The sequence below is a fragment of the Cyclobacterium xiamenense genome, from assembly GCF_009467825.1.
Lineage (GTDB): Bacteria > Bacteroidota > Bacteroidia > Cytophagales > Cyclobacteriaceae > Cyclobacterium > Cyclobacterium xiamenense.
Window position 1 is genome coordinate 57,672 of sequence record NZ_WIOK01000005.1, and the last position, 57,671, is coordinate 115,342.

At 48.5% G+C, this 57,671-nt stretch carries 52 protein-coding genes (1 of these 52 only partly in view); 42 read left to right on the top strand and 10 right to left on the bottom strand.

What is annotated here, in order from left to right; all coding sequences use genetic code 11:
• On the bottom strand, nucleotides 1–591 hold the start of the coding sequence (locus GCU44_RS05105; RefSeq protein WP_154854689.1) for a DUF5723 family protein. The gene continues 750 nt to the left of window position 1, outside the view; 591 of the gene's 1,341 nt are visible here — the first part of the coding sequence; it begins with the start codon at nucleotides 589–591; its stop codon lies beyond the left edge, outside the window.
• Between the two features lie 139 nt (nucleotides 592–730).
• Here GCU44_RS05105 and GCU44_RS05110 point away from each other — a divergent pair, with 139 nt between their 5' ends.
• Nucleotides 731–1,519, top strand: coding sequence for a hypothetical protein (locus tag GCU44_RS05110; protein ID WP_154854691.1), 789 nt, complete (start codon nucleotides 731–733; stop codon nucleotides 1,517–1,519).
• Entirely contained in the window at nucleotides 1,513–2,517 is a 1,005-nt protein-coding gene (locus tag GCU44_RS05115) for a S41 family peptidase (protein ID WP_154854693.1), read from the top strand. Before GCU44_RS05110 ends, GCU44_RS05115 begins: the two co-directional genes overlap by 7 nt.
• A gap of 16 nt (nucleotides 2,518–2,533) precedes the next feature.
• Here the strand turns inward: GCU44_RS05115 and GCU44_RS05120 are convergent, their stop codons facing one another.
• Together GCU44_RS05120 and GCU44_RS05125 are read right to left on the bottom strand one after the other, a co-directional pair.
• On the bottom strand, nucleotides 2,534–5,545 hold the full coding sequence (locus GCU44_RS05120; protein ID WP_154854696.1) for a PVC-type heme-binding CxxCH protein: 3,012 nt from the start codon (nucleotides 5,543–5,545) through the stop codon (nucleotides 2,534–2,536).
• Between the two features lie 29 nt (nucleotides 5,546–5,574).
• Nucleotides 5,575–7,176, bottom strand: coding sequence for a hypothetical protein (locus GCU44_RS05125; protein ID WP_154854699.1), 1,602 nt, complete (start codon nucleotides 7,174–7,176; stop codon nucleotides 5,575–5,577).
• Nucleotides 7,177–7,411: 235 nt separating this feature from the next.
• On the opposite strand from GCU44_RS05125, the gene GCU44_RS05130 reads away from it, so the two are divergent.
• A complete protein-coding gene (locus GCU44_RS05130) occupies nucleotides 7,412–8,272 on the top strand; it encodes an arylamine N-acetyltransferase family protein (RefSeq protein WP_154854702.1) in 861 nt (286 codons plus the stop codon).
• A gap of 53 nt (nucleotides 8,273–8,325) precedes the next feature.
• Nucleotides 8,326–9,465: a BamA/TamA family outer membrane protein gene (locus GCU44_RS05135; RefSeq protein ID WP_154854706.1), complete on the top strand. Its 1,140-nt coding sequence runs from the start codon at nucleotides 8,326–8,328 to the stop codon at nucleotides 9,463–9,465.
• 37 nt (nucleotides 9,466–9,502) lie between these two features.
• On the opposite strand, the gene GCU44_RS05140 is transcribed toward GCU44_RS05135, so the two are convergent.
• Nucleotides 9,503–9,748, bottom strand: a complete 246-nt coding sequence (locus GCU44_RS05140; protein ID WP_154854709.1) for a hypothetical protein — start codon at nucleotides 9,746–9,748, stop codon at nucleotides 9,503–9,505.
• Between the two features lie 1,323 nt (nucleotides 9,749–11,071).
• Between GCU44_RS05140 and GCU44_RS05145 the strand changes: the two genes are divergently transcribed.
• Nucleotides 11,072–12,430 carry a Gfo/Idh/MocA family protein gene (locus GCU44_RS05145; RefSeq protein ID WP_154854711.1) on the top strand — a complete coding sequence of 453 codons (1,359 nt, stop codon included), beginning with the start codon at nucleotides 11,072–11,074 and terminating at the stop codon, nucleotides 12,428–12,430.
• A 161-nt stretch (nucleotides 12,431–12,591) separates the two neighbouring features.
• Here the strand turns inward: GCU44_RS05145 and hrpB are convergent, their stop codons facing one another.
• The 3 genes from hrpB to GCU44_RS05160 all read right to left on the bottom strand — a co-directional run bounded on the left by hrpB (nucleotide 12,592) and on the right by GCU44_RS05160 (nucleotide 16,874).
• Nucleotides 12,592–15,066, bottom strand: a complete 2,475-nt coding sequence (hrpB, locus tag GCU44_RS05150) for an ATP-dependent helicase HrpB (RefSeq protein WP_154854714.1) — start codon at nucleotides 15,064–15,066, stop codon at nucleotides 12,592–12,594.
• Between the two features lie 78 nt (nucleotides 15,067–15,144).
• Nucleotides 15,145–15,654 (bottom strand): DUF2911 domain-containing protein, encoded by a 510-nt coding sequence (locus tag GCU44_RS05155; protein WP_154854717.1) that lies wholly within the window; start codon nucleotides 15,652–15,654, stop codon nucleotides 15,145–15,147.
• A 74-nt stretch (nucleotides 15,655–15,728) separates the two neighbouring features.
• The gene (locus GCU44_RS05160; RefSeq protein WP_092177199.1) at nucleotides 15,729–16,874 is read right to left on the bottom strand and encodes a Gfo/Idh/MocA family protein; all 1,146 of its coding nucleotides are present in this window, start codon (nucleotides 16,872–16,874) and stop codon (nucleotides 15,729–15,731) included.
• A 168-nt stretch (nucleotides 16,875–17,042) separates the two neighbouring features.
• Between GCU44_RS05160 and GCU44_RS05165 the strand changes: the two genes are divergently transcribed.
• Nucleotides 17,043–17,816 (top strand): 3-ketoacyl-ACP reductase, encoded by a 774-nt coding sequence (locus tag GCU44_RS05165; protein ID WP_092177196.1) that lies wholly within the window; start codon nucleotides 17,043–17,045, stop codon nucleotides 17,814–17,816.
• Nucleotides 17,817–17,923: 107 nt separating this feature from the next.
• Here GCU44_RS05165 and GCU44_RS05170 read toward each other — a convergent pair whose 3' ends face one another.
• Nucleotides 17,924–18,163 (bottom strand): hypothetical protein, encoded by a 240-nt coding sequence (locus GCU44_RS05170; RefSeq protein WP_154854720.1) that lies wholly within the window; start codon nucleotides 18,161–18,163, stop codon nucleotides 17,924–17,926.
• Nucleotides 18,164–18,318: 155 nt separating this feature from the next.
• Here GCU44_RS05170 and GCU44_RS05175 point away from each other — a divergent pair, with 155 nt between their 5' ends.
• The 29 genes from GCU44_RS05175 (at nucleotide 18,319) to GCU44_RS05315 (ending at nucleotide 48,052) form a co-directional block, all read left to right on the top strand.
• Entirely contained in the window at nucleotides 18,319–18,840 is a 522-nt protein-coding gene (locus GCU44_RS05175) for a PaaX family transcriptional regulator (protein WP_092177190.1), read from the top strand.
• Nucleotides 18,837–19,769, top strand: coding sequence for a glycosyltransferase family 2 protein (locus GCU44_RS05180; protein WP_154854723.1), 933 nt, complete (start codon nucleotides 18,837–18,839; stop codon nucleotides 19,767–19,769). The genes GCU44_RS05175 and GCU44_RS05180 overlap by 4 nt, the downstream gene beginning before the upstream one ends.
• A 1-nt stretch (nucleotide 19,770) precedes the next feature.
• Nucleotides 19,771–20,490 carry a GNAT family N-acetyltransferase gene (locus GCU44_RS05185; protein WP_154854726.1) on the top strand — a complete coding sequence of 240 codons (720 nt, stop codon included), beginning with the start codon at nucleotides 19,771–19,773 and terminating at the stop codon, nucleotides 20,488–20,490.
• 13 nt (nucleotides 20,491–20,503) lie between these two features.
• A complete protein-coding gene (locus tag GCU44_RS05190; RefSeq protein WP_154854729.1) occupies nucleotides 20,504–21,502 on the top strand; it encodes a hypothetical protein in 999 nt (332 codons plus the stop codon).
• Nucleotides 21,503–22,420 carry an O-fucosyltransferase family protein gene (locus GCU44_RS05195; protein ID WP_154854731.1) on the top strand — a complete coding sequence of 306 codons (918 nt, stop codon included), beginning with the start codon at nucleotides 21,503–21,505 and terminating at the stop codon, nucleotides 22,418–22,420.
• Nucleotides 22,421–22,423: 3 nt separating this feature from the next.
• Nucleotides 22,424–23,671 carry a hypothetical protein gene (locus GCU44_RS05200; RefSeq protein WP_154854734.1) on the top strand — a complete coding sequence of 416 codons (1,248 nt, stop codon included), beginning with the start codon at nucleotides 22,424–22,426 and terminating at the stop codon, nucleotides 23,669–23,671.
• A gap of 303 nt (nucleotides 23,672–23,974) precedes the next feature.
• Entirely contained in the window at nucleotides 23,975–25,054 is a 1,080-nt protein-coding gene (locus tag GCU44_RS05205; protein ID WP_154854737.1) for a DegT/DnrJ/EryC1/StrS family aminotransferase, read from the top strand.
• A gap of 186 nt (nucleotides 25,055–25,240) precedes the next feature.
• Nucleotides 25,241–26,980, top strand: coding sequence for an ABC transporter ATP-binding protein (locus GCU44_RS05210; RefSeq protein WP_154854740.1), 1,740 nt, complete (start codon nucleotides 25,241–25,243; stop codon nucleotides 26,978–26,980).
• A gap of 266 nt (nucleotides 26,981–27,246) precedes the next feature.
• The gene (locus GCU44_RS05215; RefSeq protein WP_154854743.1) at nucleotides 27,247–28,065 is read left to right on the top strand and encodes an FkbM family methyltransferase; all 819 of its coding nucleotides are present in this window, start codon (nucleotides 27,247–27,249) and stop codon (nucleotides 28,063–28,065) included.
• Nucleotides 28,066–28,184: 119 nt separating this feature from the next.
• Entirely contained in the window at nucleotides 28,185–29,387 is a 1,203-nt protein-coding gene (locus GCU44_RS05220) for a glycosyltransferase family protein (RefSeq protein ID WP_154854746.1), read from the top strand.
• A complete protein-coding gene (locus GCU44_RS05225; RefSeq protein ID WP_154854749.1) occupies nucleotides 29,387–30,070 on the top strand; it encodes an FkbM family methyltransferase in 684 nt (227 codons plus the stop codon). The genes GCU44_RS05220 and GCU44_RS05225 overlap by 1 nt, the downstream gene beginning before the upstream one ends.
• A gap of 50 nt (nucleotides 30,071–30,120) precedes the next feature.
• Nucleotides 30,121–30,933, top strand: a complete 813-nt coding sequence (locus GCU44_RS05230) for an alpha-1,2-fucosyltransferase (protein WP_241684853.1) — start codon at nucleotides 30,121–30,123, stop codon at nucleotides 30,931–30,933.
• Nucleotides 30,934–30,945: 12 nt separating this feature from the next.
• The gene (locus tag GCU44_RS05235) at nucleotides 30,946–31,587 is read left to right on the top strand and encodes an acetyltransferase (protein WP_161993894.1); all 642 of its coding nucleotides are present in this window, start codon (nucleotides 30,946–30,948) and stop codon (nucleotides 31,585–31,587) included.
• Nucleotides 31,574–32,479, top strand: coding sequence for a glycosyltransferase (locus tag GCU44_RS05240; RefSeq protein ID WP_154854758.1), 906 nt, complete (start codon nucleotides 31,574–31,576; stop codon nucleotides 32,477–32,479). The genes GCU44_RS05235 and GCU44_RS05240 overlap by 14 nt, the downstream gene beginning before the upstream one ends.
• Nucleotides 32,476–33,366 (top strand): glycosyltransferase family 2 protein, encoded by an 891-nt coding sequence (locus GCU44_RS05245; RefSeq protein ID WP_154854761.1) that lies wholly within the window; start codon nucleotides 32,476–32,478, stop codon nucleotides 33,364–33,366. The genes GCU44_RS05240 and GCU44_RS05245 overlap by 4 nt, the downstream gene beginning before the upstream one ends.
• On the top strand, nucleotides 33,363–34,190 hold the full coding sequence (locus tag GCU44_RS23455; RefSeq protein ID WP_161993895.1) for a glycosyltransferase family 2 protein: 828 nt from the start codon (nucleotides 33,363–33,365) through the stop codon (nucleotides 34,188–34,190). Before GCU44_RS05245 ends, GCU44_RS23455 begins: the two co-directional genes overlap by 4 nt.
• Complete coding sequence (locus GCU44_RS05255) at nucleotides 34,187–35,296, top strand: TDP-N-acetylfucosamine:lipid II N-acetylfucosaminyltransferase (RefSeq protein WP_154854767.1); 1,110 nt, start codon at nucleotides 34,187–34,189, stop codon at nucleotides 35,294–35,296. The genes GCU44_RS23455 and GCU44_RS05255 overlap by 4 nt, the downstream gene beginning before the upstream one ends.
• Nucleotides 35,293–36,465: a glycosyltransferase gene (locus GCU44_RS05260; protein ID WP_154854770.1), complete on the top strand. Its 1,173-nt coding sequence runs from the start codon at nucleotides 35,293–35,295 to the stop codon at nucleotides 36,463–36,465. The genes GCU44_RS05255 and GCU44_RS05260 overlap by 4 nt, the downstream gene beginning before the upstream one ends.
• A gap of 138 nt (nucleotides 36,466–36,603) precedes the next feature.
• Entirely contained in the window at nucleotides 36,604–37,728 is a 1,125-nt protein-coding gene (locus tag GCU44_RS05265) for a glycosyltransferase family 4 protein (RefSeq protein ID WP_154854773.1), read from the top strand.
• Nucleotides 37,729–37,739: 11 nt separating this feature from the next.
• Nucleotides 37,740–38,978: a hypothetical protein gene (locus tag GCU44_RS05270; protein WP_241684844.1), complete on the top strand. Its 1,239-nt coding sequence runs from the start codon at nucleotides 37,740–37,742 to the stop codon at nucleotides 38,976–38,978.
• Nucleotides 38,971–40,065, top strand: a complete 1,095-nt coding sequence (locus tag GCU44_RS05275) for a glycosyltransferase family 4 protein (RefSeq protein WP_154854776.1) — start codon at nucleotides 38,971–38,973, stop codon at nucleotides 40,063–40,065. Before GCU44_RS05270 ends, GCU44_RS05275 begins: the two co-directional genes overlap by 8 nt.
• Nucleotides 40,066–40,119: 54 nt before the next feature.
• Nucleotides 40,120–41,304, top strand: coding sequence for a glycosyltransferase family protein (locus GCU44_RS05280; RefSeq protein ID WP_154854779.1), 1,185 nt, complete (start codon nucleotides 40,120–40,122; stop codon nucleotides 41,302–41,304).
• Nucleotides 41,305–41,309: 5 nt separating this feature from the next.
• Nucleotides 41,310–42,485 (top strand): hypothetical protein, encoded by a 1,176-nt coding sequence (locus GCU44_RS05285; RefSeq protein ID WP_154854782.1) that lies wholly within the window; start codon nucleotides 41,310–41,312, stop codon nucleotides 42,483–42,485.
• A complete protein-coding gene (locus GCU44_RS05290; RefSeq protein WP_154854785.1) occupies nucleotides 42,482–43,450 on the top strand; it encodes a polysaccharide deacetylase family protein in 969 nt (322 codons plus the stop codon). Before GCU44_RS05285 ends, GCU44_RS05290 begins: the two co-directional genes overlap by 4 nt.
• Nucleotides 43,451–43,824: 374 nt before the next feature.
• Nucleotides 43,825–44,115: a hypothetical protein gene (locus tag GCU44_RS05295; RefSeq protein ID WP_092177123.1), complete on the top strand. Its 291-nt coding sequence runs from the start codon at nucleotides 43,825–43,827 to the stop codon at nucleotides 44,113–44,115.
• A 100-nt stretch (nucleotides 44,116–44,215) separates the two neighbouring features.
• Nucleotides 44,216–44,575, top strand: coding sequence for a methylglyoxal synthase (locus GCU44_RS05300; RefSeq protein WP_154854788.1), 360 nt, complete (start codon nucleotides 44,216–44,218; stop codon nucleotides 44,573–44,575).
• A gap of 23 nt (nucleotides 44,576–44,598) precedes the next feature.
• On the top strand, nucleotides 44,599–45,591 hold the full coding sequence (gene pfkA / locus GCU44_RS05305; protein ID WP_154854791.1) for a 6-phosphofructokinase: 993 nt from the start codon (nucleotides 44,599–44,601) through the stop codon (nucleotides 45,589–45,591).
• 532 nt (nucleotides 45,592–46,123) lie between these two features.
• Nucleotides 46,124–47,590, top strand: coding sequence for a mandelate racemase/muconate lactonizing enzyme family protein (locus GCU44_RS05310; protein ID WP_154854793.1), 1,467 nt, complete (start codon nucleotides 46,124–46,126; stop codon nucleotides 47,588–47,590).
• Nucleotides 47,591–47,680: 90 nt separating this feature from the next.
• Complete coding sequence (locus GCU44_RS05315) at nucleotides 47,681–48,052, top strand: phage holin family protein (protein WP_154854796.1); 372 nt, start codon at nucleotides 47,681–47,683, stop codon at nucleotides 48,050–48,052.
• Between the two features lie 31 nt (nucleotides 48,053–48,083).
• On the opposite strand, the gene GCU44_RS05320 is transcribed toward GCU44_RS05315, so the two are convergent.
• On the bottom strand, nucleotides 48,084–48,527 hold the full coding sequence (locus tag GCU44_RS05320) for an AlbA family DNA-binding domain-containing protein (protein WP_154854799.1): 444 nt from the start codon (nucleotides 48,525–48,527) through the stop codon (nucleotides 48,084–48,086).
• A gap of 118 nt (nucleotides 48,528–48,645) precedes the next feature.
• Here GCU44_RS05320 and GCU44_RS05325 point away from each other — a divergent pair, with 118 nt between their 5' ends.
• The 7 genes from GCU44_RS05325 to GCU44_RS05355 all read left to right on the top strand — a co-directional run bounded on the left by GCU44_RS05325 (nucleotide 48,646) and on the right by GCU44_RS05355 (nucleotide 54,834).
• Nucleotides 48,646–49,203: a hypothetical protein gene (locus GCU44_RS05325; protein WP_092177108.1), complete on the top strand. Its 558-nt coding sequence runs from the start codon at nucleotides 48,646–48,648 to the stop codon at nucleotides 49,201–49,203.
• 57 nt (nucleotides 49,204–49,260) lie between these two features.
• A complete protein-coding gene (locus GCU44_RS05330; RefSeq protein ID WP_154854800.1) occupies nucleotides 49,261–50,163 on the top strand; it encodes a histone deacetylase family protein in 903 nt (300 codons plus the stop codon).
• Between the two features lie 19 nt (nucleotides 50,164–50,182).
• Nucleotides 50,183–50,419 (top strand): hypothetical protein, encoded by a 237-nt coding sequence (locus GCU44_RS05335; RefSeq protein WP_154854803.1) that lies wholly within the window; start codon nucleotides 50,183–50,185, stop codon nucleotides 50,417–50,419.
• A gap of 104 nt (nucleotides 50,420–50,523) precedes the next feature.
• Nucleotides 50,524–51,159 (top strand): OmpH family outer membrane protein, encoded by a 636-nt coding sequence (locus GCU44_RS05340; protein WP_154854806.1) that lies wholly within the window; start codon nucleotides 50,524–50,526, stop codon nucleotides 51,157–51,159.
• 160 nt (nucleotides 51,160–51,319) lie between these two features.
• Nucleotides 51,320–52,291 carry a deoxyhypusine synthase family protein gene (locus GCU44_RS05345; protein WP_092177096.1) on the top strand — a complete coding sequence of 324 codons (972 nt, stop codon included), beginning with the start codon at nucleotides 51,320–51,322 and terminating at the stop codon, nucleotides 52,289–52,291.
• Nucleotides 52,292–52,374: 83 nt separating this feature from the next.
• Nucleotides 52,375–53,679, top strand: coding sequence for an OmpA family protein (locus GCU44_RS05350; protein WP_154854809.1), 1,305 nt, complete (start codon nucleotides 52,375–52,377; stop codon nucleotides 53,677–53,679).
• Nucleotides 53,680–53,697: 18 nt separating this feature from the next.
• A complete protein-coding gene (locus GCU44_RS05355; RefSeq protein WP_154854812.1) occupies nucleotides 53,698–54,834 on the top strand; it encodes a glycoside hydrolase family 130 protein in 1,137 nt (378 codons plus the stop codon).
• A gap of 118 nt (nucleotides 54,835–54,952) precedes the next feature.
• On the opposite strand, the gene GCU44_RS05360 is transcribed toward GCU44_RS05355, so the two are convergent.
• The gene (locus tag GCU44_RS05360) at nucleotides 54,953–57,475 is read right to left on the bottom strand and encodes a TonB-dependent receptor domain-containing protein (RefSeq protein ID WP_154854815.1); all 2,523 of its coding nucleotides are present in this window, start codon (nucleotides 57,473–57,475) and stop codon (nucleotides 54,953–54,955) included.
• Nucleotides 57,476–57,671 lie beyond the last annotated feature (196 nt).

A 57,671-nucleotide genomic window follows, 5' to 3' on the forward strand; every position in this document is an offset into this window, starting at 1 on the left:
GGCATAGGTGCCGGGAAAGAGCACTTTGAAATGCCCACCCAGCGATAGGGACTGGGTTTCGGTTTCCCAGATACTGGTGCCCGCCATTAGCCCAAGTTCCAGCCAGCCGACGGCATTGATACGCTGATTGTAGGGTAGGTCCAATTGCGTTTGGTTGGTTCCGCTTGCCGTCGTTTCGTTGACGATGGCGTCGCCCAGCTTGGGGTTAAAATCGATGACATCCACCTTTGCCCGGGCCTGGGAGGTAAATCCCAGGGACCACTTTTTTAACCGAATGCCTACGGATGGACCCATTACCGTAAAGTCTGTTCGCACGTTGACGGGCTCCGATATGCGCGCAAAGATGCTTTCGAATTGGTTAAAGTCGGAGAGCATGTCTTGAAAAGACAAGACATTGTTATCCAGGGTTTCGCCCACTGCAAAAAACGATACTTCCACTTTTTTGTGCAGGTGGTTCAGTTCGGCTGGGTTCATCATGGCATTGATCATGCCTTTGCGTTGGCTGTTTTGGATGCCTAAAAAGCTTTCCTGACCCTGGCAAATTCCTCCCAAGCCAAAAAAGAGAAGGAAAAGGTACAAACCCTGTTTCATCAATCTTCGTAATAAAAGTTAACCGCAATTGCTCAATAAATTAACACAAAAATACCTGGAATATGAATCGGAAGGTTAGATTTTTTTCAGATTTTAGTACTTTGGCGGACCAATACTATTTTACCAGAGACGAAACCTGATGCGGAGTACCTGTAACCATTTTTTATTTCTTTTCCTGTTGACCTGCATGGTCCACCTGAACGCCTTTTCGCAGTCGTCAGGGAATCTATGGTTGTCCACCGGCTTTCAGGCATTCACCAGTCGTGACGCCGGGTTTTCTTCCATGAAGTACAGCGGGCCCCGCAGTTTCAGTACGGGCGCGTTCGCGCTTCAACGCCCCCATAAGACAGAGACCTTCCAAGTTGAATTTGGCATTGGCCCGCTAAGCAACCAAATCGGCAACTCCCTAAACGCTTTGTCTGCGGGCTTTTGGAACAGTACCTTTTATCACCGGGAAAAAGACGCCGACCGGGGCCTGCATTGGGGCTGGTCCAATCAGAATTTGTTGAATCTCCGTCGGCACAATGGATTTACCAATTACAGTCTCCGGTACGATTATTTCACCTCCATTGGACCGGCGCTTCGGTACCGGTACCCCTTTCAATGGAAAGGGCAGCAGTTTTCCTGGCAAACCCTGGCCCATTGGCAGGTAGTGGGCTTTCAGATTAAGTCCGGCTTTATCGGAGCCGACCCGGCAGGAGTCACCGAGGATGGGGAACCGTTGGATAATTTTCTCCGGGCGGTGGACCCTTTTTACGTAGGAAGGGATTGGCACCTTGGACTGGAATCCACGCTGGTTTGGACATTGCCTGCCGGTAATGACCTGGCACTGCGTTACCGACCAGAGTTCGCTTTCTTAAAGGGAGGCCAACCGATTCATCGTGTTGGACATGCAGTCAGTCTATTAATAAATTTTCGCATATGGTAAGACCTGCATCGTATAGTTGGATCCTTGTGGTTTTTTTGTTTTCCTGCGACCAATGGCTGCTGCCACCCGACCCCGCGTCGGACCCAACGGCTGTATTCGATACCTTATGGGAAGACGTAAACCATAGGTATTCGTTTTTTACCCACAAAGACATTGACTGGAAACAGGTACGCGCGGATTACCGGCCCAGGGTAAACGATCAGATGGGCCAACTGGAGCTGTATGACCTGTTGGCCGAAATGCTTTTTGAACTGCGGGACGGGCACGTAAATCTAAGTACGGGATTTAACCGCAGCCGAAACTGGGATTGGTATCGGGATTTCCCCGTTAATTACGACGAAAACCTGATCGAGCAGGAATACCTGGGAGGAGATTATTGGATCAGCGGGCCATTGCAGCATCAGGTGGTGGACGAGGTGTTGTATGTCAATTACCGATCCTTCGGGCAACGGATTTCCGAAGCCAATCTGCAGGTGGTCGTCGAGCGGGCAAAACGAAGCAGGGGGGTAATCATCGATGTGCGGAATAACGGCGGGGGCAATCTGAGCAATGCGGAGTTACTGGCTTCTGCCTTCGCGGCAGAAGAGATTGAGTATGCAAAGCAACGGATCAAATCGGGCCCGGGGCCGGATGAATTTGGCCCTTGGGAACCGATGACAATTCGTCCCTGGGAGGAAGGAACGTATACCGGCCGCGTGATCGTCCTTACCAATCGCCGGTCCTACAGCGCGACCACTTTTTTTGCCCAGATGATGAAGGCCCTCCCCAACGTGTCCCTCGTAGGAGACCAAACGGGTGGAGGCGGAGGGACCCCGGTATTTGGTGAGTTACCCAACGGGTGGACCTACCGCTTTTCGGCAACGCAGACCATCGACCCGGACGAACGGCAATTGGAAGATGGTGTGGTGCCTGACCTACGGTTGGACCTGAACCCGGCAGCGGTAGGCAGGGGAGAAGACAACCTGATCGAAACAGCCATTTTTCTGCTGCGTAGGTAAACGTGCGTTTGCCTTTTTAAGGGTACGAGGATCCTTTAAGAAAGGACAGCAGGTTAGCAAGGTCTTGCCGAGTCATGGTTTGTTCCAGTCCGTCGGGCATCAGGGAAGTGCCCGGGTTTTCCATGCGTTCAATTCGGGAACGGAGCAGGGTTTCTTCGGTTCCGAAAGAAGTTTTTAACCGGATGGAATGGGCCGACTCGGAGAGAATGCGGCCGCTTAGCTGCCGCCCATCGGTGGTCTGCACGGTGGTGGTCTGGTATTCCGGCAAAATTTCGTAATTCGGTACCAGTGTATGCAACAGAATGGCCGAAGCCGGTTGATTGCCAATACCGGTCAAATCGGGTCCGACTTCGGCTCCCTCCCCCGAATGCCTGTGACAGACGGCGCATTGCTTGCGAAAAACGGCTTTGCCCGCAGCGAAATCGCCTTCCAGGGTCAACACTTCTTTGTATCGGTTGAATACCTCCATTCTGCCGCCTTCCTCCAGGAAATCAAAAAGGGAATCGGCAGCCGATTGTACCCGCGGGTTAGCCGATTTCATGAGCGCCTGCCGGGTGGTTGACGGAATGTCGGCGGCTGGAATGGCGCCCGTTTTCAGCGCGTGTATCAATTCCTCCAGGAGTACCGGCTGGGATAGGAGGCGATTGATCACGGCGGCCTTTATCTGGGGGGTAAACGTTTTCCATTGCTGGGCCTCGGTGAGCAATTTGCCGGCCCTGGAATGATTTTGGCGGGCCAGCGCAGTCACAGCTTCCAGCTGAACGGCATTGGATTGATCGGGAGTCAGCAAACTACCCAGCAGGTTCTCGGTCTGACCGGGAGGAAAATACCCCAGCGTGCGTACGGCCCGAATGCGGTCGTCTTCCGCAGTGGAGGCTGCGTTTAGAAGCGTTGTCAATTCGGCTCTCCATGCTTTTAGCTGATTTTCGGTAAGCCCCAATTGATCCAGATGGAGGAATTGCCCGTCTTTTTCTGCCAGGCCCTGGCAAAGACCGGCAAGTAGGGCGGCTTCCGCGAGAGTGGTCTCTTCTGCCCGTATCGAAAGAATCAGGTTTTTGGACGTTTCAAAGGAATGGCTTGCCGCCAGAAGTTTCCCCAAATCGGAAAAAAGCTCCCGCATCCCGGCCGAAGCGGGTTCATTACTCCTTTCCCTCAGCAATTGCAGAAATCCCAGGGTTTGGTTGTTTAGACCAGCCAGAACGGCCGTTCGCAGCCAGGAATCAGCGGCATCCTGATAGGCAATGTGTGCCAGAGGAGCTACTTTACCCTCCCCGGACTGCTCCCCCAGAACCAAGGCCGCCGCAAACCGGACTCGGGGCTCGGGATCTTCGGATCGCTCAAAAATTTGGGCTTCCACCTGTGGTATCAGGTTTTTGGAGCGGGCTGCCAGCCATAGGCCCTGTTCCCGTACACCCGGATGGGGATCCTGCAGGGCGGCGCGGAGAAGCTCCGGGCTCATGCCGGCTGTATGGTGAACCAGCCAAAGTGCCCGCACCCGGGTTTCCGGTAGCGTCGCCTCCCTCACCAGGGAGCGGAGTGCGGCCAGGCTTTCGGCTGGTTTGGCTTCCAGCAATAAGCGAAAGGCGGTTTCTCTGGACCAGGCATCCCCGTCGGATAGGGCCTTCAGGGTTTCCGAGAGGCTGACCGGATCTTTTTTTGGAAAGACGAAGGAGTTCACCGGCATTTCGGGTCCTTTGGCGCGTATGCGGTAAATTCTCCCCTGATTTTTACCGCTGCTAAAGTCCAATGCCGGGCGGGTTTCTTCGGGTACGTAGGCGGGGTGATCGATGGTTTTTCGGTACATGTCTGCCAGGTATAGGGCGCCGTTTGGCCCGTGGCCCAGAAATACCGGATTAAACCAGGTGTCGGATGAGGCTAAAAACTCCCATCCTTCGTGTACCCGTTGCGATACAAACGTGGCACCTTTTTTTTCCAAGCGTTGCCGCTGTACCAGGTTTTGCGCCGGCTCGCATATAAAGGCATTTCCCACATGAGCTTCGGATAATCCTGGGCCCTGAAAAATTAAGGTACCACAGGCCGAGGTAAAGGTGCCCTGGTGGGAGCGGCCCATCAGCCGGGGGATGTAGTCCGCCGTGGTTACGGATTTGCTGATCGGAAAAACGAGCGCTTCTGATTCGACCGGCGAAACATTTTGAACGGTGTTGGAAAATGGGAGATGAGGATTTCGTTCCAGGTGCCGGGGTTCCAGTACCAGGTGCTGCAGGGGGTGCCGGTTGCTGCTGCCGAACCTTCGACCGAAGGCATCAAAGGCCAAACCAAACTGACTGCGGCCCGCGGTACGCTCAAATTCCAAGGTTTCCGGGTGAAAGCGGCTATCGGAGGCGGTGAATTCCACAGGTTCTTTGTCTGGACGGGAAGGCGCGTGCACCTTTCCACCGGTCAGCCCGGAGGTAAGGTAGACCCATCCATCCAGACCCAGTACGGGATGGCTGACCCGTATCTGGGCGGTTTTGCTGTCGTCAAATCCCGTAAGGACGATTTCCCGGATATCGGCCTTGCCGTTTCCACTGGTATCTTTGAAATAATACAGGTGTGGTGCACAGGTAACAAATACCCCGCCTTTCCAGGGCAAAATGCCGTTGGGATAGCTAAGGCCCGTTACGAAATCGGTTCGGTAATCAAATTTTCCATCCCCATCCCGGTCTTCCAGCCGCGCTATTGTCCCCTCCATTTCGCGGGCAGTCCCGTCAACCGGATCGGGATAGCCGGTATTTTCAGCGACATACAACACCCCGGTTTCATCAAAAGCAAAGGCTGCCGGGTCCGCCACGAGCGGCTCCGCTGCCAGTAATTCAATTTGCAATCCGGGCTCCAGCTGGAAGGCTGCCAAGGCCGCTTTTAGCGGAAGCGAGTCCTGGTAGCTATAGAGGTAGGAATTGACCGGGCTTTCTTGCCGTTCAAACAAGGGGCCGATGTCTGCGGTATCGGTTTTTTCGCTACAGGCAGTAGAAAGCAACAGCAGGAAAACAAGGAAATAGGCGTAAGGCATACGGAAACGAAAGCTCATGGCATAGACGGAAATGGTGCAGAAATGGATCACAGTTCCCGGCCTCGTTCTGGGGGCACATTCCCGTAGTCCCAGGGTCGCCCCTGAAAAGGCGGAGCCTTCGGCGCTTCCGGAATGGGCCCCGGTTCGAGTTGCCGGATCAACGTCAGACTGGCCGCGACAATCTTGGGACCGGCATCTATTTCCAGGTTGCTGTAGGAGGTAAGGCGGGTTTCGTATCCGCCGCCCTGGGGACCGAAGGCCTCCCGGCTGGGTACGTAGCCCACGCAGTCGTTGGCCATGGTCACGGGAAAGGTACTCGGGAAGGGACTTTCTGCTTTGATCTGTAAGCCAAGGTCGCAGAAAAATTCAGCAGGATTCGCAGTCAATACTGCGGGACCGAGCTGGATTACCTGCAGCGGAACATCATGTATGGGGTTTTGCTTGCCCCAGCTGTCGAGCAACAGGGTTTCTTTGGCGAATATCCAATTCGTTTTGCCTACCTGCTCCGGTGCCTGTTTTGCCAGTTGCAAGGATTCCCGTACCCTGGCTTCGGTAGGCATCCTTCGCTTCAGGGGCAACAGAAGCTGCTTGCTGTCCACCCTCATCCGGTTGGACCGGGGCAGGTGGAGCATGGTTTTGACCACCTCCGCACCCACGCTGGCGCCCACCAATCGGGCCCAATCCTCTCCGGAGGGGTTCGGGCTTGGGTTGCGGTTGTTTACCTGAGTTATGTCGCCGCTAGCGCCTTGCAAAAACACTACCACGCAATCCGGGCCGAATGCTCCCCGAATGGTTTGTTCCATGTAATACACCCAATTTGCGGAAATACCTCCAGGGTTGGTGGTGGTATGGCAGGCGTAGTTGACCAGGCAGCCCATGCATTTACCGTCGGCATCCCAGCTGCCAATGACGCCAACTTCCGGATCAATTGGTCCGGCAACCTGCAAAATATCCGGATTCAACTGCCCCGGATGGGTATAGGTCCTTCCGTTTTTCATGAGAAAGCGCCTATTGAAGGCCACCTTCTCCTCCTTGCCGCTACCGATCCCAATACGCGCTTCCTGTAGGTTTTCCAGGGCCCGCAGTGCTGTAGCCAGGGTTGTTTCCTTTACCTGATCCAGGTAGGCCGGGTCTGCGCAAGAAGAATGGGTGTAAGCAAGCTCCTGAATGAAGGCATCGGATTGATCGTATTGCCCCGGTTGCACCATGGCTGTTGGGCCAGAGGAATGGGAGTGTGAAGCTGTCATCAGTATTTTTTCTACAGCGATGCCGCCCTTTTCCTGAATGGTCCGTTTGACCTCATCTACCCAGGGTCGGTATACTGCCAGTGCATCCAGCGAAACGATCAGCACCTGTTCCGTCCCCGACTGAAAGGCAGCGATGCGTACCTTGCAGGGGTCATGAAAAGATCGGTGGTACTGTTTGCCGTAATTTCCCGGCTGTTCCATGCCCAGTGTAGGAGAAATGTCTCCCTCTGCAAAAGCCGCTTTTACGGGGTCGGCAGTTTTGCTCGGGAGAACCGCTTTTGATCCCGTAAAGTCGTTCGCCAGGTTTTGCCCGATCAGTGGAGGCGCCAGACTCAGGTATCCGGCAGCCAGGCTGGAATTTCGCAAAAATTTTCTTCGGGAGGAGCTCGGCTTCTTTTTCATGTGCAATCAGGAGTCAGGTGGAAGGTTACCAGGTGGTTTTCATTGGATTTTATTTCCGTTCTACCGGAAAAACCTGTTTTTAAGATACAGTAAATCATCGGTATTCCCAGTTAATCCTTGTTTTTTTTGCACATTGTTCGCTTCGGAAATGGGATGGGCAGGTAATTTTCTTTTGTGAAATTATTTCTATTGGTTTGGAAAGAGTAAATTTAATTCAACGAAAAATCTACAACGAATGTCAGATGCAATAAAAAGCCTGGAACTTTTCGAGGGAGGGCTGGAAGAAAAATCCCTGCAAGCTTATTTTAACCGAGTTGGGTATGGAGGGGAACGGGAACCTACTCTGGAGGTGCTCCAGCAACTGCATTACCTGCATCCGCAGGCCATTCCCTTTGAAAACATCCATTCCTTTTTGGGAATCCCGGTTGCCTTAGGCCTCCCGGAATTGGTGCAAAAGTTGGTGTTGGAAGGTAGGGGAGGATACTGTTTCGAGCAAAACCTACTCTTTGGGCAGGTATTGAGGACCATGGGATTCCTGGTAAAGGGATTGTCCGCCCGGGTTTTTTGGGAGGTACCGGAGGGGGAGATCAAACCCAGAGACCACATGTTGCTTTTGGTTCAGGTAGGCGGAAGGAAATACATCGCAGACGTGGGTTTTGGAGGAGCATCGTTCACGGCACCTCTTTCTCTGGACGATCCCGATCCGCAGGAGACACCCATCGAACAGTACCGGATTTCCAAAGAGGCGGACTTTTATTACGTGGAAATTTGGGTAAAAGAGGAGTGGAGGCTTATGTACCGGTTTGGATTGGAACCGCAGTTATTGCCGGATTACGAGGTCGTCAGCTGGTACCTGTGTACCCATCCTTCCTCACTGTTTGTGAAAGATTTGATGGTTGCCCGGTGCATGCCCTGGGGAAGGTATGCGCTTTATAACGACCGCTTTACCATTCACCGAAAGAATGAGGCAAGCCAAAAGCGAACCATAACGAACTATCAGGAGTTAAAGGAACTATTGGAAGAGATTTTTTTGATACAGCTACCCCAACACGAGAAGTTGCCGGAACGGTTGAAGAAATTGATTTCCGAAGAATAAGCGAATAAGGGAAGCGCAGGCTTTCTGTCTTTTTTTAAGAAATGGCTACTACAATGATGAAGAAGTGTTGGATGATCGTTTTCCTGATGGGAAGCCTCGCTAGTGGGAACCCGGCAGGCGCGCAGGGATTTATTAAACGGTATATCCATTCCTTTTTGAACGACACCAGCGATATTTCCAAACCGCAGTTTCTTCTGTACCCCACGCTGGCTTATGCGCCAGAGACCAGTTGGGAAATCGGATTCAGTGCCCTGTATGTGTACTACGCAAACCGTGACACCACCCATCGACTGAGTGAGATCAATGCATTTACGTTCTTTACCCTGGAAAATCAATACGGATTATGGATGGACCACGCCAACTATGGGCCGGGAGATCGCTGGTTTTTTCTGGGTAGAATACGCTTGCAGAGTTTTCCACTGCTGTATTACGGCATCGGTAACGACAGTCCGCCAGATTTTTTGGCCAGAGTAGATGCCAATCAGGTATGGGTGAAAGAACGCGTACTCCGTAAGGTACGGGATAATCTGTTTTTTGGGCTTGAATTCGATTGGCAACGATTGCAGCAGGTTCGATTTGTCCCTTCGGAGCCAGGGGCGACACTGGAGCTCCCCGCTGGATACCAGGGCAGTTCGAACCTGGGCCTGGGTCTGGGCCTGGTTTACGATGACCGGCACAACGTGCTGAACGTACGGGATGGCCACTTCTCCGAATTGGCCGTTATGCGGTACAACCCATTTTGGAAAAGCGAATTTAATTTTACCACGGTTTTGTCAGATAACCGGATCTACCGGCCCGTTGGAAAAAACAACGTGCTTGCCGCACAGCTATTTGGCCAGTTTCAATCCGGGATCGTTCCCTTTAACCAACTATCGCTGATGGGTGGGGAAAGCCTGATGCGAGGCTACTATACCGGGAGGTACCGGGACCGCAATCAGGTGGCAGCTCAGGTAGAAATGCGGTTTTTACCTTTTCCGTTGGGATTTACCGATCGAATCGGCGGAGCGGTGTTTGCCGGAACAGGCCAGGTTTTTCCGGAAATCAGGGCTTTTGATTGGAATAGAATGGTTTGGTCCGCTGGCGGGGGACTGCGGTTTTTGCTATTTCCGAAAAAAGATATTTATACCCGATTGGATCTGGCGTTTACAAGCGAAGGATCCGGGGTCTATTTTTTTATCGGAGAAGCATTTTAAGAAAAGCTACCGTTGTACGCCTGAACAGCCCTTCCGGTTAGTTTTGGCTCAATTGCCGGTAGTCAAGCTTGAAGTCGATCCGAAGAATTTCCCGGACGTTTTTTTTTTCGATAGCCTCGGGCATTTTTCCAACCTTCCAGTTGGCCGGCTTCCGGAATTTCTCTCCTTGCTGGAAATGGTCAAACGTCTCCGGATCATCGGCCGCAGATCGAACTGCCTTGACTATATACAAGAGGCTCAAACTAATTGCAAGTATTACCGACACTACGATGTACGTTTCCATAATTTCCGATCAGTTAAAAATCAGGCCTATTTTTTTGGCTTCCGAACCGCTCTCGGTACCCATTTGGTTTTAGAGTTCCGAATGATTGATTAACATTTCAAAATTAGTAAAATTTAATTACAAAAATTAATAAAAATAGGTTGTTTTTATGAGTATTTTTTTGTAAATATAAAATAGTATTTTGTTGTATTATTTTTGTATTTCATGCGCGGTAGGTAGGTTTTTCTGGGAAAAACGTCAAAATGCTTACCGGAAGGCCAGGCCTGCCGCACTATTCCTGCTTGAAAAACAGGTAGAGAAGTTTGGGCTTTCCCGCTTTCCAACTTGTTTCTAAACCGAATTTTCTCACGGTTATAGGTACTGATATCAGCTTTATGTTTGGTTGGAAGTGGTTCGTAAGCAATGCGGAAGCTTTGCTATGGATATTCTCATCGGTTTGTTGGGCACTGTCTCTTGGCCTCGTACCATTTGACACATCCCCGAAAGGAGTTTACGAAAGTAAGCAGGGGAAACAACTGCCAACATGCAATGCGGTTCTGGAACGAAAATTCGATGAGCAGGTAAAAGACTTTCGAAAACCGAGTAAGTGGAGTGATTTTGTTTGGTGCGAAGGCTGCTGGTTTCATATTTTTTTTGTTATTTGTACCTGCTTCACGGACACCTGAATACGGATGCTTGCTTTGAATACCTCGAACCTATCGAACACAAACGGCCTTTTTTCCTCGTGGAAAAATACAAGCGAACCGTTTGGGTTCCCGAATCTTAGACCGAAGGATTGCTTTCAAACCCGTGCATCAAGTTTTTCAGCGGGAGCAGTGGAGCGACGTTTTTCGGCTGCATCCCCTAAACTAGCGAGGTCTGAACGAAGCCAGAAAGGTCGTTTACCAGCAAAATCTGAAGTCCAGACCGGTTGTGGCCGGTGCGGAAAATTTCGAAAAGATTCGGTTCGGGAGAAAGCGTTGGGACCAACCTTAGTTTTTATTCGTGAGGATCGTGAAACCAATACTTCCTTTTGTAGTTCTTTCCTTAGCCGGAATTTCCCGGGACAGGATGCCGGGTTTCTGTCGGCTAGTCAACCTGTTTGGATCCGTTTTCAGGTACCTTTTGTGGGAAGGGTTGCGGTTCGTAGGACAACGACTGGGGGTTTCGGCGTACCGGTATCTGAGAGAGCGTCCGTGTATCGCCCCGGCTTTCTCGAGAAAATGGGAATAGGAGACGGGATTCCGTACTACAGCCCCGAAAAATCGAAGAAGCGGCCACCGTTGCTCGCCCTCCATCGGTACGTTTCAGTTAATAGAAAAGTCAAGCAATAAATCGAGTATCATGAACAAGAAAAAAAAGAACCTACTTTCCCGAAGAAAATTTATGGGAACGGGCCTGTTGGGAGCAGCAGGCATGGGAATGTTGAACCAGGCCAGTTACGCCAGAGGTCCATTGGTGGAGGGAGCCATGGATCAGCCAATGCAGCCAGGAAAAACAGGGGTAGAAACGCTTCGGTTGGGTTTTATCGGGCTAGGGCGGCAAGCCAACGGGTTGTTGAGCAACTTTATTGCCCTCCCAGACATTGAAGTTATCGCCGGATGCGACGTGTACGGGGCAAAACGACAACGTTTTTTAAACCGGACAACTGCCTATTACCAGGAGCATAACCGGGACGTGGAGGTGGCCGTTTACGAAAATTACCACGACCTCTTGGCCAGAAAAGATGTGGACGCGGTGGTTATTGCCACGCCGGATCATTGGCATGCGCTGATTTCCATTGATGCTTGCAGGGCGGGAAAGGACATTTATCTGGAGAAACCGCTTACCTATACCATTCGGGAGGGACAGGAATTGATCAAAGCGGTCCGTTCCAATAATATAGTACTGGCGACCGGCTGCATGCAGCGCTCGTTTGCCAATTTTCAGCATGCGGTTAAAATGGTGCACAAAGGGAGAATTGGCCCGGTTAGCAAGGTCTATGCCTGCGTGGGTGGTCCTCCGAAACCATTTGACCTGCCCAAAGAAGAGGTGCCGGCTGATCTAAACTGGGACCTTTGGCTCGGTCCGCTGAATGCCCCCATTCATTATAACCACGAGTTGAATCCGCCCATTTCTCTGGATCCACCGGAAAACGAGAAAATGTGGGGCGGATGGCGCTGGTACAAAGAAACCGGAGGTGGATTGACCACGGACTGGGGTGCGCATATGTTTGATATTGCCCAATGGGCCATTGGAATGGACCGTAAAGGACCGGTTTCCATTATCCCGGCAGGGTATCAGGATACCGAATACCTCACGTTTACCTACTCAAATGGTGTAACAATAACCGAGCAGCCCTTTGACAAAAAAGAAACCAGGGGATGCAAGTTTTTTGGCAAAGATGGCTGGATCGAAGTATCCCGCTCGCATTACGAGGCATCGGACCCTTCCCTGTATCCGTCACTTGCGGAAGGAGAAAGCCTGCAGGGAGGTGGATCAAAGGATCATTACATCGACTTTATCGAATCGGTGAGGCGAAGAAAAGATCCCATTGCTTCGGTAGAGATCGGCCACAGCACCTGTGTCACCTGTACGCTGGGTAATATCGCATACGACCTGGGCAGGCCTTTGAATTGGGATCCGGATACCGAGCAGTTTGTCAACGATCCGGAGGCAGAAAAACACCTGCATCGGGCATATAGACCGGGATACCGATTGTAAAAAACTCAAAAGGAGGCACCTCTATGGTGCCTTTTTTATTCCCACGTGCTTCGTAGGTTAGGGGTAGGCCGCAGGTAAGTACGCCGGTGGTAGCAAGCGTACGTCCTAAAGGAGATCGGTATTTTCAAGAAGACCCGGATCCGGTCCACAAGCGGGTGGTCTTATTTTCTCCGGGGGACCCCCGTAATGGCTTGCGCTTCCCAGGGGTTTTCGGGCCACAGGTGTTTGGGATACCTGCGTTTCAGTTCTTTTTTAACTTCGTGGTAGGTTTGGTTCCAGAAATTTTCCAGGTCCTGAGTCACCTGAACCGGTTTGTATCCCGGAGACAGTACGTGCAGCAGTAACGGCACGCGATTCGCATTAATTCGTGGGGTCTGTCTCCACCCAAATAGTTCCTGCAAGCGGGCCGCCAGTACCGGGGGTTCTCCCGAAGAAAAGTACCGAATAGCACCCCAGGACCCGCTCGGCAATTGGATGCGTTCGGGTGCGAGCTTGTCTGCTTCGGCTTGTTGCGAAAAGCTGAGGCTATGCTGGAGGATTTCACGTAGGGGTAATTTTTTCAGGTCGCTTGCGGTGCGTGCCCCCTTCAGGTAAGGGGCCAGCCAGGTTTCCGCCCGGGCTAGGAGTTGACCGGTGCGCACGTCCGGCCAATCGGCATCGGGATTCCAGGTTTTAAGGCTGAGAATTCGGTTTTGCCATTGGACGACCGCCTCGTCAAACGGCAGCCATTTTTCTCCTGAATTAGCGAGAGTTTCCAGGAGCACTTGTTGAATTGCCTCGGGGTCGGGGGACTGGATGGTCTTTTTTTGCAGCAGAATTTGTCCGATTTTCCATTCTTCTACTGCCTGCGCTGCCTCTTCCTGGGCATCCCAGTAGATTCTGGGCCGTATTTTGACCATGGGTCTCAGGTCACTTGGGGAAAGGGGAGATGCCAAAAAGATTTTCCCCGTTCGATCGCGTTCGTTTACCTGGGCGATGGCGAGCCAGGTTTCCCTGGCGAGGTCGTCTCTTCGTTCCATGCTGGCCATTCTCCCGTTGGCCAGTTGGAATAGGCCCTGATTTCCCGGTCGTGCGGATGCAATTCTCTCCGGAAAAGCCTGCGCCAGTAGCAACCCCGTTTGGTGGGGGTCTACCGCTCCGTTTGCGGCCTGTATACCGATCAATTGCCGGAAAGATTGGGCTGCTTTTTCAATTTTCCGGAACTCCTGCTGACCCCGGCTGCTTTGCCGAAAGCGGCGCAAGCCCTCTATTCGCAGGTTGATGTCCAGGCCTGCTCCTGCGGGCAGGGGATCTTTTTCCTCCAACACCGCAGCCAGATCGGTTGCCAGCGCCTGTAGGTCGAGTTCCTGACTAACCACCAGCAAGTGGGCAATTCTGGGATGGCTGGGAAATGCGTGGAGGGCTTTTCCATGAGGCGTGATTTTTCCGGATTCGAGGGCGCCCAGGTGCTCCAGGGTCGTTACGGCTTCCTCCCAATGTCCCTGTGGAGGAGGGGTAATCCAGTCCAATTCCCTGAAGTCCGAAATGCCCCATTTGTACAGCTCCAAGACCAGTGAGGCGAGGTCGGTTTGCTGTATTTCCGGTTCCCGGAACGGAAGTAATTTGTCCTGGGTGGCCCGGCTCCACAGACGGTAGCAGGTTCCCGGCCCCAGGCGTCCGGCTCTACCGGCTCGTTGGGTGGCGGTATCCTGGGTGACGGGGAGGGTTTCCAGCCGGTTGAGTCCGGAATTGGGATTGTACCGGGAGCTTCGCATGAATCCCCCGTCCACCACGATCCGTATGCCTTCGATGGTGAGGCTGGTCTCGGCAATGGCGGTGGCCAGAACAATTTTACGCTTTCCTTCCGGGTGCGGCAGCAGGACTGCCTGTTGTCGACCAAACGGCAGCTGTCCATATAGGGGAAGAATTGCCAGTTCCGGGTAGCGTGTTTGGAGTATTTTTGCGGTTTTCTTTATTTCCCCCTGTCCCGGAAGAAAGGCCAGGATGTCCCCTTCTCCACTGGCAACGGCATCGCCAATCACCGAGCTTATGGTGGAGGGGAGTGCGTAGAGGTCGGTGCCTTCGCAGTAGCGCAGGTCGACGGGATACTGCCTTCCCAGGCTTTCCAGTAAGGGAATTTGCAGCTTTTCGGCCAGCAAGCGGCTATCCAGGGTAGCCGACATGACGAGCAATCTCAGGTCCGGTCGGAGTACCTGGCGTACCTCGCGGCAAAGCGCCAGGCCCAGGTCTGCATGGATGCTGCGTTCGTGAAACTCGTCGAAAATCACCAGCCCGGTATCGGACAGCGAATTATCTGCTTGCATCATGCGGGTAAGAATTCCTTCCGTGATGACTTCGATGCGGGTGTTTTTTCCCACGCAGGTATCAAAACGTACCCGGTATCCCACCCGTTCGCCTGGGGATTCCCCCAGCAGCTGTGCCATGCGCTGGGCCACCGTTTTTGCAGCCAATTTGCGTGGTTCCAGTAACAAGATTTTTTTACCTGCCAGCCAGTTTTCTTCCAGCAAGGTGAGTGGCAAGAGGGTGCTTTTTCCGGCACCGGGTGGTGCGTGTAGCAACAGGGAAGGCTGATCTTGCAACAAAGCCTTCAGCCGGGGAAGGACTTCCAGTATGGGTAGGGAAGGGAATGACTTCAAGACAGGTGGGGAAGGAAAATTCTGGCTAAAAAAGTAACCTACGGCCGAAAATAGATTTCCGGCCGTAGGCAAGGAAATTTACTTGATGGTTGCTTTGGCACGTCCGTATTCCCATTTCACCTCCATGCCGTCCGCGACGATGTCGTAGACCAGATTTTCGGTGAGGGTTTGGGTTTGGCCGGAGGGTACCTGTACCCGAAGGGCGTCCTGACTTTCGTCGTATTGGGTGCCCCATTGCCCGGTTTGTTTGTTAAAGATAAAGGTACTGTTGTACTCATCCGGGATGATAAAGAAACTGTATTTGCCAGCAGGCAATGTTTTCCCCTGGATTTGGATGTCTTTGCTGGTTTCGAAAATGGTTGCTTCGTTTGCCCCTGCTCGCCAGACTTTGCCAAGCGGCACGAGCTCGCCGAAAATCGTGCGGCCCTTTACGGCGGGGCTGCTGTAATTTACCGTGATTTTCGCTCCATTAACGGTGCCTTCCGCAGTTTTTGGGGGACTAGCTCTTTCCTGAGCCTGGGAGAAAAAGACAACAGCTAGCAAAAGTACTCCGGAGAGACCAAGCATTTTTAAGGTTGATGTTTTCATGTTGGTATTGATTTTTTGGTTTGAAGTTGAAATACGTAACGGTATAAGGTATGGGATGGTTAGTCTTTCCAACCTTAAATTTTAACCCAGGCCTGTTTTTTATGACTTTCGATGATGCGTTCGCAAATCAGCAACTCCCGGTATCCGTCCTCAAACGTAGGGAAGCTGGGTTTTTCGGGTTGCTTGCCTTCAGCGATCGCGGCGTAGACCTCTTTAAACATTTGCTTGGAGGTATCCGGAAATCCTTCGTTGTGGCCTCCCGGGAAACCAATCAATTTGGCGGCCTCGGGGCTAAAAAGGGAGGGGTCTTTCATCAGGTGCTGGTTGGCTGTTTCTCGTTTTCCAATCCAGAGTTCGTTGGGCTTCTCGCTGCACCATTCGAAATTGGCCTTTGAACCTGCGATTTCGATGTTGAGACGGTTTTTTCGACCGGCATTTACCTGACTGACGGTGACCGATCCTTTGTTGCCGTTATCAAACCGCAACATCACGGTGGCATGGTCTTCGGTGTTGATGGGCACCTCTTCGTAATCCGATTCCTGAAGCATTTTTCCGCTGTAGGTTTCGATGGCCTTAAGGGGCTTCAGGCGGGTCTTGTGCACGGTAGAAAAGTCGGCCATGACCTCCGTTACTTTCAACCCGGTGACGTATTCGGTGAGATCGAGCAAATGAGAACCGATATCCGCGATGGCCCGGGAGTCTCCCGACTTGTCCGGTTCCAGTCGCCAGTTGTAGTCTGTTTGCAGAAAAAGCCAGTCCTGCAGGTAGGAACCCATGATGGAGTAAATGTCTCCAAGTTCCCCGCTTTCTCGCATGGTTTTCATTTGCCGCACCATGGGGTAATAGCGCAGGTTAAAATGAACGGCATTGACCAGGCCTGTTTTTTTGGCCAGGGCTACCAATTCTTCCGCTTCTTCTATTTTGGTAGCCAGGGGCTTTTCACAAATCACGTGTTTTCCTGCCTCCAAAACGGCCTTGGATTGGGCGTAGTGTAGAAAGTTTGGGGTGCAGATATGCACGGCGGTAATGGATTCATCCCGAAGCATGTCTTCAAATACCATGGCTTTTGCTATGCCCAGTTGCGCGGCTTTGGCCCGGGCCAATTCCTCGTTTACCTCACAGAGCGCCGCCACTTCGATATTGGGATTTCTTCTCAGCGCTTCGATATGGGCAGGGCCAATGAATCCTGTGCCAACTACCGCTACATGTACTTTTTCCATAATGATTGGTTTATTGTAAAAGATAGCCTTAAAGATAGAAGGTACTTTTGTATTTTTCAATGCTCTCTCACTTTTCCCGGTGCAGGACCGGCAGCAAAGCGTTCCCGGCGACGGCTATTTTTCCAATTTTCTACCAAAAGGCTGGTAGGGAATGCCTATTTTTAGCGCATGAACACGGATCGAAAAACAGCCCTGGTTACCGGTGCCGCCCGGGGCATTGGTCAGGAAATCGCCCGGATATTGGCAAGGGAGGGGTATTCGCTTTTTCTTGCCGACAAGCTGCCGGAAGCAAACGAAACGGTACAGGCCTGCAGGGCGCTGGGAGCTACGGCTGCTTTTGTCCCTTGTGATATCACCGATGCCCAACAGCGGGAGAACCTGATTCAGACCGTTTCCGCCGGTACCGGCCGACTGGATATCTTGGTTAACAATGCGGGGATCAACGTGCGGGAACGACGAGACCTGTTGGAAGTGGAGGAAGGCGACTACGACCGGGTGTTGGATACGAATTTACGGTCTCCGTTTTTTCTTACCCAAAAAATTGCTAGTTGGATGATTCAGCAAAAGGAAGCGTTCCCGGAGCGAAACCCATGCATCATCAATATTGCGTCGCTGACATCCTATGCGGCTTCGATTCACATGGCTCCTTATTGTTTGTCAAAGACCGGGGTGAGCATGATGACCCAGCTTTTTGCGCAGCGACTGGCGCCGCATGGGATTGCGGTCTACGAGATCCGTCCAGGTATCATCCAAACCGACATGACCACGGCGGCCAGGGAAAAATACGATCGGTTTATTGCGGAAGGAGGACTGCCAATTCCCAGATGGGGTACACCTGCCGACGTGGCCCAGGCGGTATTGGGCCTGGTTCGGGGGTTTTTGCCCTATTCTACCGGTGAAGTGATCAACGTAGATGGAGGCTTTCACATGCGCAAACTTTGATAGCGGCTCAGTCTCCGGGTAGGGGCTGGCTGCTTGGGAAATAGTCCGGAATTTTGGTAGAATTTTTCGGTCTCCCTCCAGAAGCAGCAGCGGCGAGTTCTGCTAAACTAAAATAGAGTGAGTGGGTACTGCGCTGGCAGGCCCGCTTCCTTAGGCTGAGAGTTGGACCCGTTGATATCCAGCATCGTCGCAGTTTGCGAAGGAGCACGGTAGTGGGTCCTTGTTTTTGTGGCTTCTTTGGCCGGAACGGGAAGCGGGAATCCCAGACCGTTTGCCAGAACTGCCGCCACAACGAATACCCGTGCTTTAAATAAAAAGAAGAAGAAAAGTTGCTTTTTTCGGTTCATCGAGTAATTTTGTTACTCTTAGCCTGTGCCTCACGTGGCGAAGCTGTATACGGTTTTCCGCACCCAATCAACCAATCGCTACTTTAATGAATTTCATGGCTATTTTATCGTTTTTCGTATCGTTTTAACGCTTTTTTAAGCGGCACATCCTTCCCTTGCTGGATTCCCTGATCACCTCCAAAACGAGGATTAAATTACTGGTTAAGTTCTTTTCCAATGCCGGAAACCGCGGATACTTGCGGGGCCTTGCGGATGAGTTTAACGAATCTACGAATTCGGTTCGGGTCGAGTTAAACCGGCTGTCTGAAGCGGGCCTGCTGCACTGGCAAAACCACGGAAAGACGAAGCGTTATCAGGCGAATGAATCCCATCCCTTGTACCAGGAAATCCGAAGCATCGTCAGCAAGTACCTGGGCTTTGATCACTTGATTGAGCAGGTGGTACACAACCTGGGCAATGTCAAAAAAGCCATCATTCTGGGCGACTATGCCAGGGGCAAGGATTCCGGGACAATTGAGTTGTTGTTGGTAGGGGAGGAGATTAATTCCGACTACCTGGACTTTTTAATCAAAAAAACCGAAGAAAAGATACAGCGAAAATTACGGGTAGAGGTAAAAGACTTCGTGCCGCAGGAAGCATTGTCTGGATTAGTGGTATTTGAAAAAGAAGAGGCATGAACGAAAAATCGGGTATTTTTCTATCGGTAGTCATCCCGGTATACCAATCGGCCTCCAGCCTGGAAGCGTTGATTCGGCGCCTGGGTTCCGTACTTCAGGGGATAAGTTCGCAGGTGGAGCTGATTCTGGTAGACGACGGTAGTTCGGATGGCAGTTGGGATTTGATCCAAAAAGCCGCGGATACCGATGCCCGTATACGGGGATTGCGGTTGAGCCGAAATTTTGGACAACATCATGCCATCGCGGCTGGATTGGATGCGTCGGTTGGAGAATGGACCGTGGTGATGGATGCCGATTTACAGGATCTACCAGAGGAGATTCCCCACCTGTTGAGCAAGGCCCAGCACGGGTACGAGGTGGTGTTGGGCAGGCGGATGCATCGGAAAGATGTCTGGCATAAAACGTTGCTTTCAACCCTATTTTATCGGATTTTTCGGTATTTGAGCGGTTTTTCCCAAGATCCGGCGGTTGGTAATTTTGGTATTTACCACAGAAAAGTGATCGGGGAACTGGTGCAAATGCGGGAATCGATCCGCTATTTTCCTGCCCTGGTCCATTGGCTGGGTTTTCGTCAGGGCACCTTCGATGTGCAACACGGGCACTCGGTCACTGGAAAGTCGAATTATAGCGTTCGCTCCAGAGTTCATTTGGGGGTAAACGCTGTGCTGTCCTTTTCGGATAAGCCCCTGCGCTTAACGGTAAAATTGGGTTTTGTTATTGCCTTAATGGGGTTTATATTTGCATTGATCACCCTATTTCGGTATTTCTCGGGAAGCATTGCGATACAGGGATATGCAAGCCTGATCGTTTCTATCTGGATGTTGTCGGGCCTTATCCTGATGACGCTGGGAGTCGTGGGTTTGTATGTAGGAAGAATATTCGAAGGGGTCAAAAATCGTCCGCTATACGTAGTGGCCCAACGAACCTGATATGATACAGTTTTTACCCTTTGATTCGTCCTTGTTTGGTTACCGGGTTGGTAAGTTGCTCCTTGAAAAATCGCTTCCCGATATGGATCGCATCCAATCAGCCGCACACGGTTACCAGCTAATTTACGTAATGGGAAAGCCCGGCCTGGTAAAGCTGGGCGGCTGGCCGCCCATCAGTACCCGGGTGGAACTGGTGAAAGCGATTTTGAAATCGGACCTGGAAGCCGATTCCGAGGATCTGGACGAGGTGGAGATAGGTGAGCAGGATCTCTCCGGCTCGCTCTCCGATACCGATCAGCAGCAACTGCGGGAATTGGTCTTTACCAGCGGCCAATGTTCCCGATTCCGGCAGGATCCCTTGCTTGCCAATAAGGAATACGAAAAACTCTATAGTACCTGGTGGGAAACCATCACCAGCCAAAACCACCGGGTGATGGTGGCCCGAAACGGTGACCGCCTCCTCGGTTTTATCACCTTTCGCCTGCTGCGGGGGCGTGCCTACGTAGACCTATTTGCCGTAGAGGGCAAATCTCAAGGAAAAGGAATTGGTAGGAAATTGATGCGCAAGGTATTTCAGGAAGTATATGCCACGGGCCTGGTACAAGTGGGATTGTCCACGCAAAAAGCAAACCAACGGGCCATGGCATTTTACCGAAGTGCTGGATTTCAGTCCCTGAAGGAAACCTTGATTGCGCACTGGCGGCCGGAAATCCCCGGATGAAAGCATCGCTTACTTGATCACACATACCGATACAGGACTGCAGGTAGTTCCCTACTCCCCCCGGTTTGCCAGCGCATGGCAGGAGGTGCTGGTTGCGGCTCCAAACGCAACCCTCCTGCATCGGCGATCGTACCTGGAATACCACGAGGAGCGTTTTCGGGACGTATCGGTACTTGTTTTTTCCAGGAACCATCCCCTGGCGGTTTTTCCCGCACACCGGGAAGGAAACGAGGTGTATTCCCACCGAGGGCTTAGCTACGCGGGGCTTGTTCACCGTAGCTGCTCGTTTCACCAAACCATGCAGCTTTACCGGCACCTGCTGCAGTACTATTCGGAGCAGGGAGTGTCGGCACTTGTCCTCCACCCGACACCGATCGTGTATGCAAGCGAATGCGCAGACCCGCTTCCCTACCTGATGTACCTGGCCGGAGCGGAGACAATCGATATGAAATTAACCCAGGCCATTGCGTTGCCGCTCGTCCTGGCCCACAAGGGGCGGAAAGCTACCGTTAGCCGGGCGGGCAAATCCGGCCTGGAAATACGATTGCAGGAAGATGTAGGCGAGTTTTGGGATGCCCTCCTGGTACCCAACCTGCTGCTACGCTACGGCAGGAAACCCACCCATACCCGGGAAGAAATGCGTTACTTGAAGTCCATGCATCCGGATTCAATTTACCAATACACCGTATTTGAAGCGGAAACTCCGGTGGCTGGCTCCACGGTGTACGAAACACCTACCTGCCTGCACACCCAGTATCTGGCAAGCAATGCCCGGGGCAGGGAGTTGCATGCGCTGGATTTACTCGTATACCACCTGGCTACCGAGGTAGCCGGAAAAAAACGCTACCTGGACTTTGGCCATTCTCATCAGCCAAAGGGCGGTGCGATCAATCGGTCTCTTTTTCGGTGGAAACAAAGCTTTGGCGCCGAGCCCTTCCCTCAGGTACAATACCGGGTACCCACCGCAGCCTGGAAGCAATTGGCCGAAGCAGAACGTACAACGCCCCGGTAAATGCCCAAACGATCCACCCCGGATAGGGAACGACTAACGCAACTTCGTAGGGAAGACTCTTACTACCACATTACTTGTTTTAAGGATGAATTTTACTGCAACGATCATCCGGATGGTAGATGCATGAGAGGTTTTTTCTCGCTTTTTATACAAGCGCTTAACGGAATGACCTTCGCGATAAAATACGGTTTGCCATACAAGGTAGATTTTTCAAACGCTACTTATCCCTATAGCAATGCCGGGGAGGAAATTCCTACCAATTTTTGGGAGGAATTGATGGTACCCCAAGCGCTTTCTCCAGATCGCTCTCCTGTCTATAACCTTAGGTACGAAACCTACCCACTTAGAATTTGGCATCGGGGTTTCCTAAGAAGTCTGCATCAAACCTTGCGGTCTGAAATACGCTTTCAGAAAAATCTGACTGAAAAAATTGCAGCCCTAAAGGAAAAATTCAAACCTTTCCGGGTTTTAGGACTACATGCCCGGCGAACGGATCACTATTTGGAGGTTCCTTCGGTTGATGAGGAGGTATTTCTGAGGAAAATTAAGAAAAAAATACAGGAATTTGACCGCTTGTTTGTGGCAACGGATGATGCGGTTTTTCTGGATGCACTGAAGCGGTTGTATCCAGAGAAGGTACTGGCACATGACTTTTACCGATCTAACGACAAGCAAGCTGTACACGATCATAGGAGTGGAAAAACTGGTCTTTTATTAGGCGAACAAGCACTTTTGGATTGTCTGTCGCTTTCTTTTTGCCAGGAGCTAATCCTATCCCCTTCGAATTTGTCTTATGCAGCCTTGGTTTTTCAGCCCGACTTGCCCTATTCCCTGGTAGAAAGCCGGGCGGCTGCCTGGTCTCGTCGAAAGACGCTGCTGGCCTACTTGCTAAACCGGTGGGGAATCCGAAAATGGTAAGGAGTGATTGAGCTGTATCCGCAAAGCGATCCGATTACCGCCGACTGTCCCCGCTGTGCGGGAAAGGAAATGCCGGGTACAGCGCTCTTTTTTCAGGGGCCTCATGTGTTGGGAGAACATGCCTGTACCGATTGTGGGTTGGCGTTTTATGCGACCTTGCCCATTGGTCATGCCGCCCTTTTTCCCGTTGCTTTTAGCCGGGATGGAAGATTTACCCGCTTTGACAGAAAGGAAGGTTCCTGGATGGCCCTGCCGCTGATTCGTTCCGTGCGTGAGGCTACTGCTGTAGCGGCCGGTATGCAACTGTTGCAGGCAAATCCCGGGGGAGACCTGGTAGTGGTCAACTGCCTGGACGGGTGTTTTGGGCACGTGTTTACCAAACTCTGGAACGTGTATTTGCTACAAAAGAAATTTCCAGCCAAAACCCTGGCGGTGCTGTTGCCTTCCCGTTTTCACTGGCTGCTGACCGATCCGACGGTGGAGATTTGGTCGGTAGACCTGCCCTTGGAGGAGCTGCACAAGGGCGTAAACGGACTGGATGCCTGGGTAAGGAAACAGTTTGCGCGGTTTCGTTCGGTGGCCTTGAGTCGGGTTCCGGTACATCCAAACCCAGCGGCGTTGGATCTTGGAGAAATCCTGCAGGCCAGGCCCTTTGATCTGGAGGACTTTATGCGGGTCCCCTTGCAGCTAACCTTTGTCTGGCGTTCCGACCGCTTTTGGTTGAATAGCCGGCTTCTTGCCCTGGTCGACAAGGCATCCATCAAGTTTGGTTTGCAGTCCTGGGTGCACGGCATCCTGTGCTACCGGCAGGGCAGGTTGTTGGGACGGCTGAGGCAAACGCTCCGCGAAGCCCTTCCGGAGACCCGTTTTTACCTCACCGGCCTGGGCAAGCAGGGTAGGCTTCCTGCAGGCTGGACGGACGAGCGGGTGGAGCAGATTGATCTGGAAGTGGAGCGAGGCTGGAACGAAATTTACCGGCAGAGTCATCTGGTGATGGGGGTACACGGTTCGCACATGATCATCCCTACCGCCCTGGCTGCCGGCTTTGTAGAAATCCTGCCCCGGCACAAGGTGCGGCATCTGACCGAGGACATTGGCCGGCAGCACCCCGGGCGTATGGGGCAATTTCTGGGCAGGTTTGTAGACGAATTTTCCTCCCCCGATCTGCTTGCGGAACACGGGGTACGTATGGTAAAGGAGTTTGAAAGGGTGTATGCGGGCTGGAAAGGGGATGTACACGAAGCAATGTGAGGAAGGACTTGTGCAGGAAAGCGAGTGGCAATTTGCCCCTCGGTTTAGTGCAGGGTCCATCCCGGTTTGGTAGTTGATCGGCCCGGATGCAGCATGATTTCCGCTAGTTTTACCTTACCCGAATAGGTTATATGTTGCCAAAATCCAGCAGCTATGTACGGTGAAAATTTCGTGCGATTGCACTGATTTTTAATGCAAAGGCTCATGAAGAACCTGCCGAAAATGTATCGCCTCGTTTGCGGAAGTATACCGAAAAGTTGATGCCTGTGCACGTTTGAGCGTACCTAAAATGATAAACGAACGATGATTCCCGTTACCAAACCATTTTTGCCTCCGCGGGAGGCGTACAACCGATACCTGGATGGTATCTGGGAAAGAAACTGGCTAACCAATAACGGTCCGCTTGTCAATGAACTGGAACTCCAGCTTAAGGAACACCTGAACCTGGACCATTTGCTTTTTGTGTCGAACGGTACCATTGCCCTTCAGTTGGCGATTAAAGCCCTCGGACTTCGGGGTGAAATTATCACCACTCCTTTTTCCTACGTGGCTACGACCACCTCGATTATCTGGGAGGGATGCACGCCCGTATTTGTGGATATTTTAGAGGATAGATTGACCATGGACCCCGATTTGATAGAGGCCGCGATTACTCCCAATACTTCGGCGATTTTAGCGACTCACGTGTACGGAATTCCATGCGAAGTTGAACGCATACAGCAGATAGCAGATGCGCATGGGCTGAAAGTCATCTACGATGGGGCACATGCGTTTGGTGTGCAGGTAAATGGCAAATCGATTTTTGAATACGGGGATATCTCCACCTGTAGTTTTCACGCGACCAAACTCTTCCACACCATTGAGGGAGGGGCAGTAATAACCAAATGTCCGGAAATCCTAAAAAAGATGGCCTATTTAAGAAATTTCGGGCACGATGGATTTGAAAAATTCAATGGGATTGGCATCAATGGAAAGAATTCGGAATTTCATGCAGGAATGGGGCTGGCGGTTATTCCTTATTTGGACGAAATTCGGAAGAAAAGGCAAAACCAGTTTGTCTACTACAAAGAGCTATTGAAGGGCTTACAGGTGAGGTATCCCGAGACCAGTCAACTAGAGAACTACAATTACGCGTATTTTCCGATTATATTCAATGACGTGATTTTGTTAAAAAAATGCATGCACCTGTTGGAGGAAAATGGTATCGGAAGTAGAAGGTATTTTTATCCCGCATTGAATAATATTGGGTTCAACGAGGGAATTTGCCCTGTTTCGGATCGCATTTCTGAGCGGGTTATTTGTTTACCCCTGTACCATTCGTTGACAAAGGAAGAGCAACGAATGGTTGCGAGGTTATTACTGAGAGTTCAGAATAACTTATAAATCAGTCAGTTAAATTGGTTCAATAGAGGACCACACCTAATAATAAAATGGGGTTAAACCGGTACTAAGACAAAAAAATAGCTACAATTTTTCGACTAGCCATTACATGCGAGCATTGGTTCAGCATTCGGTCGATCTTAGTTTCCGCATGGGTTAGTTGGGTAAAAGAGAAAAATCTACCGGGGAATGAGCAGTTTAAAGAGAATACTAAATAAAAATGTATCAGATTTTAGCTATTTCTACGGCTATTTAGGAAATAAGCTGATTATTTCTTTTGTGTTGAATATTTTAGTGGCTATCCTGGATGGTTTTGGCATAGCGATGTTCCTACCGCTAATGAAAAGCCTTGGCAGCAATGAGGAAATAGCAGGTTTAGGCAAGTTAAGTTTTATTCTAAGCTGGATGGAAACGCTTCGCATCCCCATGAACCTTCTGGGCGTATTGTCTATCATGCTATTCTTTTTTGTTGTCAAGGGTTTGGTAAAATACGGAGAAGGCATCTATAAAACCATACTCCAAAGACAGTTCATTACCAGCCTAAGGCTGTCTCATGTTGAACTCTTGAGTCAATTAAGTTATCGGTCGTTCGTAGAGGCAGATAGCGGTAAAATACAAAATACGGTGACCGGGGAAGTTCACAGGGTCCTCACGGCCTATACAGCTTATTTTCAGACGATTCATGGTGTTTTAGTGGTAATGGTGTACATCGTTTTAGCGTTTACGGTAGATTTTCAGTTTACGCTATTGGTGGTAGTGGGTGGATTGTGTACCAACTTTATTTACAAAGTGATTTATAGCAAAACGAAGAAGTATTCAGTGGCATTTACCGAGTCAAACAGTGAGTTTCAAGGCTTACTGATTCAGCATGTTGCCTCCTTTAAATACCTCAAAGCTTCTGGTTTGATTAATCGGTATAAAAGAAGATTAATTAGTAAAATTACCGACATCGAGGTTTATCAGAAAAAGATTGGTGAATTAAATGCCATAATCAATGCATTAAGGGAGCCCTTGGTAGTTACGGTGATATTTATCGTGATTGTCATCGAAGTCGAAATTTTTGGCGGTCAATTAAGTTTGATTGTATTAAGTCTGCTGTTTTTTTACCGGGCATTGACCCATTTGATGAATCTTCAGAATTATTGGAATACTTATATGGCCACCTACGGTTCCCTGAAAAATATGAAGGCATTTAATCAGGAGCTATTGGAGGGTGCGGAGCGAAGAGGAGCGTTGGTTTTTGAAAAATTTGAGAAAAGTATCGATTTCAAAAATGTCACCATTCAATTTAACGGAAGAACGATCTTAAGAGATCTCAGTTTTTCCATCAAAAAATTTGATAACGTTGCGATACTTGGTCCGAGTGGAAGTGGAAAGTCTACCTTGATGAATATGATTTCCGGGTTGATTCGACCGGATGAAGGTGAGATACTGCTGGATGGCCAAAGGTTAAGCGATTTTGATATTTCTACCTTCAATTCCCATATTGGCTACATCACACAGGAGCCGGTTATTTTCGATGATACGATTTTTAATAACGTGACCTTTTGGGCCGAGAAAACAGAAGAAAATTTACGTAAATTCAATCAGGCATGCCGAAGGGCGTTGATCGATGAGTTCGTCTTCGGTCTGGAACTTCAGGAAGACACGAGAATGGGGAACAATGGAATCATGGTAAGCGGCGGTCAAAGGCAGCGGATTGCAATCGCACGAGAACTGTACAAGGATATTGCCATCCTTTTAATGGATGAGGCGACTTCTTCGTTGGATTTTGAAGCGGAGTCGTTGATTCAAAAAAACATCGAGTTCCTAAAAGGATCTTTGACGATGATTATTGCCACACACCGGGTAAAAACGATCGAGAATTGTAATAAGGTGGTTTCGTTAAAAAATGGTAGCGTGACCGTTCAGGAACACGCACTGGTTTAATGGGTTTGGACGCATCCGTACGGATACGCTTCAGAAATGACCATTTTTCGACGCTGAGCCATCGCTATTCATCAGGGAAATGCTATGCTGAAATGGCTTAGAAGGACCTTGTCTGCAAAAGCCTTGTTAAGGGTATTGGAACGTAGGTTTGTTCTCTTGATGTTTACGTAAAAAGTATAAATGCTGCGGCTTCATTAGCAATAATTGAGAGAGGTGATTTGAAATCTTCGAGCGCACACCCGATAGGCGTAATGTAGCGGGTTGATATGCCCGCTAAAGTGATTGTTATCAAACGCAGCACAAAAAAGCGAATTAGGTCAGTGAATTTTAGGAGAAAAATAAAAAGAATATTTTCGACGTTCGGATTTGAAATTCTTTCCAACAAAAACGAGCAGTTTTTACGAAAGAATCTATTTGAGGTCAAACGAAGGTTGTTGCGTGGTATAGAATGCCCAGTAATCATCGACGTTGGTGCATTTATTGGGGATATTACTGAACTGTACCGGGAGCTATTTCCGAATTCTACCATTTATTGCCTTGAACCCTTCGAAGAAACGTATTCAATTTTAAAAGATAGATTTCGAACGGATACAAAAATAAGGACCTACAACGCGGCATTGGCCGAGAAAAGTGAGACAGCAAATTTTTATGTAAATAAAAATTTGCGAACAAACTCACTATTGGCATTGGACGCGGAAACAGAAATAAATTGGCCTACATCGAACCTGGAGCACCGTAAAGACGCGTTGGTGCATTGTTACTCATTTGATGATTTTTCTCGTGCCGAAAATATTGATCGGGTTCACCTACTGAAAATTGATGCGCAAGGTGCTGAATTTCTGATTTTGAAAGGAGCTTTTGATGCGCTGAAACACCGAAAAGTTAAAATTATTTACTTAGAAGTACTGTTAAAACCTACGTATAAACAGCAAGCGAAATTTCAGGATATACTTGGCTATTTGGCAGATTTGGACTATTCCCTCTATGATGTTTACAATCCATCCTATGCGGGAGATGGTAGTTTACGCCAGATTGACGTGATTTTCGTTGCGCGTAGATTTTTAGAAAACGCGGTGTTAGCGTAGCGGGTACCGTCTGAGGATCGAAAATCTATGTGCTAAATTAGAAAAATAAACTTTAAAACTGTCCCCAAGTAATCGGTTAGTTGTAGCCAGTAGCTTAATTGAAATCAATTTTTGAGTCCATGTCTTTGTTTTATTTTTATTCAATTATAAAAAAGAAAATATTAAATTATTTTTTTTATCACCTATTAAACAAAAAATATGATTTAATTATTTTTGATAACATTCTACCTTTATCGTTTTCTCCCTGGAGAAATTTTGAGTTTGAATGGTTAGTAAAATCGATTGATAACTCGAAAATTGTATGCAGTCTAACTGGATTTAAAAAGTTTTCTAACGAAGCCACTATTTCACATTCAAGAAATGAATTAGTTGAAGGTTATCCCAGTTTGCATAAGAAATTACACGTAAAAAGACTATTCAATGGATATAATACAAAATTATTTTATTGTTTGTTTTACGATAATCTATTAGCAAACCTTTCTTTTCTAAGAAAAAGCAAGACACCTTTTATTTTTACTCTTTATCCGGGTGGTGGTTTTTTATTTAATAATCCAATTGTAGATAAAAATTTACATGAGATTTTTTCACTTTCTAATTTTAAAGGAGTGATTGTAAATCAATACGCAACAAGAAATTATATTGAATCGAATTTTACTATTAAGAAAGAGAGCATATTTTTGATACCGGGGGTTCCTTTTAATGATACTGTTTATTTGGATAAAGTAAATTTTCTCAAAGAGTTTTCGGGCAAGCTGAAAATTCTATTCATGGCACAAAAGAATATGGCAGGAGGAAAGGACAAAGGATTTGATTTTTTTATTAATATTTCTAAAATTTTAATCAGAAAAGGATACGATATCTGTTTCGAAATAATTGGAAATTTTGACGAATCAGATTTGGATAGTCAAACAGACCAATCATACTATTTCTTTCATGGTAGGTTAAATGAGGATCAATTCCCGGCTGTTCTAAATGAGACCCATATGATAATTTCACCAAATAAACCTTTTGTTTTAAAACCGGGAAGTTTCGATGGTTTTCCTTTGGGTACATGTGTGATAGCAGGGTATTTTATAAATGGTCTTTTTTTAACGGATTTTTTAGAAGAATCGCATTCGACTGGATGGATAGATGGGTACAACTTTTGTAAATTGGATGGGGATTTAGATAATAGTTGTAATAAGATTATTTTATACATAAACAATAGGGAGAAACTAAAGAAGATTGCTCTAAATGGTAGAGAAAAAGTAAAAAATGATTATTCGTTTCGAAATCAAATAACTCCAAGAATAGAATTGTTTAAAACCATACTTTTAAGCTAATGTTCGTTTTTAATAGTATTCTTGTAAGGGGAAAGTCAAGTTATTCTCAATGCGGTGAAGATCTGATTGTCGACTTTGTATTTAAAAATTTACTAAAAATTGAGAAACCTAGCTTTTTAGATATTGGTGCAAATGACCCGATTTTATTTAACAATACCTTCAAGCTTTATCGGAATGGGTGTCGCGGTATAAATATCGATCCCAATAGGGAGTCCATTAAATTGTTCAATAAAAAGCGGAGAAAGGATATCAATGTACATTGCGGTATCGGATGTGAAAAAGGAATAAAAGATTTTTATATTTTCGGAAATTCCATGTTGAATACGTTTGACAGTGAAGTAGCGAATATTCAAGGTGGTGTGGTAGCTACGGAAAGGGTAAAGGTGGAAACCATTGCAAACGTCCTTTTCCGTCATCAATATTCAGCAATACCAGATTTTTTAAGTTTGGATACGGAAGGTATGGACGAGGAGATTTTGAAGTCTATTTTTTCAGTAAGTAGTCAATTTGGTTTGCCGAAGGTCATTTGTGTGGAGACTATTAGGAAACTTGACGATAGCGAATGGCAGAAGAATCTGGAATTAATCGAATATTTAAAGGATAATGGTTATACACACCATTCTGATACCTTTATAAACTCAATCTTTTTTCATTCCCACTACTTAAAGGTGAAAATTCGTTGATCATCGTCAGGCTGAAGAGTGGTTTAGGAAATCAACTATTCCAATATGCGATGGGGTTGAGCCTATCCAGGAAAAAGAATACTCCGCTCCTTTTCGATAGTAGTCTCTTCAAACAGGGCAATAGAATATTAAGACTAAATTACTTCAATCTTAACTATAATTCTATATCGAAATTTGCATTGTGGTTTCTTTCCTCCAATTTCGTTTATTCCATTTCAAGATTATTTCAATCTAATTTTTACCACAAAGTAATCAGGGATCCGATATGGCGGCCGCTGGAGTTAAGCGGGACCGATAACTTAATTTTGATAGGGTACTGGTCGTTTAATAGGTACTTCGAAGAAATCCGTGGTGAACTTGTTGCGAAGTGTACTGTTAAGGAGATTTTTTTTAACGTTTCTTATGTGACCTTTAAGGAGCGAATTCTGGGTTCCGAAGCGGTAGCTATTCACATTCGGAGAGGGGATTATGTATCGGATAGGCAATATAATAGTATATTCGGTGTTTTACCAATCCAATATTATATAGACGCAATCGAGGAAATTAGACGAAAAGTAGGTAACCCTTACTTTTTCGTTTTTTCTGACGATCCGGATTGGGTAAATGGATGTTTCTCTATTGATCAAGCATACACCCTGGTTAGTGATGAAGAATCTTTGGAAGACTACCATGAATTTGATTTGATGAGATGTTGCAAACACCAAATTATTTCCAATAGCACATTCAGCTGGTGGGCAGCGTATTTAAACGACTATGAGCACCGCGTGATTATTCAGCCGCAGAGATGGTATCAATCTGAAACTGCACAAAGCGTGTACGAATCAAATGAGTTCTTATTTATTAAAGGCGCCATTCGCATCTAAATGGTACCTAGGATGATTATCGCTGGTGCTGGGGGGCACGCCCTGGAAGTCTACGATGCGTTGCTTGTTACGCACCCGGACTCGTCACTTTTTTTCTTTGATGACGTGCGAGAGAACCTGCTTTCGCTTCGTAACCGTCCGGTATTGAAATCAGCGGCCGAAATTCAGGCGAATTTTCAGTCGGAATTTACTTTCGTTTTAGGTGTTGGAACGCCCAAAATAAGGCATGCATTGCATGGGTTTTTATCCGGTCTCGGTGGGCGGTACCGAGGTATCCTCGGTCAGCAAACTGTTCTAAGTGACCGTAGTCAATGCCAAAACTGTGATATCATGCATTTTGCCTATATCGGGTCCTCGGTGGCTATTGGTACAGCATCGCTGGTAAATGTAGGTGCACAGGTGCACCATGAGGCAATTATTGGGAAATTTTCCGAAATAAGCCCTGGCGCAATTATCCTCGGGAGGGCAACCATTGGTAATTTCTCATTTGTAGGAAGCCGAGCGGTCGTTCTGCCAAATGTTACCATCGGCGATCATGTGGTCGTTGGCGCGGGTTCGGTTGTAACGCGTGATATACCGGATTTTTGCAAAGTGGTTGGCGTACCGGGCAGGGTTGTGGGTAAAATCGAACCCATCGATAATGGCTACAAGTAGGGTAAGTGTTTGCATGATTACCTACAATCATGCCGGATATATTAGAAAAGCCTTGCAGGGGGTTTTCAGTCAAAGGGTTAACTTCCCCCTGGAGCTGGTGATTGCGGATGATTGTTCCACGGACGGCACAGCGGAACTAATTCAGGAGGAAATCTTAAAATATACGGGTACGATTCAAGTCCGTTTTCTTCGAAACCAGCGAAATGTTGGCGTCAATCGAAATTTTGTGAATGCATTGTACGCGTGCAATGGCGAGTATATTGCGATTTGCGAGGGAGATGACTGGTGGACAGATACTTCAAAGATTCAAAGGCAATTCGATTTTTTGGAAAATAACCCCCGATTTGTCATGAGTTTTCACTGTGCACGTACGGTGTCTGCAGACGGACGTAACGAACGCGTGATACCTTCCCCGCCTACCAGGCGGAATTTGGATTTTGGTGCCTTACTAACCGGGCAGTATACCATTCCTACGCTTACTACTTTTTTTAGAAATACCATTGGTAATAAGCTGCCGAAGGAATTTTTTGAAATCACGAATTGTGATACGTTTTTGTTTTTGTTCGTCGCCCGAGGCGGCGATGTGTATTTTCACGCCGATATTTCCGGAGCCGTTCATTCGATTCATCACGGAGGCATATGGAGCATGAAGGATGCATACGCGCGATCAAAAATGAGTTACCATACGTATGCCAAAATCTATGCGTATTTTAAGGATCGACGGGGGATCGCAACCATGGCTGTGTTTGTTAATTCCATCATAATTTTTGCGTTAAAACAGGGTGACTATTCCGTTGCGCTTAGGTTTTATTTGAAAAATATGTACCTCTCGCTTATCAATAGGCATGCGCTGAGAATCTTTTTCATGAAACACGTAAACTACTTAAAATGATGGCAAATCGGTCAGAAGATGTGCCATTGGTAAGTGTCTGTGTGATTTCCTACAATCACGAAAAGTTTATTGAAGCTGCCCTGGACGGTATTTTAAGGCAGCAGGTAGCGTTCAACGTGCAGCTGGTTATTTCCGACGACTGCTCATCGGATCGTACAGCTCAAATCATCCAAAAAATGTCTGGGAGTCTCGGTTCAAAAATGGACGTTGAGGTTTACTACCAATCGCAGAATCTCGGAGTTATCGCGAACTTTATATTTGCGCTAAAAAAGTGCACTGGAAAATACATTGCCATCTGCGAGGGGGACGATTTTTGGACGGATGCTGAAAAATTAGCCAGCCAGGCAGTTTTGTTGGAGGAAAATCCGGAACTAGCTGGATCTTTTCATCGAGTAGCCGTTCATTACGAGGGTAAGCCCTATTTAACCGGTGAGTACGGCAGTGCGGTTGCGCCCATTTTAGCTACGAAAGATTTAATTTCTGAGAAGTCATTGATGCATACCTCATCACTTTTCTTTCGAAGGGAAGCGTTGGTTTTCCCGAACTGGTACGGAACCATGCTCAGCGGAGATTTTGCCCTGGCTTCAATTTTGTCCGCATATGGTCCATTTAAAAGGATTGATCGATGCATGAGCACCTACCGGGTTCATGATACCGGCATTACCAATTCGGACGCTTACAATCGGGACAATGTATCCTTAAAGATTCGGATTTTAACACATCTGAATGTATTTCATGGGTTTAGGTATTCGAGTGAATTTGAATCCGTTATTCAGGAGCTACAGGCAAAGAAAGAACGAAAACCTGGTGTTGTTAAAAGCATTCGCAGGCGGTTGAAAATAGGACTTTTATTTAAACGCGTTACCTATTGGTTGCAGCGGGTATGAAAGTGTCCATCATCGTCCCAACCTATAATCGTAGCGCGCTCATCCGTGAAACGATCGAGAGTATTATTCATCAGACGTATACCGATTGGGAATTGATTGTTGTTGACGATGGGTCTTCCGATGGAACGGATTCTGTCGTCGGCGTTTATTGCGATAGGGACGACCGAATACGCTTTTTTCAAAGACCATCTCGCGTACCCAAAGGGCCAAATTCCTGCAGAAATCTCGGATTCAGGGTTTCCTCAGGCGAACTTGTAAAATGGGTCGATTCTGATGATTTATTAGCGGAGGATGCGCTACGTAGTCAAGTAGAAATTTTTAAAACGAACCCTGGAACTAAGTTGTGTTTGGGTTATGGATCCATTTTTTTTAATACCCGCTCTTCTATGCAGGGATTGTGGTCCAGAAGTACTACTTCTGACGATTATTTTTCTGACCATATTAGAAGTAAGATTCGGTGGCCTATCGGGGGGATCTTGTGGAATAGAGCTGTTTTCGACGGTGATCCGTTTCGCGCGAATTTGAACAATTCACAGGAATGGCTGCTGCACGGTAGGTACTTGTTAACTGTTGGGCCCCACGAAATTTTCAATCTTACCGAAGTCGTCTATTTCGTTAGAAAGGGTCATTTGCGGTTGAGTTCGTCGAATACGGCTGGTTACAGTTTTCACCAAGCTAAGGCGCGGTTGATCTTGCTCGTGGAGATGTTTCGGAAGAGACATCCTCATTTTTCGAATTATTCTGAAGTGGTCAAGCAAATTGGTATACATTCTTTTTATGGCGTGAACGCTATGTTTCGGGAGTATAAATTTTTCTATTCGTGATCATCCACATTCTAAATGATGAAAAATTTTCGGATTGGGTCATCGATGCTTTTGAAAAAGTTAATCCTTCCAAAAATATTTTTCTAATGGTGAGTGATTCGAATACCTCCGGTTACCTGGATGATCCGAGGATTGAATTTATTCCCAAAAAGCGGTTTTTGGATGAGGTTATTCCTAGGGAAAGCGACTTGTTTATTTTTTATTACCTACATCGGCATTCCATTGATTTTTTAGTAAAGCACCGGAAGCGTAGGTTTAAGAAGCTTTGGATTGGCTATGGATCAGACTATTATTATTACCTGCTTCGGCCTCCCTACTACCGATCATTGTATCGGGAAGAGACGGAGAAAATTTTTAACCAGCATTACCGGCGAAATTTGGTAAAAAATTTGGGATTGAAAGTCTACCAGTTTACCTATTACAACCTTTGGGTTCGGCGAGCCATTCTAACATTGGACTATTTTAGCCCGATTATTCCCAATGAATTTGATATGGTCGCAGAAACCCATTCGTTTTCCAACTTGACAAACGTCGGCTTCACCTTTGGTGATTTGGATTATTTGTTTGCCGATTATGCTCCGACCAAACAAAAAAGCCACATACTGGTGAACAACAGTGCAACCTATGCTGGCAACCATCTTGATATTTTAAAGCTATTAAAAAAGCTGCGAGTTGCTCAAAAAATCATTCTCCCGCTAAACTACGGGGATCAAAATTACCGAAATCATATCGTGAGGTATTGTGAGCAGCATTTTTCGAATCAAGCTGAGTGTATAACCGAGTTTTTGCCGCGGAGAGCTTATTTTACCAAGGTCACGCAATGTGAATTCACCATCATGGGCCACTTGAGACAACAGGCCATGGGTAATATCTATGCACTTCTTTACGCTGGTTCCAAGCTTTTTTTATACAAAGATAACCCGGTTTACGCCTTTCTGCGGGAGCTAAATATGTCGGTGTATACCATTGAGGATTTAGAAGACAACCCAAGCCTGATAGAAATTCCTTTAGAACATGATCAAAAGGAAAGGAACCGGCAAATCATTTCTTCGTATTACTCCTGGCAAGCATCCAAGGATCGGATTAAAGCGATTTGTAGCCTTTGAACATCGTTAGAATCGTACCAAATCTGGATTTTGGAGGCGTTGAACAGCGGATCGTACACACCGCGTCTGGTTTTCGTGACTTCACTTCGCACTCCCTACGTGTATTGGTTCTTGGAAACGAAGGAATCGTTTCAAAGGATCTCTTGCAATCCGGAGTGGAGGTGTATCATTTTCATGAGCGAATAAGGATTCCCAATTTTAGGCTAATTCTTAGGTTGTATCGTCTGATTCGGGAGATTCGTCCGGATGTGGTACATACGTCTGCAGCGGAAGCTAATTTTCATGGCTTGATTGCCGCAAAATTAGCGGGTGTATCGGTATGTATTGGTGAGGAGATTGGCTTTCCAAATCACGATTGGAAGTGGCGAAGATTGTTTAAGCTGGTATACGGTTTGGCAGATCGGGTGATTGCCATTTCCTATTCGGTTAAATCCAGGATCGTCGCTTTGGGAGAAGTCGAAGAAGCTAAGGTGGTGGTGGTAAATAATCCGGTTGAGTTGCAAGCAACAAGTTTGGGCAAAGATGCACGTACCGACGTAGGCCCGAACTTCCGCTCCAAAATCGGTAACGAGAGGTTTCCCAGAGACGGTATTTCCCAAAATGTGAGGAAATCTGATCGAAATCTCTCCAATGAATTCGTCTTTATTACCGTTTGTCGGCTCGTTCCGATTAAGAATTTAGATACATTGATCCTGGTTTTTTCCAGTCTTCTTGGAGAAAATCAGGGATTCGAACCAAGGCTTTGGATTGTTGGGGACGGTGCGGATAGGGCTCGGTTGGAATCGCTTTGTGAGGATTTGTCTATAAACGAATATGTTGTTTTCTGGGGATTTCAATCCGGCGTGGGTTCATTTTTAAAGCAAGCAGATTGCTTTGTTTTGCCCTCATTTTCCGAAGGTTTTTCCATTTCATTGGTGGAAGCGATGCTCAGCAGCTTGCCCTGTATCGTCACAAACCAGGGCGGGCCTGCCGAGATCGTTGAAGATGGCGTAACGGGTCATTTAATTGATCCTCGGGACTCGCAGGATATCAAAAGAAAGATGCTTGAGGTATTGTTGACATCCGGGCGGGAACGAGCAATGATGGGGGAGCGTGCGAAACAATCGGGGAGCAAGTATTCCGTGGAAAATTACATCAAGCGTTTGGAAGAGGTATATACCAGGGGTTAGCGATATTGGCGCATTTGCCAGTAATTCTGGTATTTGTCCAACATAATCCAATGCAATCTTTTTTTCGAAGTTGCGTCCATGCGCTAAACAGAAATTCATTTCTCGAGGGTTTGGTTGGTGTTGTTTCTGAGAGAACCAATGGAAAAAATTCGGCTATTGCACTGTATTGAAACGATTTCCTCTGGAGGTGTGGAGCGAGTCCGGCTCAACTATGCCAACAAAATGGATAAGGAAACCTATGAGTTGAAAATTGTTTGTACCCAGGCAAAGGGTAAAATCCTTTCGGATTTAACACGCTTAGGTATCGAAATAATCCCGGTCGGAACCTTTAAGCACCCGCTGGAAATCCGAAAATACAAAAAGCTTTTACGGGTAATACGGGAATTTAAGCCGCATATTATTCATGGAGCGGTTTTCGAAGGAAACTCCATGGCATTTGTTGGGAAGGTAATCGGTGGGGTGCCCATTGCTATTTTGGAAGAAACCTCTGACCCGATCACACGTTCAAGGCGGGCCAATCGACTTCTCTCGTTTTACAGTCGGTTCGCGGAAGGAGTCATTGGTATTTCACCTGCGGTGATGGATTATTTGAGAAAGCAGGTAAACGTACGGGAATCCAAGTTGACGTGTATTCCGAATGGATTGGACATTCCCGGTAAGGCAAAGGCGGAGGTACGTAAATTACTCAAAGATACGTTTGGTATCAAAGAAGGGGAGGTAGTTGTGGGAGCAGTTGGTAGGGTTTACGATCGCGTGAAACGATTTTCTGATATCATCGATGCCCTGCATTTGTTGAACATCCCAACGCTCAAATTGGTATTGGTGGGGAATGGGCCGGATTTAGAGAAATTAAAGGCAAGGACGCAAAAACTGGGTATGGAGCAGCGGGTGCATTTTGTCGGGTACCAGGAAGATCCAAACCGCTTCTATTCGATTATGGATATTTTTTGTGTTCCTTCCCTTCAGGAGGGCTTTGGATTGGTAGCGGTAGAGGCCATGCTTCACAGGCTACCGGTCGTCGGTAGCAGGGTTGGAGGATTGAAAGACATTGTAGTGGATGGTAAAAGTGGTTTTCTAGTTCCTCCAGCGTGTTTCCACGAACTGGCGTCAAAACTAAAAGTGCTGTTTGAAAGCCCCGAATTAAGAAAAGAATTTGGGGAAAATGGCTACAGGATAGCGATGGAAAACTACAGCAGTGACTTGTATGCCAAAAATTTGGATAACCTGTATCATCGGTTACTTCGGGAAAAAGGAATAATTTAAACGCTATTCTTTTGTTAGATATCATTGTCATCGTAATCTTGCTTCTGGCCTTATTCAAGTCGAATGAGAGCATCTCCAAGAAGTTTAGGTTGCCTTGGAAATACCAGCTACACCTGCATTATTTGCTAGTGTATCACCTTTTCTTCTCCTTATTTTTCACCTGGTATATTCTTAATTTCGGTGGAGACTCTCAGGGATATTGGTATTTTACCATGGAGCAAATATTGATTAGAGGCGATGTATACTGGGGGCGTTATTTTGGGACGAGTACTACGTTTATTTTATGGTTGACCTACCTACCGAGTAGGGTGCTTGGTTTGAGCTACCTGACTGGAAATATTCTGTTTGGCGCTTTAGGGTTCATCGGGATCAGGTACTTGTTCGTAATGACCGCAGTTTATTTCCCCTACAACCATAAGGTTTTAACTATTTCCTTGTTCCCGATTATTTTTTACTTTCCAAACATGCATTTTTGGACGGCAGGAGTGGGCAAGGATTCGATATGTTTCTGGGGGATTGCCTGGTTTGTTTACGCAGTTCAGGCGTATAGAAAAAGGTGGTGGCAGGGGTTGCTTGCCTTGTTTTTCGTTTACATGGCAAGGCCTCACATGGGTCAGGCATTGATCGCGGGTGCAGCGATTTCGATTTTGTTCGGGTCTGAAATTAGGAAGGAATATAAAATTGTCTTGGGTATACTTGCCTTATTTGGGAGCATCTACTTGAGTGCGACAACCTTAAGTTTTTTAAAGCTGGAGGAATTTTCATTGGAAGAACTGGGTTCACTCGCCTCGAAGACGGCGGGATTGTTGGCTTCGGGTCATTCAGGTATAGATGTTGCATCGTATTCGATACCGATGCGGATTTTTACGTTTATGTTTCGCCCGATCTTTTTTGATGCGCACAATGTCATGGCAATCTTGAGTTCCTTTGAAAATGCCCTGTATTTATACCTTAGTTTTTTTATTTATCGAAATTGGAGTCCCGAAGCGTTGCGTGACATGCCGGTTTTTTTAAAAACCGGGATCATCGTGTTTATTCCAACGAGCCTGGCTTTCGCCAATAGTCTGGGAAATTTGGGAGCAATCATGCGCATGAAAAATATGACCATGATTTACTTTTTGCTTTTTTGCTTCTTTCTGATCGCACACAACAAAAAGCAACGCTACCTGCGCGCAGTGGATCGGCAGCGGTTCTTCCAGCGCAGGCAGGCCATTATTGAACAAAAACAGGCGCTTTCCGATCATGACTGAGCCGGGCAAAAAAAAAATCCTTTTCCTTCCCAAATACCCCAGAAAAGGAGCGAGCAGCCGCTTACGGACCTATCAGTTTTTACCCCTTTGGTCAGCCCAGGGAGTTGGCTACACCGTTTGCCCCTTTTTTACCGATACCTACCTGAATGCCATCTATGCCAACAAAAAACCAAGCTACCTCCACGTGCTTGGCTGCTACTGGCGCCGGCTGAAAATCCTGCTGTCGGCAGGAAAGTACGACCTCATTTGTATAGAAAAAGAACTGTTTCCCTATTTGCCGGCCTTTCCGGAGTGGATGCTCTCCCGACTAAAAGGATATTGGGTCGACTACGACGATGCCGTGTTTCACAACTACGATCGGGGAAAATACAGCCTGGTTTCCCGTTTAATGCCAAAGAAAATTGATCGGGTCATGCAGTGGGCAGATCTTGTTACGGCAGGAAGCGCCTACCTGATGCAGCGGGCGGAGGCGGCCGGTGCAAAACAGGTGGTACAACTGCCCACCGTGATCGATCCGAAACGCTACCAAAAAAAAGTTCACGAACAAAAGGCGACACTTACGATCGGCTGGATTGGCTCGCCCAGCACCCGAAAGTACCTGAACGCCCTGGTACCGGTATGGGAACGCTTGCATCGGAAATTTGACCTGGTATTGCTGCTTATCAATGAGAAAAGCAAGCCTCCCTTTCCGGGGAATGTCCAAACGATTCCCTGGACCGAAGCGGGAGAGGCAGCTGCCCTTTTGCGCCTGGATGTAGGCATCATGCCACTGCCGGACGATCCCTGGGAACGGGGCAAATGCGCCTACAAACTGATTCAATACATGGCCTGTGGACTGCCAGTGGTGGCCTCGCCGGTGGGTATGAATGCAGAAGTCGTGAGGCACGGCGTCAACGGCTTTCTGGCACAATCTGAAGACGAATGGGTAGATGCATTGAGCCTGCTGATACACGATTGTGGCCTGCGAAAGGCAATGGGTGAGAAGGGCTACCAGGTGGTTAGGGAACGCTATACCCAGCAACACAATTTCAGCGTCATGCATCGCTTGCTGCATATACCAGAAAATCAAAAGCCTGAAAATGCCTAACGGCTTTCCTATCAGCACCTTCCCTGCCAGGCAACGACAAAACCAGCGTGGTTCATGAATATCTTGTTTATTTCCTGGGATTCCGATCAGACCAACTACCTGGAAAACCTGTTTTTTCCGATATTCCAGGGCCTGCAGCAAACGACTACCTGGCAATTTCACGTCATGCAATTCTCCTGGGCAGCGGCTACGGAAGTGGACCGTATTCGCCTTTTGGCGGAAGCCTCCGGCATTCGGTACACCCAGGTTCCGGTTTCCCGCCGGCCAACGCCAACAGTAGGATCGCTACGAACGCTGAGCACCGGTAGTCGGAAGATCAAGGACTACCTGGCATCCCACAACATAGATTGCCTCATGCCCCGGTCCACGCTTCCTGCCTGGATGGTGCTGCGCCTTACTCACTGGCTGCAAGCCCGTGCCTTGCCGGTCGTTTTCGATGCGGATGGCTTTCCCATACAGGAGCGAATCGATTTTGCCGGACTGAAATCCGGAAGTTTGCACTGCCGCTGGCTGAAGCAGGTGGAATCCCGCATGGTGCGGCAAGCCAACCGGGTGTTGACCCGTTCCGAAAAAGCAATCGCCATCCACCTGCAACGGAGTGGAGAAGGGCAGGGGGGGAAGTTTTACCGGGTGTGTAATGGGCGGAACCCGGCGGTTTTCCGGCCCAATCCTGCCATCCGAAACGTCATCCGGCAGGAATTGGGCATTTCGGACAGTACCCGGCTTTGGCTGTATTCCGGCAGTATCGGTCCTCAGTACCTGGTACCGGAAATGCTGCAGTTGTTTTGGTCCTGCTACCAGGAAAACCCCCTTCACCGATTTTTGTTTCTGGTCCGAAACAGGGAGTCCCTTCGCACAAGTATTCCTGAACACCTGAAGCAATTGGTTCTTATAGAAACCGTGCCCTTTTCCCGGGTTCCGGACTATTATGCCGCGGCAGACTTGGGCATCAGCCTGAGAAAACAGGCCCCTAGTCTGGCAGGATTGGCTCCGATCAAGATCGGGGAATACCTACTTTCGGGCCTGCCGGTACTCCTTTCGGAGGGAATTGGAGACTTGTCGGATTTGCTGGCCAGAGAAAAGGCCTGCTTTGTTTACCGCAATAACACGACCGGGTTCCAAACCTGGCTTGACCAAACCAAGACCCTGTCAACGAAGGATATACGTGCGGTGGGAGAACGGTACTTTGGCCTGCAACAAAGCCTTGAAGACTACATGCACGCCCTGCAACATTGCTAACTTCGATGTTCCTACCTGATGTGCTTTTTATTGGGATTGTGCTTGTCTGGGTTTTCCTTTGGATTCACCGGCGCGCTGCGAAAAAGAACCATCTCAGGCAACTCCGGGCTTTCCTGTTTGCTTTGTGGGGGTATCACCTGGTCATCGCGTATGTATATTATCGCTACCTAATGCATCAGGGGGGAGACAGCCTGCGTTACTGGGAACTGCGTAGTCTTCCCCTAGAACAGGCAGCGGGCTGGTTGGCTCACTGGGGCCTGGGAACGGCCTTTTTACAATGGGTCAACTACCCTTTCTCCCAGGGTTTCGCACTCGGCTTCCTTTCGGGAACGGTGGGTTACGCGATGCTTTCCTTCGTTGGGTTCCTGCTGCTGGCCGAGTGGATAGCCGATCGGTTTCTACCAGTGCCCTCGGCTCGTATCGGCATTGCCGGCATGCTGTTGTTGTTTTTGCCAAACGCTCATTTCTGGACAGCAGGGGTGGGAAAAGAGGCCTTTTTGTGGCTGGGGTTGATCCTGGTGCTGGTAGGTGCCGATGCGATTTCCCACAAGTGGGGCTACCTGGTGCTGGGACTGCTGCTTTCCCTGATGGTTCGGCCTATTCAGGGATTGGTTCTTTGTGTATCTGTTTTCGGAGTGCTGCCTTTTCATCCGGCACTTCGGCAACACCGCCGGTACCTGGTGCCCTTGGCTGCAGCGTTGATTCTAGGGATTGGGGTGTACCGCTGGATACAGGGTTCCCTGGTGTATGGATTTCACCTCCGCTGGATTGGCGAACTGCTTCACTGGCAGCAGCAGTACCTGGCGTCATTTGGCGGAACTAGTAGTGTACCCATGTCCGACTATTCCCTGGTTGAGAAACTGGCAACGGTGTTATTCAGACCATTCATTTGGGAAGCAGCCGGTTTTTGGACCCTTGCTGCTTCGCTAGAAAATACCGTGCTTTTACTGGGAATGCTTGGGGGAGGATGGGCCTGGTTCCGTACGAAAGGACGTTTGCCCGTGCCGGTGTTTTACCGAATTTCGCTGGTATATGGCTTGCTGCTTTCCCTGTTATTTGCCTTTACCTTAACCAACCTGGGCATACTCATGCGCATGAAAAGCATTTACAGCTTGCTGGTGCTGTGTTTCTTTTACGAACGAATCGCTTACTATTGGTCCAACAGGACTTTTTCAACATGAGGCAGGCAGGATTAATCATTTCGTTGGATTTTGAACTCCACTGGGGCCGTTTTGATAAGGTTCCGCTGAAAGGAAATGAGGCGTATTATTACCGAACTCGGGAAGTAATACCACGGCTGCTGGCGCTTTTTGAACAGTATCAAATAAAAGCCACCTGGGCCACTGTAGGCATGTTGATGGCCCGGGATGTTGAGGAATGGGAGCAGTTTAGTCCATCGCTTACTCCCGGATTTTACCAAGAGGCTTTTTCTGCCTACCGTTGGTTTAGGACGTCCCATTTGGACCCAAACTGCCTTTTTGCCCCCGATTTAATTCAGGAAATTATCCGAACCCCGGGGCAGGAACTAGGGAGTCATACGTTTTCGCATTACTACACCCGGGTACCGGGTCAGCACACGGATGAATTCCGCGCGGATTTGCAAGCTGCCAGGCACATTGCAGCGGAGAAGTTTGGCCTGGATCTTCAATCCCTGGTCTTTCCTCGCAACCAATACCATCCCGATGCGCTGAAAATTGCCCGGGAAACGGGGTTTCGGGTGGTGCGAACCAATCCCGAGGATTGGTTTTGGGAGCGACCGGAGGTAGATGGATGGGTAAAAAAAGGATTTCGGGCATCGGATTCCCTGCTGCCTTTGGGCAAAAAAACATCGTTTTTGCCGGTAGCTCCTGCGGCAGGATTTCCGACACTCCTTCCTGCTTCCCGCTTTTTTAGACCCTACCAGGATCGGATTTCCTGGCTAAACCGGATGAAGCTGCGCCGGATAAACGAGGAAATGCTTTCTGCTGCCAGAAAGGGTGAAATGTATCACCTGTGGTGGCATCCCCACAACCTTGCCCAACACCCCGATCAAAGCCTGGAAGAAGTCAAAATCGTCCTGGAACATTTTTCTACCTACCGGGAACGGTATTCCATGGAAAGCCATTCCATGGGCTCCCTGGCCCATATTGACCGCTCGGAAGTTTAATTGTATGCCGTTTGCATACAAAATAATTTCCCGGCAATTTCCCGCTTAACCCTGGCGCTAACTTTTTTTCAACGCGTCTCCCCCCCCCCCCCACCTTTTGGGTATACCTGTTTCGCTTCCAGGAGCAGGCTATTTTCAGCTAATTCCAAACTTATTTCTCCAGAACATGGCCGGCGCTTTTCGATTTCCGTTAGCAATAGGGGTACTGGTTCGTTTACCGTTCTCCATCGCGCCTTTGGTTGATGCTGCATGCATCAACGCGGCTGTTTCCGGGAACAGATGCCGCTCCTAAACTTTCCATTGAAAAATAACGGGAATATTTGTCGGCTTAAGGTTTATGTATTTATTTTGGACTCGCTTAAAGAGCGCCACCTATGAACCTGTCAGATTTTAAAGAAAGCATTCAACGCGGTACAATGCCTGAGGGCCTATCGGTTTTTCTGCAGGCCTTGTGGTTGGAGAAACGGGGTGATTGGGACCGGGCTCATGGGCTGATTGATTCGCTGGGGGGTACCGATGCGGCCTTTTTGCACGCCTACCTGCACCGCCGGGAAGGAGATCTTTCCAATGCGGCCTATTGGTACCGAAAGGCTGGCAAACCCCAGCCCTCCGGAAGCCTGGAGGAAGAATGGGAAAGGCAGGTAATTTATTTTTTAGCCGATTAGAAGTAGATAAAATTTTTGGCCAGCGATGCAGCGGGGTTGAATGGTGAGGCGCTGGGGTTCCAGTAACAGTAGAAATGGAGGATTTCAAATTTCAGTTGACATGAAAGTAGCATTGATTGCCCATGATGGGAAAAAGGCAGACATGGTTCACTTTCTAAGTGGATCCAAGGAGGCACTGGAGGGGGTATCCCTTGTAGCCACCGGCACCACCGTTATGCACATAGAAAAAGCAGGTTTTGACGTACAAAAATTACTTTCCGGTCCACTGGGCGGGGATGCTCAGATAGGCGCAATGGTCGCCCAGAAAGAGCTGGATATGGTAATATTCTTCCGAGACCCCCTGGGTAAGCATCCCCACGAACCCGATGTGCAGATGCTCATGCGGATTTGTGACGTGCACAACGTACCCCTGGCCACCAATTTGGCGGCCGCTGAACTGATGTTCAAACAGTTGAAATAAGAAACGACCACAGCAAACGACACATGCTAGACCAACCTTTATCCATAAAAAAAATTGGGGTACTTACTTCCGGAGGCGATGCTCCTGGAATGAATGCAGCCATCCGGGCCGTGGTTCGGGCAGGATTTTATTACAAACTCGACGTATTCGGCATTTACAGGGGATACGAAGGAATGATCAATAACGATATCCGCAAGCTCGACAGCCGTTCGATCGCGCACGTGCTGGAGCGCGGGGGGACCTTCCTTAAATCCGCGAGAAGTGAAGAATTCCGTACGGAAGAGGGCAGGAAAAAGGCCTACGAAAACCTAAAAAGCCACGGGATTCAGGCCCTTGTGGTAATTGGCGGCGATGGATCCCTGACCGGTGCACATTTGTTTTACAAGGAATTTGGCATTCCCGCTATCGGCCTGCCGGGGACCATCGACAACGATCTTTTTGGAACCGACCTGACCATCGGTTTTGATACCGCCTGCAATACGGCGATCGAAGCCATTGACAAGATTCGGGATACGGCTACTTCCCACGACCGGCTCTTTTTTGTGGAAGTGATGGGTAGGGACGCCGGCTTTATTGCGATCAATGCAGGTATCGGTAGTGCGGCGGCTGCCATTTTGATTCCCGAGAAAAAATTCCCGGTGGAGAAATTGATTGATCGGTTGAAAATTAGGGAAAAAGCAAAAAAGGAAAGCAACGTAGTCATTGTGGCCGAAGGCGGAAAGAGTGGAGGAGCACAGGAGATTGCCGAAAAAGTGAAAAAGATTTTTCCCGGATACGATATCAAGGTTACCATACTGGGACACCTGCAGCGAGGTGGGGCCCCGTCTTCTTTTGACCGAATACTGGCCAGTAAACTGGGCGTTTCGGCCGTGGAAGGCCTGCTCCACGGAAAATACGATGTGATGGTCGGCATTATCAATAACAAAATTGTCTTTACCCCGATAAAACGAGCCATTGTGGACGACAAAAAGGTGGACGAGGAGGAATTGCGCATTGCTGGGATTCTTTCCACCTAATGAAGCAACGCCCATCGGGTTCCAAGCTACCGGATTACCAATTGCCTGTTTTTCGGTGAATCACTATTTCCGGGTTCGTGCCTGCCTCATCTCAGCTACAACCCAGGTAGGTTTCGCCCGTTGCGTTAGTTGGGGGTTTTTCCTACCGGTAGGATTTTTAGAGCCGGGCAGAACTTTTTTGTTAGGAAGTGGGATTTTGGTACAATCCGGTCGTCTAATTTATGGCTAAATGAGGGGTAAAGGTTCCTGGCCGGTAACCGTCGCGTAGCTACTTTTATTGATTTTTTAGTAAACCAACTACTTGTTTTTGGAGTCAACTTCCCCTTCGGTAGGGAATTCTGGTCCCGCTGTATACTGCTGAAGGTAGTCTAACCGATCGGGTAATGTGTCACCTCCGGCAATCCCCGGGCTTCGAGTATGGGTATAGATTTTTTGCGAATAAAAATTTCTTTTTGCTACTAATTTTGGACATATTGTCATTCGTTTGTCAATTTTCTTTTTTCCAATACCTAAAAAAAACCTATTCCGTACCATGAAAAAAAACATTGAATACCTGCAGCAACGCTACCTGGACCAAAAGCGGGAAAAGGCACTGCAAACCACCGCTCTCTCTCCAATGGCGCAGGATCCGGAAAATGGCCGGCGTTCTTTTTTTAAAAAAGCAGCCCTGGGCGGCTTGAGTCTGGGTGGCATGATGATGCTTCCCATGGAAGATACGTTGGCCCACACCACGTCAAAAGTCAACCGCCTTTCCAACCCCTCGGACTTAAAAATTACCGACATGCGCATTGCCCAATACGGGAATGTGCCCTTGTTGAAAATTTACACCAACCAGGGAATCCACGGATTGGGAGATGTCCGGGACGGAGCAGATAAGCGCTACGCGTTGATGCTAAAAAGCCGAATTCTGGGCGAAAATCCCTGCAATATTGAGCGGATTTTCAAGCGCATCGAGCAGTTTGGTTGGCATGGAAGGCAAGGTGGGGGCGTCTCCGGTGTGGAAATGGCGCTTTGGGATCTGGCCGGAAAGGCCTACGGGGTTCCCTTGTATCAGCTGATGGGAGGAAAGTTTCGCGACAAGGTCCGCATTTACGTGGACACGCCTACCGTGCAGGATCCGGATGAGTTTGCCAATAAAATGAAGGAGCGCGTAGACATGGGTTTCACCATGTTGAAAATGGATATTGGTATCGGACTGATCAAAGATCAAAAAGACACGCTGACCAACACATCTCCCTGGGGACAATTGCGGGGATGGTCCGATCAGGATGTCATGAGCTATACCCAAACGCCGCATCAGTTTACGCATGTGCAGATCACGCCGGAGGGGCTGGAAAAGATGGTGGCTTACGCCGCAAAGGCACGGGAGAAAGTGGGTTACGAAATCCCCCTGGCAATCGACCATTTTGGACACATGGGCTACAACGAAATGATCAAACTTGCCGAAGCGTTTGAACCCTATAACATCGCTTGGTTGGAAGATCTGATCCCCTGGCAAAACACGGAGCAATGGAAACGGATTACCGAGTCCATCACCACTCCGACGCTCACAGGAGAGGACACCTATCACAAAAAGAATTTCAAGGACCTGATCGAAACCAGAGCCGTGGACCTGGTGCACCCGGATCCGGGGAGTGCCGGAGGGTACCTCCAAACCAAGAAAATTGGGGACTACGCAGAAGAGTACGGAATCGGAATGGCCCTGCATCATGCAGCCTCTCCAATTACTTTCATGGGGACGGTTCATGCAGCTGCGGCCACCTATAACTTTATCGGGCTGGAGCATCACTCGGTGGATAACCCCTGGTGGGAAGATTTGGTGACCGGTATCGACAAACCTTTTGTAAAGGATGGCTACGTGCAGGTGCCGGAATCTCCCGGAATCGGACTGGAACTAAACGAAGACGAGGTCAAAAAGCGCCTTCGCGAAGGGGAGCAGTTTTTTGCACCCACCGACGATTGGAACGAGATTCGCTCCTGGGATCGGACCTGGAGTTGAGTTGGACAAGAACCCCGGAAAAATTGTTCGGGGTTCTTTTTTACTTTAGGCTGAAATATTTATTTTCGTTTACACGATAGGAAGTAGCTTATGAGTCAATCAAAAGACATTTTATCCGTTCTCTTTCAACTGGCAGTCGCTGGGTTGGTGATCATTTTTACCGCCTACCTGTTGCCGGGCATTGTGGTGGACGATTGGATAACCGGCGTTATCATTGCGGCCTTGCTGGCTCTCCTAAACCTGACCGTCAAACCGGTACTGATTTTTCTTACCATTCCGATTACCATCCTTACACTGGGATTGTTTTTATTGGTCATCAATGCACTGCTGGTTATGTTGGCAGCGGCCATGATTCAAGGTTTTGCCGTTGATAATTTTTGGTGGGCGCTGCTGTTTAGTTTGGTATTGTCCCTGGTCAACTCCATACTGGGTATTTCGCTGGGGAATGGGCTTCGGCGCTAGTGGTCTACTATTTCTCACGACTGGTACAGCCTCAGGGGAGGTCTGGTTGGAAAGGGATGGAACGGTCCAGGACACGTTTGTAGTACACCGGCCGTTCGTTCGGTATGCATAGTGAATGCAGACCGGCAGGGCTTTTCGGTACATGGATTAGCAGGATGTATTTCTCGCTTGTCAGGTTGGGTTCGGTGGATTCTTCTACCTCGTATACCTCAAAGTTGATGGGAAAGGTAGGATGACAGTAGGTTTGCAACGATTCCCTGGCCATGTACATTTCCTCTTCCGGATCGATACCGATTATTTTTTTTTGATCGGAAACCCCTACGACAATGGTCCCACCTTCCGTATTTGCGAAGGAAAGCAGGGTTTTGGCAATTTTTCTCTGGTTGGTAAGGCTTTGTTTGAAATCCAGGTTCAATCCCTCCGGCTGTGCGACGATGTTTTTGACCCATGCATTATTCTTTTTAGGAGAAAACATTTTTTTAAAAGGTAAAATATTGTAAATTATAGGAGAGTTAACACGAGTAATAGTAATTTTTTATTTATTTGTAACCAAAATCAGCGAAATTGATCTTACAAACCCAGCTTATAATCCAATGAACTATCTAAATGAAGGATTTTTGCCTGAATCCATAACAGCCCTGCAAAGAGAACTAGAAGCAGCCGGGAAAAATTTCAAAATTGTACCCGGGGAGGACAATTCTGAAGAATTCGTCAACTTTTATTTTATCGGAAAATTTGAAGGAAAAGACGTCATTTACGACGCCGTTTTGTACACCCTCCGTTTGCATTACCAAAGCGAGCTTTTCGAATTGGCGGAACACGAGGCAGCCAAAAAATTCCCCAATTACCATGGAATTCGCTACGAGGAAGATGAAAACGGAAACCTGAAGCCATTGAAGGCTGAAGAGGAGGAAATCGGATGGTTTATTACCGAACTGATCATGGATATGGAGGAAGAGGGAACGGTAAAGGTTCAGGAATTTATCGATATCGATACCCATCACGATTACGGTATTGGTCTGGACGCCGCCCTCAATCTGGAAAGCATCGACGAAGACGTACTCGAAAAATTTGTCACCGAATTCAACAACGACAGCATCAGCCTGGACGAAACCTTCTATACCTTTGAGTCGGAAGAGGAGGATAATTGATTTCTCCCTTTTTATTCGTTGCCCGCAACATTTTTTTGTTCGGCAAGTTTTGATCCTATGTTAAAAGTTGCCTGGTCTTCCCTGTATGCCCATCCCTTGCCCAAGGGACATCGCTTTCCCATGGAAAAATATGAATTGGTTCCCGAGCAGCTGCTTTACGAGGGGACACTTTCGGCGGCCAATTTCTTTGAACCGGAGAAAGCCGATGAGCAGTGGATTACGGCGGTGCACGATCCGGCATACGTGGATAGATTAAAAAACCAGGACCTGAGCCGCGCTGAAATTCGCCGGACGGGTTTTCCCCTAAGCCAGGCCTTGGTGGATCGGGAATTGCACATCATGCAAGGCTCGGTGATGGCGGCCCGCTATGCGCTGGAATTTGGAATTGGGATGAATATCGCCGGGGGCACCCATCATGCATTTGCCGACAAGGGAGAGGGCTTTTGCCTGCTGAATGACATTGCGATTGCGGCCAATTACCTGATTGCCGCGCAGGGAATAGAAAAAGTTCTGGTAGTGGACCTGGATGTGCATCAGGGCAACGGCACGGCCGCGCTGTTTGCAGGACGTCCCGAAGTATTTACCTTTAGCATGCATGGAGCACACAATTATCCCTTACACAAGGAAACATCGGACCTGGATATTGCATTGCAAGACCGTACGGACGATGCAACCTATTTGGAGCTACTGGCTGATCAACTGCCCAGGTTGATGGATGCGGAGGCCCCCGATTTTATAATCTACCAATGTGGGGTTGACGTACTGGCCTCAGATAAACTGGGACGGCTGGGCTTGAGCCTTGCCGGATGCAAAGAAAGGGACCGCCTGGTGTTGCAAAGCGCCCGAACGAATGACGTCCCCATCATGTGCTGCATGGGAGGAGGCTATTCGGAATCGCTACGTGACATCATCGAAGCGCATGCCAATACCTACCGGTTGGCGCAAGAGATTTTCTTCTAAAATGAAAACATAAAGAGAAATGGGTGCGAAAAAATTGAAAAAACAGTGGTTGTTGCATGCCGTGGGCGGTTTGTTGCTGACGGGTTTTGGGCTTAGTTTGTTTGGAGAAGCGTTGATCCGCAAGTGGGAAAACGCACCGCTCTGGGATTGGCTGGTATGGGGTACACTGGCGCTGGTGGTGTTTAATGCCGGAGTTTCCCTGGTGGGGCAGGCGGTGGTGTTCCGGGTGAAACTGGACAGGCAGAAACACCGGTAGTTGGCGGCAAAATCCGGATTTTACCATTTTATTCCCGTACCAAAATTTGTAATAGGTTTAGAATCCGTATATTTGCCCCAATACTACAAAAACGACGTAAAGAAGTGAAAAAAATTACTACCAGTATCAGTGCGTTGGCAGTTGCAGGATTGATTGCAGTAGCCTGTAATTCCTCCATTCCGGAAGGAGAAGCGACCGTTAGTACGGAAGACGTGGACATTTCGGATCTTAAAGTGGCCTATATTGTCACCGACAGTGTCATCAACAATTTTGTCTATTTCAAAGAGCAATCGGCAGCAATTGCCGAAAAAGGCAAGAAATACGAAGGAGAATTGACCAACCGGGCGAGAGGTTTCGAACAGGAGGTGCAGAATTTTCAGAACACGGCTAATAATATGACTGTCAATCAGCAAAGAGCCAAGCAAGAAGAACTGGTTGCCAAAGAACGTAACCTGGTGACGTACCGTGAGAACATCATGCAAGAGCTCTCCGCTGATGAGAACAAGCTGTACAACGAGGTGTACGACATGATTCAGGAATACCTCAATACGTATGCTGCCGAAAACGATCTGGAGATGATCCTTTCCTACACCCGTGGTGGTGGAGTTTGGTATGCAAACGAATCCTTGGATATTACCAATTCGGTAGTAAAAGGGATCAACGAAGATTACGAAAAGGGGGAAGCACCTGCCGAAACTGCTCCTGCTGCTTCCGAAGAGGAATCAACCGAGGGCGAATAAACGAAAAAAAACAGCAAGGAATGGCCCGGTATTTCCGGGCTTTTTTGTTTCTGCTTTCACTAGTTTTGGTTGATAATCAACACATCCTTTAGTACCTTACCTGTTCTTTTTTACACGTTAGAAGTCCTTCCAACCAAGGCATACATTTAAACCTGTACCCATGGAAATTACCAATTTTCTAAAACACCATTACAGACATTTCAATGCGGCGGCATTGATCGACGCAGCGGATGCGTACAAGGCACATTTGGATGCCAATGGCAAAATGATGATTACCCTGGCAGGCGCCATGTCTACCGCCGAATTAGGCATTTCCCTGGCGGAAATGATCCGGCAGGATAAAGTACAAATCATCACCTGTACCGGTGCAAACCTGGAAGAGGATATTTTCAACCTGGTGGCCCACGATTATTACGAGCGGATTCCAAATTACCGGGACCTTTCACCCAGCCAAGAACAGGACCTGCTAGACCGCCACATGAACCGGGTTACCGATACCTGCATTCCGGAAATGGAAGCCATGCGACGAATAGAAGACGTGATTCTGCAGGAGTGGCAGCGGGCGGACCAGGCGGGGGAGCATTATTTCCCGCACGAGTTTTTTTACAAGGTATTGCTTTCCGGAAAGCTGGAGAAGGATTACCAAATAGACCCGAAAAACAGTTGGCTACTGGAAGCTGCGAAAAAGAACCTTCCCATCATCGTTCCCGGTTGGGAAGATTCTACGCTGGGAAACATGTATGCCGGGCATTGCATTTCGGGAGATATTAAAGACGTACATACGGTGAAAGGTGGGATTCAATACATGATATACCTGGCTGATTGGTACACCGAAAACGCCAAGGAAGAAAGCAAAGTTGGCTTTTTTCAGATTGGTGGTGGCATAGCGGGCGATTTTCCCATTTGTGTGGTGCCCATGTTGCACCAGGATTTGCAGCGGGATTCCGTTCCGCTATGGGGTTATTTTTGCCAGATTTCCGATAGTACCACTTCCTATGGATCGTATTCCGGCGCCGTACCCAATGAAAAAATTACCTGGGGTAAATTGGGGCTGGACACACCCAAGTTTATCATCGAATCCGACGCCACCATCGTCGCTCCACTGGTTTTTGCCATCGTTCTGGGGCAGTAATCCGGCAGCCTGTGTATCGATTTGACCTCATCGGTTATCGGGTAGCAGTTCTGCTATGCCTTTGTACAGGAGCTTTCAAACCCGTGCTGGCGCAGGATTCGGTGCGTTTTGCCCATTCCCTGGAATTTGACGAACAAGCGCCCCTTATCGGCCCTGACAAGCACCTGTATTTCTCCCTGGCTTTCCATCCCCGGAATACCGGTGGTGCAGGGGATCCTGGAGATACCTGGTTTGCACCCGAACAAGGCGATAGTTTTGGAGAGCCGCAGCCTATCGAGGCGCTGTCCACACCTGATTTTGACCTGTTGATTGGCTTTCTGCATCCAGATACGGTGCTGGTCTACCACCAAAACCTATATAATCGGCAGGTGATTTACCGGTATTTTCGTACCGATGGGGGCTGGACACGGGGAGACGAACAGTTTGTTCCTGGTTTCCGATCTACCGGCAACCATTTTTCTGCGCGGCTCTCCGCCGATGGCAGCTTGATGCTACTCGCTATGGAGTCCTTCGGCTCTTATGGAAACGAGGATCTGTACGTTGCTTTTCGACAGGGAGATTCCTGGTCCCGGCCTCAAAATCTCGGAGCAAGCGTCAACACCTTTCGCCAGGAATTGAGCCCTTTTCTTAGCGCCGATGGGCAAACGTTGTATTTTTCCAGCAATGCCTACGAGGGTAGAAAATCCTTGGGTGTTTATCAATCCGAGCGGATAGGTGAGGGATGGACCCAATGGTCCGCTCCGCGTCCGGTGGATCTTCCGGAAATGGAAGGATTCGACCTGTATTACTACGAAGATCCGAATCGAGACCGGTATTTTCTTACCTACACCCGAACGAGTGATGGATACGGGAATATTCTTTGGGTCGAATCAGCCCCACCGCTAGTCTTGCAACAAGCCGAAGAAAGGAGAACAGAGGGACCGACGGATTCAGGTGGCCGATCGGATACGCTGCTTCCACGTCCCGTTTCTCCTTCCGAAATACCTTCCCCTCAGCGAAGTCCTGGCCCGGATATTGCGTTGCAATTAGAAGACTTGCAGCCCGGCGAGTCACTGGTTTTGAAGAACCTGCTCTTTAACCGAACTTCCGATGATATCGAAGATGCGGCTTCCCTGGATGCACTAGAGAAAGTAGCAGCTTTTCTAAAGCGAAATTCCAAACGGGTGATCTCCGTAGAAGGGCATACGGACAATCGAGGTAGTTCCCGGCTAAACGAACGTTTATCACTGGACCGGGCGCGGAAGGTACGAGACGTTTTGGTAGAAGCAGGGGCTGGATTTGAGCAAATACGGGTCAATGGATGGGGTGGGACAAAGCCTATCGTCACCAATTCGACCGCAGCGGGAAGAGAAAAAAACAGACGCGTAGAAATCATACTCCTGGAATAACCAAAACTACCGATCGCCATGCGAAAAACGAACACTAATAGAATCACAGGCTGCTTCAGCGTCCTTCTTTTTCTGGTTTTAGTCGCTTCCTGTGCGGAAAGGACGCGCAGTACCTCGGAAGCGGCCACTACCTGGTCCGGTCATAAACACTGGGAAATGGGTCCATTTCTGAAGCAGCACGGGGCCAATCCGGTACTAGCTGCCGGAGACCTGGAGTTTGTCTGCCCGATTTTACAAAAACCGGTCAAGTGGGAAGAGAAAGACGTTTTTAACCCCGCCGCCGTGGTACGGGATGGCGCCATCCATTTGCTTTACCGGGCGGAGGATTTCCTGGGTAGTAACAACGGCACATCGCGGATCGGTCTGGCTATCAGTGGTGACGGTCTGAATTTTGACAAGCTGCCCGAGCCGGTTTTTTATCCCGAAAACGACAGCCTGAAACCCTTGGAGTGGGACGGTGGCGTGGAGGATCCACGTATCGTGGAAACGGAAGAGGGGCGCTATTTCATGACCTATACCAGCTACGACGGTAAGGTGGCCCGGCTAATGCTGGCATCCTCGGATGATTTGAAGCACTGGACCAAATATGGGCGCGTGCTAAATGGACCGTACCGCGATACCTGGAGCAAAGCCGGGGCCATTGTGGCCGAGCAGGAAGGAGACCGCATTCTTGCAAAAAAGATTCATGGTAAATATTGGATGTATTTTGGGGATACGGATCTTTTTTTGGCCCACTCTGAAGATTTGGTTCAGTGGATACCCCTGGAAGAAAACGGTACACTTCAATCCGTCATGAAGCCCCGCCCGGGTTATTTTGATAGCCGCCTGGTAGAATCGGGGCCCTACGCCTTGTTGCGGGAGGAGGGAATTGTCCTATTGTACAACGGGATGAACCTGGACGAAGGACAGGAACGTGATCCCTCGCTTCCACCCGGCGCGTATTCTGCCGGTCAGGCTTTGTTTGCCGCAGAGGATCCTTCTCGTTTGATTGATCGTTCGGAGACCTATTTTATGACACCCGAGGAACCTTATGAAATCGAAGGGCAGGTCAACCTGGTCTGTTTTATCGAAGGCATGGTTCCCTATCAGGGAAAATGGTTTTTGTATTACGGAACGGCCGATTCAAAAATTGCCGTGGCCGTATACGAGGAATAAGCGGGGCTTTCGAGCGGCAAAAACAAAGGAACCCCGGCTGAAATCCTTTTCAGGTATTTGCCGGGGTTCTGTTAATCGAGAGAATTAACACTCGTTAGCGGTTTTTCACACGGTTAGATCAATTGGGGCCATTCATCATGGCACCGCCGGCACCGCCGCCATCTCCTTCTTTCAGGTCTTCATTGGTGACACCTCGTTTTTTCCTTCGGCCACCGTCTACACTCAACTTGCCGATGCGGTAGGAAAAGTTAATTTTAAAATTCATGTTTCGCATCCCGGTTACACTTTGTTGCATGATAGTGGGCGTGATCAATTCATTTCGGATTCGAAATTCAGTGGTGAAGAAGTTTTCTGCACCAAACCCGATGCTGCCGCGTTTCTCAGCAAATTGTTTGTTGATGCTCAGACTGTAGATGCCAAAACCGCCAGCGGAACCCTGCAACTGTACCCGACGGCCCCGGTAGAAACTAAAGGCCTGTAGTTGCCAGTTATTGGGTAGCGTGTAGTTGCCAAACAGTCGGCCACTCACCACAAAGCCCTCGTTTTGTGCGGCGTATTGTGGGTCTTCCAATCCATTATCCAATTGGGCGTAATAGGTGTCGATGGATCCATTCAGGGAGATTTTGCCGGATACGTTAATATTCGAGAAGACTCCTAGTCCGTATGCGCGCTCGTTCCCAATATTTTCGTAGGTGGTAAAGATGATGTCGTCATCCTGCACCGTCCGCACCGGTTGTATGGAACCCGTGGTGTTTCGCAGGTACGAGGTGAAATTCAGCGAGGTTCCATTAATAAAGGTACTGTACGATAATTCGTAGTTGTCGGTGAGCTCCGGGTCCAATACCGGGTTTCCCTGCGTGATTTGCTGGGGATTGGCCGCCTCGATGTTTGGGTTGAGGAAGTTTAGCGAAGGCCGCTGTATCCTGCGGTTGTAGGCTGCTTTCAGCATGTTTCCGTTGCCCAATTTCCGGCCGAAGTTCATGTTGGGAACCAACGTTCCGTAGGAAGGTATCTCTGCGGGAAGTTCCGAAGAGCGAAAGTCCGCTTCAATATTGGTGTATTCGTAGCGCAGGCCTGTCTTGAGGGTATAATGCTCCAGGAATCCTAGCGTATACGACAGGTATCCAGCAGTTACGTTTTGATCGTAGGTAAATTGATTGGAAAGGTTGACATCGTCGATTTCCTCAAATTCGGCATTCGGCCCCTCTGCGCGGAAGTAGGCAAAATCACTGACCGCTTTTCTTAAGATATTTTTTGCTCCGTATTCCAGTATTTGGTTGTCGCCTGAACCCATAGGGCTTACGTAATCCACTTGCACAGTAAATTCTTCGTTCAGATTGCTGTTGTCGTTTTTCAAACGGCTCACGATTTGGTCAAACGAATCGTTGTACAGGCTATTTACGAAATCGTTGGTCCGGTCACTTCGGCTGTACAAACCGGAAACACTGAATTCTTTTCCTTTTTTCTCAAAAGTTCGGGTATAGTTATAACTCACATCCAGGCTATTGGAGAGGTTGTCCGTAGTTACATCCCTTAGCAGCTCACTCACCAGCATGTCTTCCACGTAAGTTTCGGTGGTCAGCTCGTCCTGATTCATCCGCATGTTTCTCAAGCCAAAGCTAACGGAGGTGGTCATGAAATTATACTTATTGATTTCATAATCCCATCCAAAATTATACCTGCCAAACATCATGTTGTTTCGCGTATCAGCCGCCTGCAAAATGCGCGTTGCAGGCCTGTCAGCGGAAAGAAGGGTTTGTTCGTTTTCAAAACTTCCCAAAATATTGTATCCCGCACGACCGAAACCACCCAGAGAGAAACCCATCTTTCCTTTTTTCAACGCGGCGTTTAGCCCCAGGTTGGAACCCCTGATTCCGGCGCTGGTGTTGATATTCAGTGAGGCGCCCTGGAGTTTGTTTTTCTTGGTCACGATATTGATCACGCCACCGGTTCCTTCCGCATCGTATTTGGCAGATGGGGACGTAATCACTTCCACTGATTTGATTTCTTCGGCAGGTATTTGCTTCAGGGCGTCAGCGATGTTGTTGGCCACAATGGCCGATTGCTTGTTGTCGATCAATACCAGTATGTTACTACTTCCGCGCATGGAGACATTTCCATCCAGGTCTACCGTAAGCATGGGAACGCGACGCAATACATCGGAGGCATCGCCACCAATGGTGGTTTTATCGTTCTCGGCATTGTAAATGGTCCGGTCCACTTTTTCCTCAATCAGGCTTCGCTGACCCTGGACGGTAACTTCCTGCAAGGAAACCGAAGACTCACCGATAATCAGGTTTCCCAAAAATACATTAGGAGTATTTGGACCGACTACGATGTCTTCCCGCGTCACGGGATCGTACCCCACGTAGCTTAGTTCCACCTTGTACCTACCGGCGGATTTTACGTTAAAAAAGAATTCGCCGGCATCGTCGGCCACTCCTCCGGCCACGGTCGCATCGGTGCCGGCTTCTTTCAACATAGCCGTAGCATAAGGTACCGGCTCTCCGGAGTCTTTATCCAGTACTTTTCCGGAAATCTTAAATTCTTTTTTCTCCGTATTCCCCTGCGCATACAGCTCCAGAGAAGCTGTTGCCAGAAAGAACGTTGCACATACAAGTAAATAAATAAGCCTTTTCATTATGGAAGTAGATTGTGTTAAATAACGGTTGAGTCAATATCCGAAACAAAGAAAAATATTTATTCACGCAGTAAAAAACACAATAGATAGGTAGCCGTGAACCATCGACAAAACCGGGAAAACATCGGACCAATTTTTTACTGGGTGGCCGAGGCTGATTTGGTAGAGCAGCAACCCGGATTGGACGGTTAATACC

Excerpts from the sequence above, each read along its gene's own strand:
- GCU44_RS05110 (WP_154854691.1), top strand. The coding sequence starts at position 731 with ATGCGGAGTACCTGTAACCATTTTTTATTTCTTTTCCTGTTGACCTGC.
- GCU44_RS05115 (WP_154854693.1), top strand. The coding sequence starts at position 1,513 with ATGGTAAGACCTGCATCGTATAGTTGGATCCTTGTGGTTTTTTTGTTT.
- GCU44_RS05120 (WP_154854696.1), bottom strand. The coding sequence starts at position 5,545 with ATGAGCTTTCGTTTCCGTATGCCTTACGCCTATTTCCTTGTTTTCCTG.
- GCU44_RS05125 (WP_154854699.1), bottom strand. The coding sequence starts at position 7,176 with ATGAAAAAGAAGCCGAGCTCCTCCCGAAGAAAATTTTTGCGAAATTCC.
- GCU44_RS05130 (WP_154854702.1), top strand. The coding sequence starts at position 7,412 with ATGTCAGATGCAATAAAAAGCCTGGAACTTTTCGAGGGAGGGCTGGAA.
- GCU44_RS05135 (WP_154854706.1), top strand. The coding sequence starts at position 8,326 with ATGATGAAGAAGTGTTGGATGATCGTTTTCCTGATGGGAAGCCTCGCT.
- GCU44_RS05140 (WP_154854709.1), bottom strand. The coding sequence starts at position 9,748 with ATGGAAACGTACATCGTAGTGTCGGTAATACTTGCAATTAGTTTGAGC.
- GCU44_RS05145 (WP_154854711.1), top strand. The coding sequence starts at position 11,072 with ATGAACAAGAAAAAAAAGAACCTACTTTCCCGAAGAAAATTTATGGGA.
- GCU44_RS05155 (WP_154854717.1), bottom strand. The coding sequence starts at position 15,654 with ATGAAAACATCAACCTTAAAAATGCTTGGTCTCTCCGGAGTACTTTTG.
- GCU44_RS05160 (WP_092177199.1), bottom strand. The coding sequence starts at position 16,874 with ATGGAAAAAGTACATGTAGCGGTAGTTGGCACAGGATTCATTGGCCCT.
- GCU44_RS05165 (WP_092177196.1), top strand. The coding sequence starts at position 17,043 with ATGAACACGGATCGAAAAACAGCCCTGGTTACCGGTGCCGCCCGGGGC.
- GCU44_RS05170 (WP_154854720.1), bottom strand. The coding sequence starts at position 18,163 with ATGAACCGAAAAAAGCAACTTTTCTTCTTCTTTTTATTTAAAGCACGG.
- GCU44_RS05180 (WP_154854723.1), top strand. The coding sequence starts at position 18,837 with ATGAACGAAAAATCGGGTATTTTTCTATCGGTAGTCATCCCGGTATAC.
- GCU44_RS05185 (WP_154854726.1), top strand. The coding sequence starts at position 19,771 with ATGATACAGTTTTTACCCTTTGATTCGTCCTTGTTTGGTTACCGGGTT.
- GCU44_RS05195 (WP_154854731.1), top strand. The coding sequence starts at position 21,503 with ATGCCCAAACGATCCACCCCGGATAGGGAACGACTAACGCAACTTCGT.
- GCU44_RS05205 (WP_154854737.1), top strand. The coding sequence starts at position 23,975 with ATGATTCCCGTTACCAAACCATTTTTGCCTCCGCGGGAGGCGTACAAC.
- GCU44_RS05210 (WP_154854740.1), top strand. The coding sequence starts at position 25,241 with ATGAGCAGTTTAAAGAGAATACTAAATAAAAATGTATCAGATTTTAGC.
- GCU44_RS05215 (WP_154854743.1), top strand. The coding sequence starts at position 27,247 with ATGCCCGCTAAAGTGATTGTTATCAAACGCAGCACAAAAAAGCGAATT.
- GCU44_RS05220 (WP_154854746.1), top strand. The coding sequence starts at position 28,185 with ATGTCTTTGTTTTATTTTTATTCAATTATAAAAAAGAAAATATTAAAT.
- GCU44_RS05225 (WP_154854749.1), top strand. The coding sequence starts at position 29,387 with ATGTTCGTTTTTAATAGTATTCTTGTAAGGGGAAAGTCAAGTTATTCT.
- GCU44_RS05230 (WP_241684853.1), top strand. The coding sequence starts at position 30,121 with ATGGGGTTGAGCCTATCCAGGAAAAAGAATACTCCGCTCCTTTTCGAT.
- GCU44_RS05235 (WP_161993894.1), top strand. The coding sequence starts at position 30,946 with ATGATTATCGCTGGTGCTGGGGGGCACGCCCTGGAAGTCTACGATGCG.
- GCU44_RS05240 (WP_154854758.1), top strand. The coding sequence starts at position 31,574 with ATGGCTACAAGTAGGGTAAGTGTTTGCATGATTACCTACAATCATGCC.
- GCU44_RS05245 (WP_154854761.1), top strand. The coding sequence starts at position 32,476 with ATGATGGCAAATCGGTCAGAAGATGTGCCATTGGTAAGTGTCTGTGTG.
- GCU44_RS23455 (WP_161993895.1), top strand. The coding sequence starts at position 33,363 with ATGAAAGTGTCCATCATCGTCCCAACCTATAATCGTAGCGCGCTCATC.
- GCU44_RS05265 (WP_154854773.1), top strand. The coding sequence starts at position 36,604 with ATGGAAAAAATTCGGCTATTGCACTGTATTGAAACGATTTCCTCTGGA.
- GCU44_RS05275 (WP_154854776.1), top strand. The coding sequence starts at position 38,971 with ATGACTGAGCCGGGCAAAAAAAAAATCCTTTTCCTTCCCAAATACCCC.
- GCU44_RS05280 (WP_154854779.1), top strand. The coding sequence starts at position 40,120 with ATGAATATCTTGTTTATTTCCTGGGATTCCGATCAGACCAACTACCTG.
- GCU44_RS05285 (WP_154854782.1), top strand. The coding sequence starts at position 41,310 with ATGTTCCTACCTGATGTGCTTTTTATTGGGATTGTGCTTGTCTGGGTT.
- GCU44_RS05290 (WP_154854785.1), top strand. The coding sequence starts at position 42,482 with ATGAGGCAGGCAGGATTAATCATTTCGTTGGATTTTGAACTCCACTGG.
- GCU44_RS05295 (WP_092177123.1), top strand. The coding sequence starts at position 43,825 with ATGAACCTGTCAGATTTTAAAGAAAGCATTCAACGCGGTACAATGCCT.
- GCU44_RS05300 (WP_154854788.1), top strand. The coding sequence starts at position 44,216 with ATGAAAGTAGCATTGATTGCCCATGATGGGAAAAAGGCAGACATGGTT.
- pfkA (WP_154854791.1), top strand. The coding sequence starts at position 44,599 with ATGCTAGACCAACCTTTATCCATAAAAAAAATTGGGGTACTTACTTCC.
- GCU44_RS05310 (WP_154854793.1), top strand. The coding sequence starts at position 46,124 with ATGAAAAAAAACATTGAATACCTGCAGCAACGCTACCTGGACCAAAAG.
- GCU44_RS05315 (WP_154854796.1), top strand. The coding sequence starts at position 47,681 with ATGAGTCAATCAAAAGACATTTTATCCGTTCTCTTTCAACTGGCAGTC.
- GCU44_RS05320 (WP_154854799.1), bottom strand. The coding sequence starts at position 48,527 with ATGTTTTCTCCTAAAAAGAATAATGCATGGGTCAAAAACATCGTCGCA.
- GCU44_RS05325 (WP_092177108.1), top strand. The coding sequence starts at position 48,646 with ATGAACTATCTAAATGAAGGATTTTTGCCTGAATCCATAACAGCCCTG.
- GCU44_RS05330 (WP_154854800.1), top strand. The coding sequence starts at position 49,261 with ATGTTAAAAGTTGCCTGGTCTTCCCTGTATGCCCATCCCTTGCCCAAG.
- GCU44_RS05335 (WP_154854803.1), top strand. The coding sequence starts at position 50,183 with ATGGGTGCGAAAAAATTGAAAAAACAGTGGTTGTTGCATGCCGTGGGC.
- GCU44_RS05345 (WP_092177096.1), top strand. The coding sequence starts at position 51,320 with ATGGAAATTACCAATTTTCTAAAACACCATTACAGACATTTCAATGCG.
- GCU44_RS05355 (WP_154854812.1), top strand. The coding sequence starts at position 53,698 with ATGCGAAAAACGAACACTAATAGAATCACAGGCTGCTTCAGCGTCCTT.
- GCU44_RS05360 (WP_154854815.1), bottom strand. The coding sequence starts at position 57,475 with ATGAAAAGGCTTATTTATTTACTTGTATGTGCAACGTTCTTTCTGGCA.